This is a genomic window from Christiangramia qingdaonensis, from assembly GCF_048381525.1.
In the GTDB taxonomy this organism is placed as follows: domain Bacteria; phylum Bacteroidota; class Bacteroidia; order Flavobacteriales; family Flavobacteriaceae; genus Christiangramia.
In genome coordinates this window covers 233,210-284,121 of record NZ_JBLWIM010000012.1, presented here as the reverse complement: position 1 = coordinate 284,121, position 50,912 = coordinate 233,210, and the positions used below count along the sequence as shown (strand labels likewise).

Genomic DNA, 50,912 nt, shown 5'->3' with positions numbered 1-50,912 from the left:
GCACAGGAGATCAGGATCCTGGATAGTGATACCGGTGAACCAGTTGCCGGGGTGGCCATTTACAATCAGGATCAGTCAAAATACACTATTTCAGATATTGAAGGAGTGGCGATTATCACTAATTTTCAAGATACCGAAGTCATTATTTTCAAGTCGGTTTCCTATAAAGAAGTATATCGCAGAAAAAGAGAGATCCTTCAAAATAACAGTATCGTAGTTCTGGAACCGGGTGAAAATCAACTGGAACAGATCACACTCTCAGCGGCGCGTTTTAAGCTTAAGAAAGACGAAATTCCACAGAAGATCGTGAGCATCGTTCCTTCTGAAATTCTAATGGCGAATCCTCAAACTTCAGCAGATCTGCTGGAAAGTACGGGACAGGTTTTTGTGCAAAAGAGTCAGTTAGGCGGCGGAAGTCCTATGATAAGAGGTTTTTCAACTAACAGATTATTACTCACCGTGGATGGAGTTCGTATGAATTCTGCCATTTTCCGAAGCGGGAATCTTCAGAACGTGATCTCAGTAGATCCATTAATGGTTGAGAATGCCGAAGTTATTCTTGGTCCGGGTTCTGTGGTTTACGGGAGTGATGCTATTGGCGGGGTGATGAATTTTTATACACTGCAGCCAGATTTTAGTTTTACCGGTGGCACATCAGTTTCAGGCTCCATTTATACTCGTTTTGCCACTGCTAATAATGAAAATACGGTACATGCAGATGTAAATGTAGGACGTGAAAACTGGGCTTTTAGAACCGGGATCACTTATTCAGATTTTGGTGATCTAAAGATGGGAGAACATGGTCCAGACGACTATCTGCGACCTGATTATGCTGAAAGGCAGAACGGCATCGATGTGATGGTGGAAAATCCAGATCCGCTGGTTCAAAAGCCTACAGGATATGACCAGATCAACCTCTTGCAAAAGGTGAAATATATGCCATCCAAAGACTGGGATTTTAATCTCGGACTTGTCTACTCTCAGACTTCCGATTTTCCGAGGTTTGACCGACTATACCGCAAGAAAGATGGTGTTTTGCGTGCTGCAGAATGGTATTATGGTCCGCAAACCTGGTTTCTTGGAAATTTAAAAATCAATCATCGTAGCCGTTCAGAATTCTATGATAAAGTTCAGTTTACAGGCGCTTATCAGTATTTTGGCGAGAGTAGAAATGACCGGGATTTTGGAGAGCCTGTACTTTTCACTACGGAAGAAAATGTAGATGCTTATTCAGCAAATCTGGATTTCGAAAAGTCATTGTCTGAGAGCAAGTTGTTCTATGGTTTCGAATATGTACTTAATTCGGTTGCTTCCGAAGGAGCTTTCAGAAATATTCAGAATGGAGAATCCGGAGATACGGCTAGCAGGTATCCTAATGACTCAAAGTGGCAATCCATGGCAGTATATTCAAGTTATCAGTGGAAAATAAGTAAGGACCTTTCTTTGCAGTCAGGTTTGCGCTATAATCATATCCTGGTGGACGCAAGATTTGAGGATCGTTTCTATGATTTTCCATTTGAGGAAGCAAACATAAGCACTGGTGCGCTTACTGGAAGTCTTGGGCTTAACTGGCGCCAGAGTCATTTTTTGGGCTGGCGACTGGGACTTTCTACCGCTTTTCGTGCTCCAAATATTGATGATATTGGTAAAATATTTGATTCTGAACCTGGGTCTGTTGTCGTCCCTAATCCAGACCTGAAGTCGGAATATGCCTATAATGCAGAACTTGGAGCCGACTTCAATTTTAGCGATAATCTTCGTTTTGGGCTAACTGCTTATTACACGTACCTCGATGATGCGATGGTTCGAAGAGATTATGATCTGGATGGTGTTACCGAGATCGATTATCAGGGAGAACCAAGTCGTGTACAGGCCATACAAAATGCAGCCAATGCTTATGTTTATGGACTGGAAGCCGGACTGGAAATTGATTTTTCGGTAGCCTTACGTATGAACTCTCAGTTTAGTTATACCTATGGAGAAGAAAATGATGGTGGGGAGTATGTGCCTTTAAGACATGCGGCTCCTATGTTTGGAAGTACACATCTGGTCTGGAACAAGCGAAAACTAAAACTTGACCTATTTGCTGAGTACAATGGTGAGTTTGACTTTGAAGATCTAGCTCCGGGAGAGCAGGATAAGGCTTATTTATATGCCACAGATTCGAACGGAAATCCATATTCCCCGGCCTGGTACACCCTTAATTTAACCGGGCAATACCGTCTCAACCCTAATTGGCTGGCTACGGTTTCATTGGAAAATATTACCAACCAACGATATCGTACCTATTCTTCAGGAATTGCCGCAGCAGGAAGAAATTTGATCATAGCCCTAAGCTATAATTTTTAACAACTTCAATGCTTTCATATTTTAGAATTATTCGATCCTGAATACCCGTCGTTTTTTAGCGAGGAATCATATCATCTTTTGTTAAAAATCCTTATTTTCGCACATCATTTGAAAATAGGAGAAAATGAGTGCAAAATTCCCTGAATATAAAGGTCTTGACCTGCCTAAAGTGGCTGAAGAAATTCTTAATTACTGGGAAGAGAATGATATTTTCGAAAAGAGTATAAGTTCTCGCGAAGGCAAGGAATCTTACATCTTTTTCGAAGGACCTCCATCTGCAAATGGATTACCTGGTATTCACCATGTAATGGCCCGCTCTATCAAGGATATTTTCTGTAGATATAAAACTCAAAAAGGTTACCAGGTTAAACGTAAAGCAGGTTGGGATACTCATGGTCTTCCTATCGAACTTGGCGTGGAAAAGGAACTTGGGATCACTAAAGAGGATATTGGAACAAAAATTAGTGTTGAAAAATATAACGAGGCATGTAAGAATGCCGTGATGCGTTATACCGATGTCTGGAACGATCTTACCAAAAAGATGGGGTACTGGGTGGATATGACAGATCCATATATCACTTACAAGTCCAAGTACATGGAAACTGTATGGTGGTTGCTTTCAGAAATATATAAGAAGGATCTTATTTACAAGGGTTATACCATTCAGCCATATTCTCCAAAGGCAGGAACGGGTTTGAGTTCTCACGAGCTTAACCAGCCAGGAACTTACCAGGATGTGACCGATACTACGGTAACGGCAATGTTCAAAATAACAGACTCGTCTGCTGCACCGGTTGGCGCTGGGCTGGAAGGGGCTTTCCTAATCGCATGGACTACCACTCCCTGGACTTTACCATCAAACACTGCACTGACTGTTGGACCTAAGATCCAGTATGTAAGCGTAAAAACATATAATCAATATACATTTGAGCCAATCACGATCATCGTGGCAAAAGATCTGGCTGAAAAACAATTCGATAAAAAATTCACTAAAGTTTCTTCGGAAGAAGAGCTGAAAGCTTATGCTGAAGGTGACAAAAAGATCCCGTTTTTAATAGGCGAAGGTTTTGTTGGAAAAGACCTTGTTGAAATAAAATATGAGCAACTACTTGATTATGCTCAGCCAAACGATCATCCTGAAAACGCATTCAGAGTAATTTCAGGAGATTTTGTAACTACTGAAGATGGTACGGGAATCGTACACACCTCACCAACTTTTGGTGCAGATGATGCTTTAGTGGCAAAACAGGCTTCTCCAGAAGTGCCGCCGCTTCTTGTAAAGGATGAGAACGGTAATCTGGTTCCACTAGTGGATCTTCAGGGTAAATTCAGACCAGAGTTAGGAGAATTTGCCGGGAAATATGTGAAAAATGAATACTATGATGATGGGCAGGCGCCAGAAAAGTCTGTAGATGTAGAGCTGGCCATCAAACTCAAAGAAGATAACCGGGCCTTTAAGGTTGAAAAATATGTTCACAGCTACCCAAATTGCTGGAGAACAGATAAGCCAATTTTATACTACCCGCTGGACTCATGGTTTATTAAGGTAACTGAGTTCAAGGACAGAATGCATGAACTTAACCAGAACATAAACTGGAAGCCGAAGTCTACCGGTGAAGGAAGATTTGGAAACTGGCTGGCCAATGCAAATGACTGGAACCTTAGCCGTAGCCGCTATTGGGGAATTCCATTACCTATATGGAGAACCGACGATGGCAAGGAAGTAAAGGTGATTGGATCTGTAGCGCAATTAAAGGAGGAAATGGCGAAAGCCGTGGAAGCCGGAGTCCTGGAAAAAGATATATTTTCAGATTTTGTAGCTGGTGACATGAGTGAAGAGAACTACGAAAAAGTAGATCTTCATAAGAATGTGGTAGACACGATCACGCTGGTTTCAGATTCAGGAAAACCTATGAAGCGAGAAGCAGACCTTATCGATGTTTGGTTTGATTCTGGTTCGATGCCTTACTCGCAGTGGCATTATCCATTCGAGAATAAGAAAAAAGTAGAAGATGAATGGCGTAAGGCAGATTTTATTGCTGAAGGTGTAGACCAGACACGAGGATGGTTCTATACGCTGCATGCGATCGCAACCATGATCTTTGATGATGTTGCTTACAAAAACGTTGTTTCTAACGGACTTGTACTGGACAAGAACGGGCAAAAAATGTCCAAGCGTCTTGGAAATGCAGCAGATCCATTTGAAACGCTGGCTGTTTATGGACCAGATGCTACGAGATGGTATATGATCTCCAACGCAAATCCATGGGACAACTTAAAATTTGATATTGAAGGAATTGGAGAAGTTCAGCGTAAGTTCTTCGGAACTTTATATAACACCTATTCGTTCTTTACACTGTACGCGAATATAGATGGTTTTACGTATGCTGAAGCAGATGTAGACCTTGACAAAAGACCTGAAATAGATCGCTGGATCCTTTCAGAACTGCATTCACTTATTGAAAAGGTGGACAGGTTCTATGCTGAATATGAGCCAACGAAAGCAACCCGTGCTATTTCAGAATTTGTTCAGGAGAACCTTAGTAACTGGTTTGTGCGTTTAAGCAGAAGACGTTTCTGGAAAGGTGACTACGAGCAGGATAAGATTTCTGCTTACCAGACATTATATACCTGTATGGAGACTGTGGCAAAGCTGGGAGCACCGGTAGCGCCATTCTTTATGGACAGACTCTTCAGAGATCTGAATAATGCTACAGGGAAGGATACTTCAGAATCTATACATATTGCTGAGTTCCCGGTTTATCAACCAGAATTTGTTGATAAATCCCTGGAGCACAAAATGGAAAAAGCACAGACGATCTCTTCCTTAGTACTTTCACTACGGAAGAAGGAAATGATCAAAGTGCGTCAACCTTTGCAAAGGGTAATGATTCCGGTACTTGATGATGCACAAAAGCATGAAATCGAGGCGGTTGCAGACCTTATAAAGTCTGAGGTTAATGTGAAGGAGATCGAGCTTATAGACGATGCATCAGGACTTCTGGTTAAGCAGGTAAAACCTAACTTTAGAGTTCTTGGTCCAAGATTTGGTAAGGATATTAAGTTGATTTTCAATGCGGTGAATAATTTTTCTGCAGAGGACATCGCAAAGATTGAGAGAGAAGGAGAGATCGAATTAAACATTAACGAAAAAATGGTTAATTTGTCACTCGCTGAGGTAGAAATAAGCTCTCAGGATATTGAAGGATGGTTAGTAGCCAGCAGTGGTAATCTAACTGTGGCACTGGATGTTAGTATCAGTGAGGAGTTGAAAAGGGAAGGTGTTGCCAGGGAACTGGTAAACAGGATCCAGAACCTCCGAAAAGATTCAGGCTTTGAAGTGACTGATACAATAGATGTAACCCTACAGAAGGACGGTATGATCGAGGATGCCGTGAATGATAATATAACCTATATTAAAACAGAAACATTAACTGCAAACCTCGAATTTGCAGAGGTGGTGGAGGAAGGTGCAGATGTAGAATTTGATGATGTCACCACTAAATTGTTCATTAAAAAACATTAAGCCATGTCTACAGATGTAAAAGAACGCTACAGCGATGCAGATCTAGCCGAGTTCAAGGCTTTGATCAAATCAAAGATCGAGAAAGCACAGGAGCAGTTGTCTAATTATCAGTCAGCCTATAAGAATGATGGAAATAATGGTACAGATGATACCTCCCCAACATTCAAAGCTTTTGAGGAAGGAAGTGAAACTATGAGCAAGGAAGCGAACTCTCAACTAGCTATTCGCCAGGAGAAGTTTATTCGTGATCTCAAGAATGCACTTAACAGGATCGAAAATAAGACCTATGGTATTTGTAGAGTTACTGGAAAGCTGATTGCTAAAGAAAGATTGCTTTTAGTACCTCATGCAACCTTAAGCATTGAAGCAAAAAATTTACAACGCTAAGCTGATCAAATCAACGTCCGGAACATCTTTTGTTCCGGACGTTTTTATTTTTACTGAAGGAAGATGTTGAAGAAGTTTTGTTTGCTGTGGTTTTTCTGTTTCAGCGTGTCACTACATGCACAGCGTGATACCCGCGAGATCTTCAATGCTTCAGGAATTGAATACATCGATATACTTACCAACGAGGTTTTCAAAATTACTATTACCGCTACCAATACAGACAGGATCAGGCTCATTACTCATTCTGAAGGTGAATACTTTAATCAGATTCTTGTTCAAACAAAAGTCGATAACGGTAATTTGAGCATAAAAACGAGCTATCCCCAGGAACTTACCGGAGGCTTTGATAAATTAAGTGCACATAAGGTCTTTTCTTTAGAGCTAGAACTGGAGATTCCAGAGAATCTTGAAATTTCTGTAGATTCTAATATAGCTTCTTTAATTACAACTGGATCCTTTAACCAGCTAACAGCGAACCTTAAAGATGGTTATAGTGACTTAAGGGATTTTGCAGGAAATGCTACGATCAATACTTACGATGGTAATATTCGGGTGGAAACAGGTTCCGGTCTTGTTGATGCTGAAAGCAGGAATGGAAAGGTGGAGTTACCGAAATATTTACGAGGTAGAAACCCTATAAAACTTAAGTCTATAGACGGCAATATATTGGTGCTTAAAACTAAATAATATTAGTATTTTTGGTGCGTTTCAATTAAAAATAAACCATGTCGCTTAAAAAAGCCGGAATCATTATTTTCCTGATCTTATTAATAGATCAGATTTCCAAAATTTATATCAAAACACATTTTGCTCTAGGTGAAGAGATCGAGGTTTTCGATTGGTTTAGTATTCTTTTTGTTGAGAACGAAGGAATGGCGTGGGGAACCAAGATCCCTGGTGAATATGGCAAGCTAGCCCTCACTCTTTTCAGGCTGGCCGCTATAGTTGGTATTGGTTACTGGTTATGGGATGCAGTTAGAAAGAATGGCTCAAGAGTATTGATCGTTTCAATCGCGCTGATCTTTGCCGGAGCTTTTGGAAATATCATCGATTCTGTTTTCTACGGAATCATCTTTGACGATAGCTACGGCCATGTAGCAAGTTTTTTACCTGAAGCTGGTGGCTATAGTTCAATTTTCTACGGAAAGGTGGTAGACATGCTGTATTTCCCTCTGTGGAAAGGTTATTTACCTGATTGGATCCCATTCTGGGGTGGAGAGTACTTTACATTCTTTGAACCGGTATTCAATATAGCAGATTCAGCGATCAGCGTTGGTGTAGCTTTACTTTTAATATTCAATAAGAAAGCTTTTCCGAAGGAAGAAGAATAATATCAGGCAGCAGTTTTATCGAAGATCTTTTCGAACTTTTTAAGTTCGATAGGTTTTATTAGATAGTCTGTAACCATATTAAATGATTTCACTCTCTCAAGATCCCGAGGGTCTATCGAAGAGCTAACCACGTAAAGGGTGATCTTTTTATTCAGGTTGTTCTTGATCTTCAGGAATTCATTTAAAAACTCCCAGCCATCCATTACAGGCATATTAAGATCCAGGAATATGATATCTGGCAGCAAATCTTCATGGGTAACAGAAGACATGGTTTTCTTGAAATAATCCAGTGCTTCCTTACCATTTTTATAGATTAGAAGATTCTCTGATAATTTTTTGATCTCTATGATCTTCTTAACCAAGTTCACGTATATCTTATCATCATCGATGATACACGCTAGTTCTACTTTCTGCCCCATTGTATAGATCTAGAATTTTATTTTAAACGTAGTCCCTATGTCAAGGGTACTACTTACAGATATGGCTCCCCCTAGAGCTTCCACCTGGTTTTTGGTAATGAATAAACCAATACCTTTTGCTTCCTGACTGGTATGATGAAAGGTTCGGTACATTCCAAACATTTTATCACCATACTCGTCGAGATCGATCCCCATTCCATTGTCACTTATCTCGAGAAATTCCTTTTCGTTCTCAATATATGTCTGGATAAAGATGACCGGTTTACGACCAGGTTGTTTGTATCTGATCGCATTCGTGATTAAATTTAATAAAATACTTTCAAGATACTCAGGTATATAGCTAATTTCTTTCAAATCCTGAAACTCAGCGACGATTTTTGCATTTTCCCGATTAATGAGTGATGATATCGATGCCAGAACGATCTCCAGAGCCTCTTCAAATTTAATTTTGACCCTTTCTTTCTTTAGCGAACTTTGAACACTAACGATATTGTTCAGTCTTGAAATCGCAGAATCCAGGTTGCCAGCCACATCATCAACATTGGCCAGTAGATCCAGTTTATCTCTATCTGTCTTGGCCTCTCGTAACAATTCCACAATAAGACTTAAATTGCTACTATGGGATCTTAAATGATGTGAAACGATGTGGGCAAAGTTGAAAAGTCGGGAATTTTGCGAAGCAATGATGTCCAACGAGTTCTGAAGATTCAGTTCATTGTTTTTGTTTTCGTCGATGTTCTGTAAAACTCCCCTTATTCCAATCACTTGTTGATCATCATCATAAACCGGTTTTCCTGTCAATCGCACCCAGTATTCTCTGTTCTGAAATGAGATCATTTTCAATTCCAGTTTAAAAGGAATCCCGAAGTTCTCACATTTATCAAAGGCAGATTTCATTCTGTTATGATGTTCTTCAGCATAGAAGCTTTCCCGCTTTTCATAAGCAGGTTGAAAATCCCGGGGGCAATCGAGAATTTTCTTGGTTACATCATCCCAGTAAATATTCTTATTGATCGTGTCTACATACCAGCCTCCGGTAGAAGTCATTTCTGCAGTTTCGCGATAGTAGAAGAAATTTTCTTCGATCGTGTACTGGTCCCGCTTGGTTTGGTGTATATTTACAAATAGTAGTACCGCAGTTTCCCTGAAGGAGTTATCCTTGCTTTTTAGATTCTTGCATTCAAACCATCGATACTTTCCATTCCCAAGTTTCAACTTGATCTCAAATTTGAAAGTTTCATCATCAGCGATAAGTTTTTCAAAATGAATTCGGAAATCGTAGCGATAATCGGGATGTAGAATATGATTGATAAAAAACTCAAAACGATCTTCTTCGATCTTAGGATCACCTACAAGTTTGCTGAAATGATCTGACCAGCTAATCTCCTTGGAAAAGAGATTGATCTTCCAATAGGCGATATCGAAATCCTGAAGTATGCTGTTTAACTGAAGGTCGCTAAGCATTAGGGTCTTTTGGCAATGTTAAATGTACATTTTTAAGCTAGTTGTAGCAAAAATTATTTTTTCCTGAAATCGTAGATCCTGTTTGGGGTAACGCAATAGTCCAGTGGAATGTCACTTGTATATACATCACTGATCTCATCTACTGGTCCATAGAAAGAAACACCAATTTTAATGATGTCTTTCTTGCAGCGGCTTAAAAAGCGATCGTAAAAACCCTTCCCATATCCAACTCGGTGTCCGCTTTTATCTAATGCCAGAAGAGGAATAAAAACAGCGTCCAGCTGTCGTGCAGCAATCTGGATGCCTTCTACCGGTTCAGGAATATTCCATTGATTCTTAACGATCCTTGTTTGATCTGTTAGTAAGTAATTGATCATTTCACCAGTTTCAAAATCAGATTTGGGAACAATGATCTCTTTGTCTTTTCCCTGTAATACATGTAGCAAATATTCTGTATTTACTTCCTTTTGTTCAGCAATACTTAGGAAAATATGAAAGTATCGTGCATCCCAGATGCTTAGTTCAAGACATTTATTCGCGATATCTATGCTCATGCTCTCGATATCTTCCTGAGCAAGCTGACTGCGTAAAAGCTTAAATTTCTTCCTGATCTCAGACTTCTTCATCGAAAAGCGCTTTTGATTGCATGGATATGTGAAAGATGGCATCACCCTGATATACGATCGGGGATTCATTGATATTAATCACATAACCCTCGCTACTGCTCTTGATCTTATGACTAAATTTACCATAGGGATCGGTAATTGTAGCGATATATTCACCCTTTTCAACATGTTTGCCACAGGGAATCTTGACATGTAGAAGACCACTATACTTTGCCCGTAACCAGGAACTATTCTCGATAAGAACAGTGTCTCTTTTTACTTCTGGATATTCAAATTTATCATTCAGCATTTCCAGATGACTAAGAATACGCATGGCGCCGTCTACACCCACTTTTGCTACATCTTTATTGGAGTCCAGGGATTTTCCACCTTCGAACAGCAAAACGGGAATTCCTAATTTTGAACAGGTTTCCCGGTAGGATTTTGTGATCGTTTTGGAATGTATGGTAAAAGGAGCGTTGAAGATCTTCGCATATTTAATACTTTGTTCATCGCCTTTTTTAACTCGTATTTGTGGAGCATTGAACCTGGCAGCACCTCCGGTATGGAAGTCCAGGCAAAAATCTGCTATTGGTAGTATTTTTTTTACGAATTGATAAGCGAATCTACTGGCCAGCGACCCATTTTTTGTTCCTGGGAACACACGATTAAGATCACGTCCATCAGGAAATTCACGAGCCATGTTTAAAAATCCGAAGATGTTCACGATAGGGATACAAATCACGGTACCCACTTTAGGTTTGTTGACACCCTTCGAAATGATCTGCCTTACGATCTCAACTCCATTGATCTCGTCGCCATGAATTCCTGCTGTTAGAAGAACAACTGGACCAGGTTTTTTGGAACGTTCAATAATGACCGGCACCTCCACAGATGTGGTAGTGTATAGCTTGGCCATATTAAAATTTATGGTCGCTCTTTTACCCGGCAGTACTTTTTCTCCCAGGATCTCAAGAACATTGTTCTTGTCTATTCGCGGCATATGTTAGACGTTTCGTTCAATATATCTAATGATCGTTTTGGCGATATCTTTTCCAGTAGCTGCTTCAATCCCTTCCAGACCAGGGGAGCTGTTTACTTCAAGTATAAGAGGACCACGACTACTTTGCAGCATATCCACACCTGCTACACCAAGAGCCATTGCTTTCGCTGCCTTGATAGCTGCATTTTCCTCTTCATCTGTTAGCTGAATGATGGATGCTGAACCTCCACGGTGAAGATTCGATCTAAACTCACCTTCTTTCCCCTGTCTTTTCATCGCACCTACAACCTGTCCATCTACCACAAAAGCCCGAATATCTGCTCCACCGGCTTCCTTGATGAATTCCTGCACGATTACTCTTGCCTGTAGCCCGTTGAAGGCTTCAATGACAGATTCTGCGGCATTTTGAGTTTCAGCCAGTACGACTCCTAATCCCTGAGTACCTTCTAGCAATTTAATGATCACCGGGGCACCACCAACATGATCCAGAATTTCAGTCACATCTTTCGAATAGTTGGTAAAAACAGTTTTAGGTAAACCAAGTCTTGCTCTCGATAATATCTGTAAACTTCTTAATTTGTCCCTGCTTCTTACCAGCGCCTGTGATTCGGTCGTGGTAAATGTTCCCATCATTTCGAATTGTCTTACTACAGCAGTACCGTAAAAAGTTACCGAAGCTCCAATTCTTGGGATTACCGCATCAGTATCATCCAGGAAATGGTTTTTGTAGTAGATACTTGGTTTCTTCTTTTCAATAACCAGGTCACACTTTGTAGGATCGATCACTTCTACTTCGTGGTTGCGCTTTTTAGCGGCTTCTACCAGTCGGCTTGTAGAATAGAGTCGGGGATTTCTGGATAATATTCTAATCTTCATATTACTTCAGGTTAAAAGAGACATCGATAAGCTCGGTGTCTACAATAAATTTTTTGGTTAAAAACTTTCTTCCAATTAATACCGGATATCGCATTTCCTGTCTGTCTGAAAGCGATAGGGATATTTTAAATACTTTTCCGAAGAGCCTGATATTGGTGCGTACCAGATATCGTTTCTGGATGATCCCGTTACTACTTCTTACAAATACAATGTCGTAATCCTTAAAAATAAAAGCTTTGCCATTATATAAAGGATGTTCAGCATCCAGAAAGGTACAATGCAGTTCATCATCAACTTCTTTGATATTCTCGCAATGTATCGAGGAGTTATAGGCTCCCGTATCAATTTTAATGGCGATGTCGTTGAGGTGTAAAGCAGGAAAATCTGCCTTGTCAAATCTTCCGATCACAATCTTCTCCATAATGCAATATACTAAAATGCCCTAAGTCTGGGAGCTGTGCAAAGTAAACGAAAGATTATACAATATTTTGATACGTAGGGTGATATTCTTAAAATTTACTTCGGAAACCAAAAAAGGTTTAGTGAGCTTATTTTAATGTTTATTTTTGAGGTAATGGAAAAGCCAGCTCTGGACGTACAATTAAAGACTTTACCCAATAGCCCGGGTGTTTATCAGTATTTCGATAAGAATGGAAAGATCCTTTATGTAGGGAAAGCCAAGAATTTGAAGAAACGGGTGACTTCTTATTTCACCAAGAGACATGATAGCCATCGAATTGGAGTCATGGTCAAGAAGATCCATGAAATAAAACATATCGTAGTTGCTTCAGAAACCGATGCATTGCTCCTGGAAAATAATTTGATCAAGAAACATCAGCCCAGGTTCAATGTAATGCTAAAGGATGATAAGACGTACCCGTGGATATGCATTAAAAATGAGCGGTTTCCACGTGTTTTTCCTACCAGAAAACTGGTTCGTGATGGCAGCGAATATTATGGACCATTTACAAGCTTTAAAACGGTAAACACACTGCTCGATCTTATCAAAGGATTATACAAGTTAAGAACCTGTAATTACGATCTTTCCGAAGAAAAGATCCGGAATGAGAAATATAAGGTTTGCTTAGAATATCATCTTGGTAATTGTGAAGGACCCTGTGAAGCTTTGCAGGCTGAAGAAGAATATAACCGCAATATTGAAGCTATTCGCCAGATCGTAAAAGGTAATTTCAAGGATTCCCTTCAGCGTTTTCGGAATCAAATGAAAGAGCATGCTGAGAATATGGAATTTGAAGATGCTCAGCGTATCAAAATCAAGATCGATGTGCTGGAGAATTATCAATCCAAGTCTACAGTGGTGAATCCACGTATAAATAATGTAGATGTTTTTTCCGTAGTAAGTGATGAGGGTTACGGTTACGTGAATTTCCTCCAGTTATCTCACGGTGCGATCATACGCTCCCATACCATCGAGATGAAAAAGAAACTGGACGAAAGCGACCTGGAATTGCTGGAACTGGCCATAGTGGAAATCAGGCAGCGTTTCAGCTCGAAATCTACTGAGATCTATGTGCCTTTTAAGGTAGATGTTGGTGAGGACCTGAAGATCACGGTTCCAAAACTGGGTGATAAAAAGAAGATCGTAGAGTTGTCCCAGCGAAATGCCAAATATTTCAGGCAGGAACGATTCAAGCAAATGAAGATCATAGATCCCGACCGTCATGTGAACCGGATTATGGCGCAAATGAAGGAAGATTTGCGACTTAGCGAAGAACCCCGGCATATTGAGTGTTTTGATAATTCAAATATCCAGGGAACCAATCCGGTTGCCGCCTGTGTGGTATTCAAGGATGGAAAACCGAGCAAAAAGGATTATCGAAAATTCAATATTAAAACCGTAGAAGGCCCGGACGATTTTGCTTCTATGGAAGAAGTAGTCTTCAGGCGTTATCGAAGATTGCTAAATGAAGATGAGCCGCTTCCACAATTAATTATCGTTGATGGTGGAAAAGGGCAGCTTTCCAGCGGTGTTAAGGCACTGGACACCTTAGGTCTCCGCGGAAAGATCGCCATCATTGGGATCGCTAAACGACTGGAAGAGATCTACTATCCCGGTGATTCCATACCTTTATATCTGGACAAAAAGTCTGAATCTCTAAAGATTATTCAGCAGCTTCGAAATGAGGCGCATCGATTCGGAATTACATTTCACCGGAATAAAAGAAGTAAAACCGCGTTAAATACCGAACTTGAGTCCATCGCTGGGATTGGAGAAAAAACAGTCATTGATTTACTGAAGAATTTCAGGTCTTTAAAGAGAGTGAAGGAAGCAAGTGAAAAGGAACTTGCTGAAGTGATCGGGGCTGCAAGAGCAACCATCGTCTATCAATTTTATCATAAAGAGAATGCGTAAATATCTTTTCATCCTTAGTCTACTCATTTCCTTTGGAGCAATTTGCCAGGAAGAGGATAGGGCAAAGGTTGGACTGGTATTAAGCGGAGGTGGTGCCAAAGGTCTTGCCCATATAGGTGTGCTAAAAACCCTTGAAGAGCAGGGTGTCAAGATCGATTATATAGGAGGCACCAGTATGGGTGCAATCATTGGCGGACTCTACGCTTCCGGCTATTCTGCTACCGAACTTGATTCTATTTTCAGGACTACACAATTTGATATCCTTATTCAGGATAATCTGCCAAGGCGGGCGAAAACTTTCTACGAAAAGGAGGATTCAGAAAAATATGCGATTACACTTCCTTTTGACAATTTTGATATTTCATTTCCCAGCGGACTTTTTAAGGGTCAGAATATTTACAATTTACTATCAAGACTTACCATTCATGTAAGTGATGTAGAAGATTTTAGCGAATTACCCATTCCGTTTTTCTGTATTGCAGCCAATGTGGAAACCGGCGACGAAGTAATTCTGGATAGTGGATCACTGGCTAAGGCAATTTCAGCCAGTGGCGCGATTCCAACTCTTCTCAGTCCCATAAAAATTGATGGACAGTTATTAACAGACGGTGGGGTTGCTAATAACTACCCAATCGAAGAATTAAGGCGTCGTGGAGCTGAGGTCATTATTGGGGTGGATGTGCAGGATAGCCTTGTTAAAAGAGATAAATTAAGGAGTGTGTTTGAAATTATGAGTCAGATCTCAAATTTTCGTACGATCAATGACATGAAGGAGAAAGCTCCAAAAACAGATATTTACATTAAGCCGAATGTAAATTCTTTCTCGGTCATGGCTTTTGACAAAGGACAGGCGATCATAGATTCTGGAGCGGTGGCCGCAAACAATATGCTAGAGGAACTTAAGGTGCTGGGTAATCCTGATGATAGCTTATTAATTCGTAAGCCGGTTCCAAAGATCGATAGTTTTAATATTAGTGCACTTTCAGTAGAAGGAAATAATACCTACCCACGAGCTTATGTGCAGGGTAAATTAAAGCTTGACTATGAAGAAACATACAATTTCGATGATCTGAATATTGGGATTAACAACCTTTCTGCAACCGGTAACTTTGAGCGCATCAATTACCAGCTAATTCCAGAAGATGAAAATGGCAATTATGCACTTGCCATGCAAATTGAGGAAAGTGAAAACAAAATGCTGTTGCGACTGGGATTGCATTATGATGAGCTTTATAAAAGTGGTGCGCTGGTGAATCTTACCCGCAAGAGTTTACTTTTCACCAATGATGTTGCTTCTCTGGATCTTATTGTGGGGGATAACCTGCGTTACAATTTTAACTATTACCTGGATAAGGGTTTTTACTGGAGCTTCGGAATAAATTCTCGCTATAACACTTTTGACAAAGGCTTGCTCTTAAATGGCATCAGGGATACTGAGGGTATTAGTGAATTTCAGGATATAAGAGAGCTGGAAGTTACAGTGAGAGATTTCACCAATCAGATCTATGTGGAATCACTTTTTCAACAGGTATTTTCCATAGGTGTTGGGCTGGAACACAAGTATTTGAAGTATAGCAGTAATACTTTTAACGATGCCATCAATCAAAGTCAGGAACTGGTTCTGGCAAATGACCACTATGCCGGCGCCTTTGGATACGTGAAATTCGATTCTTACGATAATAAATATTTCCCCACCAAAGGAGTTCGTTTTGATGGAGACTTTCATATCTACCTGTATTCTTCAGATTATAATAATGATTTTTCTGAATTCTCGATCGCAAAGGGAAGTTTGGGTTACGCTATCCAGCCTTTTCCCAAATTCACTACGCGAATAAGTACAGGAACTGGTTTTAAGATAGGAAATGATGAAAGCCAGGTACTGGATTTCTTTCTGGGTGGTTACGGGAATGATTTTATCAATAATTTCAAACCTTTCCTGGGTTATGATTTCTTAAGCCTTTCCGCAGATAGTTATATAAAAGCGCAACTGGAGTTTGACTATGAGCTTTTCAGAAAGAACCATATTATCGCCAGCGCCAATATTGCCAATGTTGAAGATGACCTGTACACGACTGGAAACTGGCTAAGCATGCCCGATTATAATGGCTACGGAATTGGTTACGGAATCGAAACTTTTATGGGGCCACTGGAAGCAAAATATTCCTATTCACCCGAGACTAAAGAAAGTTACTGGTTCTTTAGCCTGGGATTCTGGTTTTAGCCGTCAATGGTCTGTAATCATTTTATCATTCTCGTGCCCGGTTTTTACACTAGATTTAAGATTAGTTCGGTAAATTTTCTTGATATTTGTGTAAATCGAAATAAATACTGGAAATAATAACAATCCTTCAATAAATGAATTCATTTTTGATCGATTTTAAAATATAATCACATGCCTTTTTATCATAAACTCGGCAAGATCCCACACAAGCGCCATACGATTTTCAGAAAACCTGATGGAAGCCTTTATTATGAGCAACTTTTTGGAACTATTGGTTTTGACGGAATGTCTTCCAATCTGTATCATGAACATCGCCCGACTCAGGTGAAGGAAATCAAAGGAAGTTACGATGTACGACCGAAGGTTGCGATTGAAAATAACCTGAAATCATACCGTTTAAAAGGTTTCCAGATAACTCCGCATCCGGATTATTTACAGAGTAGAAAAGCAGTTTTGACCAATGCAGATTGTGATATTATTCTCGCTTCCCCTCAAGGTTCTACGGAAGATTATTTCTACAAAAACTCTGATGCAGATGAATTGATTTTCGTGCACAAAGGATCTGGTAAACTTAGAACTCATCTTGGAAACATAGATTTTAAATACGGAGATTATTTACTGATCCCAAGAGGTACGATCTACAAGATGGATTTTGATGATGAGAACAACAGGCTTTTTATCGTAGAATCCCGCAGACCGATCTATACTCCAAAACGATACAGGAACTGGTTTGGACAACTGCTGGAACATTCTCCATTTTGTGAAAGAGATTTACGCCAGCCGCATGAACTGGAGACCAATGATGAAAAAGGAGATTTTCTAATTAAAATTAAGAAGCAGGGAGAAATTTTCGATATGGTTTATGCGACACATCCATTTGATGTGGTAGGCTATGACGGTTACAACTATCCTTATGCCTTTTCAATCCACGATTTTGAACCAATCACCGGAAGAATACATCAACCGCCACCGGTACATCAAACCTTCGAGACAGACGCTTTTGTAGTTTGCAGTTTTTGTCCCCGTAAATACGATTATCACCCAGAAAGTATTCCTGCGCCTTACAGTCACAGTAATATTGATAGTGATGAAGTGCTCTATTACGTAGATGGTGATTTTATGAGTAGAAACGACATCGAAGCTGGTCATATTTCATTGCACCCGGCGGGAATCCCACACGGGCCGCACCCGGGAGCAGTCGAAAGAAGTATCGGGCAGGTAGAAACTGAAGAGCTGGCTGTAATGGTAGATACCTTCAAGCCGTTAAAACTTACAGAAGAGGCGATGAAAATTGCCGATGAGACCTACTATAGGTCCTGGTTAGATGGAGAGCATTAAAAGATGAAAGAAGATTTATCAGCACAGGATAGAGCGATGTGGTAATATTTTGAAATTTGATTTCGAATTTATATCATATTTACATCCTTTAAAATAAAAACCAATGTCAACAGATAGCACATCATTAAATTTAGAAAAAGTAGTTCCTGAAGCAGAAGATTTTCTGCCAATCCTTGGAACAGACTTTGTAGAACTATACGTAGGAAATGCCAAGCAGGCGGCCTATTATTATCAGCACGCATGGGGTTTCCAGCCAATCGCTTATTCGGGTTTGGAAACTGGTCGTAAAGACAGCGTTTCTTATGTAATGCAACAGGGGAAAATTAGAATTGTTCTTACTTCACCATTGCAGCCGGAAGGTGATATCAATGCGCATATAGACAAGCATGGTGACGGAGTAAAGTTCGTGGCACTATGGGTGGACGATGCGAGAAAGAGCTATGAAGAAACTACAAAAAGAGGGGCAAAATCTTATGTAGAGCCATATGTAATGGAAGATGAAAACGGGAAAGCCGTGATCTCAGGAATCCATACTTATGGAGAAACCATTCACCTTTTTGTAGAACGTAAGGATTATACCGGACCATTTTTACCGGGGTACAGAATTTACAATACTAAAACTCAGGTGCCAGATACAGGTTTACAATTTATCGACCATATGGTTGGAAATGTAGGATGGAACGAAATGGACAAATGGGTGGAATTCTACGGAAAAGTAATGGGCTTTGCCCAGTTGGTATCTTTTGATGATAAAGATATCTCGACCGACTATACCGCGCTTATGAGTAAGGTAATGAGCAATGGGAACGGTAGAATTAAATTTCCTATTAATGAGCCTGCGGAAGGAAAAAAGAAATCACAGATCGAAGAATATATCGATTTTTATAATGGAGCCGGAGTTCAGCATATCGCTTTAGCTACAGATAACATTATCGAAACAGTAACAGCATTAAGAGATAGAGGTGTGGAATTCTTATATGTTCCGGAAACTTACTATGATGATCTACTGGATCGTGTTGGTGAGATCGATGAGGATTTGGAGCCGTTAAGAGAACTTGGAGTACTGGTAGATCGCGATGATGAGGGGTATTTGTTACAGATCTTTACAAAACCGGTTCTGGACAGACCCACTATGTTCTTCGAGATCATCCAAAGAAAAGGTGCTCAATCCTTCGGAAAAGGAAACTTTAAAGCTTTGTTCGAAGCCATTGAAAGAGAACAGGATTTGCGAGGTACATTAAATTAAGATTAAATATCTGCTAAAATTTAAGTGGAAAAATGAAATAAATGACAATCTGGTAAACGTTTAGTTAAAGTTTATTTAAGAGTTGTGGGTAAGGGAGAAATATGAGACTTTTGCACCGCATTTCTGGAGTGGTTACCAGAATTGAATTTTTTTTCATAATTTAAGTTTTAGTTGGTTAATAAGACAAAATTCCCCATCATTAATTTGATGGGGTTTTTTTGTTTTGATACTTTTGGAATAGTAATTGTAATCCACCATACGCCTGAAAATTCTGTTACTTAGACAATTAAACCTATGAGAAATTATATTACAATTACCTTCCTTTTTTTTATGTTGGCGACCGGCAATATGTATTCCCAAAATGCATTTGGTGAAGGAGAGTGGTTTAAATTCAGAATACATTACGGTTTATTTAATGCGAGTTATGCGACGCTTGAGGTAAATGAAACTAAATTTCAGAATAAACCTGTCTATCATATAAAAGGACGAGGTAGATCTACAGGATTATTAGGTTTATTCTTTAAAGTGGATGATGATTACCAAACCTATATCGATAAGCGAACCGGAAAACCTTATCGCTTTATTCGCGACATTAATGAAGGCGGTTATACGAAGGACCTGGTGATCGACTTTGATCATAATGACAAGAAAGCGCATGTTCTAAATAGAGAGAACAATCAGAAAAAATCATATTCTGTACCTCATAATGTACACGATATGTTATCATCATTTTACTATATTCGCAACCAAATTAAAAACGACGAGTTAGAGCCAGGTGATGAGATGCGTTTGAACATGTTCATCGATGACGAAAACCTCGATTTTAAGCTGGTTTTTCTAGGGCGTGACACTATTAAAACCAAGTTTGGTAAGGTTGCAACCCTTAAATTCAGACCTTATGTACTGGCCGGTAGAGTATTTAAGGAGAAAGAAAGTCTTACTTTCTGGATTAGTGATGATAAGAACAAAATTCCGGTGAAAATTGAAGCAAATCTGGCCGTAGGGTCTTTGGATGCCGATCTTGAAGCTTACAAAGGTTTAAAGCATCAATTTAGTATACAAGTGGATTAGATATGGAGATAAAACCCGAAATCGCGGAACGAATTGGAAAGCTTGAAGAAAAGTTCAAAAATTCGGGACAGGATATGGGGTCTTATCTGGATGGTCTCTTATATGACCGCTATCTTTCCTACTGGGATTATATTAGTGTAGATACATTATTAAGTTTACAGAAAACCAATACGCACTTTCCAGATGAGATGATCTTTATCGCTTATCATCAAATCACTGAACTATATTTTAAGCTCATCATTCATGAGCAAAAACAGATCATAGAAACTACAACACTCACATCTGCCTATTTCGTTGAAAAGCTGAATAGGATGAACAGGTATTTTAGAATTCTTATCGATTCTTTCGATGTAATGATCAAAGGAATGGAAAGGGAACAGTTTCTAAAATTTAGAATGGCATTACTGCCTGCCAGCGGATTCCAGTCGGCGCAGTTCAGGATGATCGAATTGTATTCGACCCCTTTGGAAAATCTTGTGGATTTTAATTTGAGAGATGAATTTACGGTAGAAAACTCTTCCGAAGAACTTTTTGAGAATATCTACTGGAAAAAAGGAGGTATCGATCTGGAAACCGGCGAGAAAACTCTTACGCTTAAGCAATTTGAAAAAAGATATACTCCACGATTTTTAAGAATCGCAAATGATGTATACGGAAACACCATATACCAGCGTTACCAGGCCATGCATGAAGATGATCGTCAAAATGAGGATCTACAGCAGTCACTGCGAAACTTTGATGTTAATGTAAATATTAACTGGTTGCTTATGCATATGGGTGCTGCTTACCGATATTTGAGCAAGAGAGACGAAACTATAAAAGCGACGGGTGGAACAAACTGGAAAAAATTCCTGCCGCCAAGTTTTCAAAGAGTTTCTTTCTTTCCCGATTTATGGAGTCAGGAAGAACTGAACGACTGGGGGAAGCAATGGGTGAACCATACATTTAATACTGAAAAACAAAAAGCATAAAAACTTGAAGAAATTAGGCTTATTAGTAATGCTAATGCTGGCAATGACTGCCTGCAATGACGATGAGAAAGAACAGGCCGTTAACGAGGTCGAGACCAAAAAGATTCCTGCGCTCGAGAAACAGTATGGTTTTGTACTGAATGACTTTGAGGTAGTACGGGATACGATAAGGTCTGGTGATAGTTTTGGTTACATCATGGATCAAAATGGCGTGGGTCATGGAAAGGTCTTTGAAGTTTCTGAAAAAGTAAAAGATACCTTTAACCCCGCGAGGATCACTGCCGGTAAAAAGTATATGATCCTCAAAGCAAAAGATTCGGCTAAAACTCCGCAATATTTCATTTACGAAAATGATAAGATCAACTATACGGTAGTATCTATTGGCGATAGTATTTATGCTGAAAAGAAGAAAAGACCCGTTACAGTCAAACAAAGAGAAGTAAGCGGAGTGATCACTTCTTCCCTTTCAGAAGCGATGCAGGCTCAGGGCTTGAGTAATCTTCTGGTTTACGAACTTTCAAATATTTATCAATGGAGTATAGATTTCTTTAAACTTCAGAAGGGAGATCAGTTCAAAATGGTTTACCAGGAGAAATATATTGACGATACTATTTTCGCCGGGATTGAAAAGGTAGATGCGGCAGTTTTCAAACATTCAGACAGACCATACTACGCCTTTAGTTATATGACCGACAGTATTTCTGGTCAGCCTAGTTTTTATGATGAAGAAGCAAAAGCATTACAAAGCTTTTTCCTGAAAGCTCCGCTCAATTATTCCAGGATCTCTTCAAGGTTTACGAAGAGACGTTTTCACCCTGTTCAGAAAAGATGGAAAGCTCACCTGGGAACAGATTATGCTGCACCACATGGCACGCCGATCGTAAGTACAGCTAATGGAACGGTGATCGCTTCAGGCTATACTTCCGGAAACGGGAATTATGTGAAGGTGAGACATAATGGAAAATATACGACACAATATCTTCACATGAGTAAGCGTGCAGTTAGAAATGGACAAAGTGTAAAGCAGGGCGATGTGATAGGTTATGTTGGAAGTACAGGACTTGCAACCGGGCCACATGTATGTTATCGATTCTGGGTGAACGGTAAACAGGTGGATCCATTTCGCCAGAACTTACCCTCAGCCGAGCATATTACAGACAATCTAAAAGACGATTATTTCAATCATATTGAATCGATTCGGGCAGAACTGGATCAAATTCCCTATAAAAGTATCTAGATGAAAAATATAAATCCAACCACTACCAAAGCCTGGAAGGAATTAGAAGATCATTATAAAGAGATCCAGGTTGAACATATGAAGAATATGTTCAATAATGATGAAGATAGAGCTGAGAAATTCACCATTAAATGGGAGGATTTTTATGTTGATTACAGTAAGAACCGGATGAATGAAACTACCGGAAAATTACTGAATAAGCTTGCTACTGAATGTGGTTTGAAAGAAGCCATGGATGCATATTTCCAGGGTGATGCCATCAACCAAACAGAAGGAAGACCGGTTTTACATACTGCTTTAAGAGCTTCAAATACCGCAAATGTTCAGGTTCATGGCGAAAATGTCATTCCTGAAGTGCAGGAAGTGAAAGAAAAGATCAGAACTTTTACTGATGAGGTGATTGAAGGAGAACGTAAAGGTTTTACCGGGAAGAAATTTACCGATATCGTAAATATAGGAATTGGAGGATCCGATCTTGGACCGGTGATGGTTGCCGATAGCCTGAAATTCTATCAGAATCATCTGAAATTACATTTTATATCTAATGTAGATGGGGATCATGTACATGATACCATTCAGGATCTAAATCCAGAAACAACCCTTTTCGTGATAGTTTCCAAAACTTTCACAACCATGGAAACTATAAGCAATGCCACTACTGTAAGAGAATGGTTTCTTAAAAAAGCTCCTGAAAAGGAAGTATCCAAACATTTTGTAGCGGTTTCTACCAATCTAAATAAAGTAGAAAGCTTCGGAATCGATCCTGATAATATTTTCCCGATGTGGGATTGGGTTGGAGGTAGATTCTCCTTGTGGAGCGCTGTAGGTCTTTCAGTAGCACTTGGAATTGGATACAACAATTTTGAATCTCTTCTGGAAGGTGCCCGCAAGATGGATGATCACTTCAGAAATACAGATATCGAAAAGAATATTCCGGTACAGCTGGCACTAATAAGTATATGGTATAATAATTTCTTCGGTGCTGAAAGTGAAGCGGTGATCCCTTATTCTCAATACCTGGATAAATTTCCATCGTACCTGCAACAGGCGATCATGGAGAGTAATGGGAAAAGCGTGGACCGCAATGGCGAGAAGGTGAATTACCAGACGGGAACGATCATCTGGGGAGAACCAGGAACGAATTCACAACATGCGTTTTTCCAGTTGATCCACCAGGGAACCAAGCTTATTCCTGCAGATTTTATTGGCTTTAAAGAAAGTTTGTTTGGAGATCAGGCGCATCACGATAAATTGATGGCGAACTATTTTGCTCAAACTGAAGCTCTTCTTAATGGTAAAACTGAGGAAGTAGTGGAAGAGGAGTTACGCTCTATGAGATTTAGTCAGGAAGAAATAGACAGGATCAAATCATTTAAAGTATTTGAAGGTAATAATCCAACGAATACCTTACTGGTTCAAAAATTAACTCCGGAAAGTCTGGGTAAACTTATCGCTATGTATGAACATAAGATATTTGTACAGGGCGTTATCTGGAATATTTTCAGTTATGACCAGTGGGGAGTTGAATTAGGAAAACAACTGGCGAACAAAATCCTCTCAGACTTTGAAACTAAGAATTCTGAAGGTCACGATTCCTCAACACAAAATCTGCTGAAGTTTTATATGAATTAAAATTTCAATTAATTACAAATATTAGGAAAGCCTGAAGTCTGGAACTTCAGGCTTTTTTTATTTATGCAAGCTCAAATCAATTTCGAAGATACATATTTGAACCGGCTGGAATGATGCAGATATCTCATTTTTAGAGAAGAGATTGGAAAATTATCTATTTCCAATTTGACAATTTTCGAATGATTTTATCCTTCAAAATTCATTTTAACTAAATATCCTGTGCATATTATTGTCCAGTTTAACGTCTTTAACAATGTCAAGACTAATTTTGAATCATTCCAATTAACATAATATTTTGTTTTCCTCTAATTAGCAGTATATTGCGGCGAAATTTGTTGAAATGTTAAACTTAGGTACGTTAAATATTTTAACATTGAGATAATGTTAGAGAAGAACAATTAGTTTTCTTTTGCATCGAATTTTAAACAAACTCAAACACACAAAAAAATGAGGAAATTATTACTCTTAGCGATGTTCTTAACATCTGCTACGATTTTTGCTCAAGGAACTGTTACCGGTGTGGTAATGGATTCCCAAACATCAGGTCCACTTCCTGGAGCTAATGTAATGGTAGTTGGTACTAACAATGGTACAATGACAGATTTCGACGGAAACTTCACTTTGAAGGTTGCAGAATCTGAAGGTACTATTAAAATTACCTTCGTAGGTTACACTTCTAAGGAAGTGAAATTCAATGTTACTGGCGACACTCAGGATCTAGGACAGATCGTTCTGGGTGCAGATGATAACGCATTGGATGAGATCGTGGTAACAAGTTTCTCACTTGCTATCGATAGAAAAACACCAGTAGCTGTTTCAACTATTAGTGCTGCAGAGATCGAAACCAAGATTGGTAACCAGGAATTTCCTGAAGTGCTGAAATCTACTCCTGGAGTATATGCTAACAAAGCCGGTGGTGGTTTTGGAGATGCTGAACTACGTATGAGAGGATTTGAAGGTGAAAACATCGCAGTAATGATTAATGGTGTTCCAGTAAACGATATGGAAAATGGTCGTGTATACTGGAGTAACTGGGCTGGTCTTTCTGATGTAACCAGAACTATGCAAACTCAAAGAGGTTTGGGTGCTGCTAAAGTTGCTGTTCCTTCTATCGCTGGTACGGTGAACATCGTAACTAAAACTACAGATGCTGAAAAAGGTGGAAGTATCTACGCTGCAACAGGTAATGATGGTTACACTAAGTTTGGTGCTACGGTATCTACTGGAAAGTCTGAAAATGGACTTGCTGCTACAGTATCTGCTTCAAGAACTGTTGGAGATGGTTATGTAGACGGTACAGAATTTATTGGATATAACTACTTCGTAAACATCGCAAAAGAATTTGGTGAAGATCACGAACTTTCTTTTACTGCTTTTGGTGCGCCACAAAGACACGGTCAACGTCAAAACAGATACACTATCGAAACTTACAGAGAGAGCGAAAGAGGTATCAAATTTAACGGAGACTGGGGTTACCTAAATGGTCAGGTTACTCATATCGAGGATAACTTCTACCACAAACCACAAATGTCCTTAAACCACTATTGGGATATTAATGACAATACTGAATTATCTACTGCACTTTACGCTTCCTTCGGAACAGGTGGAGGTGGTGGATGGGCCGGAACTAACAAGTTTGGTCTTGATTCTAAATACAGAGATGGTTACCTACAACCGGTAAACCTTGATCTAATCGTAGATGAGAACATTGAAAGAGGTGCTGATGGTTCTGAAACTATTTTAAGAGCTTCTAGAAACGACCACAACTGGTACGGTGCACTTTCTACTTTATCTACAGATCTTACAGATGATATCGAACTTCTTGCAGGTATCGATTTAAGATACTATAAAGGAGAGCACTTCCAGGAAGTTACAGATCTTCTAGGTGGACAGTACTACTTCGATGATTCGAACGTAAACAATCCTGTAAACCTTGCAAAGGTTGGAGACAAGATTAGCTACAACAATGATGGTATCGTTCTTTGGGAAGGTGGATTCCTTCAGGGAGAATATTCAAAAGATGATCTAGATATCTTCGTTTCTCTTGCAGCTTCGAATACATCTTACAAGCGTGTTGATTATTTCAACAACCTTGATTCAGACCCTAATCAGGAATCTGATTATGCACACTTCTTTGGATACCAGATCAAAGGTGGAGCGAACTACAACTTCACTAGAACTAGTGGTGTATTCGCAAACATTGGGTACTTTGAAAGAGCACCTTTCTTTGATGCTGTATTCCTAAACTTTGTAAACGACCTTAACCCAGACGCTGAAAATCAAAAGATCTTTAGTACTGAACTTGGATATACTTACAGAAGCTCTGTATTGAGAGCTAACGTAAACGTTTACAGAACTAACTGGAGAGACAGATCTTTGATCTACTCTTATAACAATCCTGATGGTTCTCTTGGTGTTGCAAACATTTTGGGTGTAAATGCAGTTCACCAGGGTCTTGAACTTGATTTCGAATACCGTCCTTTCGAGGAACTTTCTATCACAGGTTTCGCTTCTTTTGGTGACTACAGATGGGAAAGTGACGTAACGGGAGTACAAATCTTTGACGAAGAGCAGAATCTTATTGATGAGATCAACCTTTACATCCAGGATACTAAAGTAGGTGGTACGCCACAAACTACTGCTGGTCTTGGAGTAGACTATGAGTTCCTAACAGATATGAGATTAAGAGCTAACTATAACTACTTCGGTGATTTCTGGTCAGATTTTGATCCGGTAAGCCGTACGAATCCTGATGCTGGTGAGACCTGGAAACTTCCAGATTTTGGAACACTTGATGTAGGTCTTTCTTACGATTTCTCTGTAGCTGGATTTGATGCTGCTTTGAATGCGAACGTTTACAACATTACAGATACAGAATATATTGCTAACGCACAGAATGGTCTTCAGAACAACGCACGTACTGCACTTGTATGGTACGGTTTCGGAAGAACTTACACTGTAGGAGCTAAACTTAACTTCTAAACACAACACGATGAAAAAGACATTTTATGTACTAATGGCTTTTGTAGGTCTGGCTTTAACTAGCTGTGAGCCAATGGAAGACATTCATGACGAGATCGACAACGATCTGGATAGCCAGCTTGCTGTTGCTGAAAGAGATTATGTACTTACTGAGGATGACTATGAAGAACTTGGACAGAATTTTCCAAACTTCGGTTCAGTAGAAGATGCAAGAACTTTGATTCCTTCTTTACTTTCAGACCTATACCCAACTTATGGTGCAGGTTCAATTATTAATGTAGGATTCGATCTTTTCGATCCGCTTAGAGTTCAGGACTATTCAGTATCTAGCTCAGACTACGGTATGATCGATCTTTCTACAGACTATTTCTCTGGAATGGGAGATGTTGCAGATTTTCTTGACGCGAAATATCCACAGGCAGAAGATGGTGAGTATGTTAGACTAACTTACAATATTCTTGCTGAAGAGATCGCTTACGAGCTTTCTGCCGATGATTTTGATGTAATTGGAGACGAACTTGGAGATGTTTATCCAGATCCAGCATCTAGTGCTGCTCAATACAGCAACTTCGATAGAAGATCTGATAGAGACGCTTACTGGAGTAACGATATGATCGTTGAAGCTCTTGGTGTAGCTATTTCTGAAGAATTTGGAGATATCGCCGGTCAGCAGTATAACGTTACTTATGCTATCTATGATGGTAGCTCAGGAACTGAAAGCATGACTGTTCAGTTTGATGGTAATACTTATGTAGCTGTTGGTGGAACTTCTTACGAGATCAGTAGTGAAGATTATGATGCTATTGGTGATGAATTCGCTACTGCATATCCTGGACCAGCTGGAAATGCTGCCCAGTTTGGAAGTTTTGACGTTAGAGAAACTAGCGATAACTACTGGAGCGAAGACATGCTTTTAGAAGCTTTTGCTTTCGTAATTACTAGTGAATTTCCTGCAGCTCAGGATGGAGATCAGTTTGTGTTGACTTACAGAGTTTACAATGGTTCTGTAGCTACGATCGTGGTAAATCTTGTTCTTGACAGTGGTGCTGTCACTATCGATGAAGATGCCTCAGTTTCAACTATTGAAGAAACTAAAGTATTTGCTTACACGAACGGAGACTGGGATGAGCCTTATATGCTACCTGAAAATTCTTATACTGAAGAATTCGGTCAGCGTTTCAGCAACTTCGGAGACGAGGATGAAGCTCTTGCTAAAATCGCGATCTTCTTAGGAAGAGAATTCCCTTACGCTGAAGAAGGTGAATACAAAGCTGTTGCATATCGTTTCTACAACGGTGAAGCGACTGTAACTGAGTACGCCAACTTCGTATTCGAAGGTGGAGACTGGATGGCTATTCCTAGTGTAATTTCAGACGCACTTCAGTTCGGATATGAAGATGGAATGTGGGTGCCAGATAATACCATTAACTATACACTTACTTCTGCTGATTACTCTATTATTGCTGATGCACTTTCAGATAATACTGAACTTTCAACGCAACTTGCAAGTGTAGATCGTTATGGTAACTTCGACCGTCGTCCGGGAGCTAGTGCTTATTGGAATGATGATAATCTTTTATTAGCTATGCAAGCGCTTCTTAATGAAATCGCTCCAAATGCTGAAGAAGGACAGAAGTACTTACTTACTTTTGATATATATAATGGATCGAATACTACAGAAAGCCTAAGCCTTATTAAAGAAGGTGGAATGTGGGTAATCAACCAGTAGGTTCTAAACTCAATCTATATAAACCTCTTATCTTCACGGTAAGAGGTTTTTTTTTGACTTAAAATGTCAGATATTTGCAGCCACAATACACAAACTATGAAAAAATATACCGGACTTTTTTTGCTGGCGCTCATGTTGGGTTGCTCAGGTGATGATGATTCAACACCAACTCCTACGCCACCAGTTGAAGAAGAAAATCCAGTAGCAACGGCAGATGAACTTTCTGCTGTTCAAAATGAAACTTATACTTTCAACAGAGCTATGCTTCTGGAAAATGATGAGCTTGTGGATAATGCGATCATTACTGGCATAGATACTGAAACTGAAGCAGGAGGAACGATCACAGATAATCGTGATCAAACCTATACTTATGAACCTGCTAACGATTTCACAGGAAATGATACATTTTCTTATACCATCTGCGTACCTGGAGATTCCGATAGATGTTCCAGTGCTGTAGTTACCATTATCGTAGGTGACGCCGGGGAACCAATAGCGGCCGATGATAGTTATACTACCCAGGAAGGTAAAACCTATACTATTAGCAATCATCTTGATAATGACCAGGTGGTAGATAATGCTGAAGTTGCTTCCGTAGAAAGTACAAGTGGTAACGCTACAGTAACGCTACAGGATGATGGAAGTATTTTGTATGAACCTAATTCAGATTTTTCTGGTCAGGATACTTTTACTTACACCTTGTGTGACGATGATGAGACTCCTGGTTGTTCTACCGCCACAATAACAATGACCGTCGAAGACGAAGGTTCACCGGTTGCTTCAGATGATACTGTTGTAATTGAAGCTGGCACTTCCGAAGAAGTGATCACAAAACTTCTGGATAATGATGATCTAACTGATGATGCAACAATTTCTTCATTAGATGATTCGGCAAGTAACGCGACCATCGTTTTGAATAGTGATGGGACAGTTACCTATACGCCACAATCTGGTTTTATGGGAGAGGATACTTTTACATACACCATTTGTGATGATGATGCTGATGCAAGCTGTTCTACAGCTACTGTTACTGTAAATATCGTGGAAGCCGTAAAATTCAATGTCCCTGATAATCTAAAGGCATATTATTCAGACGCTAATTTTACCATAGATCCAGACTTGCTGTATTCAGAGCTTTCAGATTTTACGAACGCGCAACACACGAACCGTCTTACATATACAGATCGTCATGATTATCTATATGATGCAGATGCTGCTCTTGATGATGAATCTATGGTAGTGTTGATCTACTCTGGGGAACTTAGACCAGATGATGAATTTCAGTTAGGAGATCTTGACGGTGATGAAAGTTTTAATACGGAACATATTTATCCTCAGTCTCGATTAAACACTGAAGAATCTGTGAGTGACCTTCATTTACTAAGAGTTGCAGATGTAGACATTAATTCTGAAAGACTTAACTACCCATTTACTGAAGGTAGTGGAGAATACAAGCTTGTAGGCGGTGATAGTTGGTATCCTGGAGATGAATGGAAGGGAGATGTTGCCAGAATGGTAATGTATGTTAATCTTAGCTACGGCGATGATTTTGATGAAGTTGGAAATCTTGAACTATTCCTGAAATGGAACCGTGAAGATCCGGTTTCAGCATTCGAATTACAGCGTAACGACGTGATTGAAGCGGCTCAGGGTAACCGTAATCCGTTTATAGATAATCCATTCCTTGCTACTCTTATCTGGGGTGGTGATGCTGCGGAAAACCGTTGGGAATAGACTTCAGAATTAGAAACTTTTATATAGAAAATTTATGTATCAAACTGTTCAATTTATACACTCTTACTGGGCCTACCTGGTTCTAATAATGCTTTTGATCGCGACCTTTAATTTTATAATTGGATTTGCGACGAATAAGGAATATAGCGCGACCAATTTTAGAATCGCATTATTCACTTTGATCGTTTCTCATATACAGTTGCTAATAGGGATCGTACTTTACTTTACTTCTGGCAACATGGCCAGATGGGAAGGTGGAATGGGAGAAGTTATGGGTAATGATAGTATCAGACTTTACCTGGTAGAGCATCCATTAATGATGATCATCGCGATTGCTTTGATCACTATTGGTTATTCCAAACATAAAAAGAAACTTACTTCGAAGCCAAAATTCAAGATGCTGGCTATTTTCTACGGAATTGCATTTCTAGTAGTCTTATCCAGAATTCCATGGAGTGCATGGTTTTAGTTGAAGAACATCATAAAAAAAAGCCCGGTTTTAAACCGGGCTTTTTTTATTCTACAGCTTTTATCAAATACAGGTATACGGGAAAATGATCACTATAACCTGGCTGATAGCCTGAGCTACCATAAGTACGCATAGGATATCCGCGGTACTGGCCACCCTGTGTAATTAGATAAGGAGCGTTGAAAATTCCGGCTTTATAATACTGAAATCCTTCAGAAGTTCTGTTCAATAAGCTTTCTGAAAGATAAAATTGATCGAATAAGTTCCAGGAATCACGATAAGCCAGTGTTCCGCGACCTCTTTTAAGCATGTTTTCCATAGGATTATACAGGTCTCCTTCTTTCAAATCCTGAATTTCGGCTTTAGTTTGTAGGAACTTTTTAAAGCTTTTATTGGTAGGATCATCGTTGAAATCTCCCATTCCAATAATTCTTGCTTTGGGGTCTTCCTGGTAGATGGAGTCAATAATACGTTTATTAAGCATAGCAGCTTTTTCGCGTTTGTAACTGCTTTTTGCTTCACCACCAGACCTGGAGGGCCAGTGATTTACTATAAAATGAGTTTCCTGCCCCATGGCAATTCCGCTAACCACTAATTGGTCTCTGGTATAATCCCTTTTATCCTCATCATAGATCATTAATTTTCTGGCCTGGGAATTCGTTACTACAAAAGACTGCGATCGATACAGCAGTGCCACATCGATGCCTCGCTCATCTGGAGAATCGTAATGCACGATCCCGTAATTGAACTGTGCAAGGTTGGGATGTGCGATAAGATCTTCTAAAACCTTCTTATTTTCAATTTCACAAAGACCTATAACCAATGGTGGCTTTTTAGATTCCTGAGTTCCTATTTCAGCAAGCACCCTGGAAATATTCGCTATTTTAACATCATAGCGTTCTTCGGTCCAGTTGTCTTTACCCAGAGCAGTCCTGTCATCATCAAACGTGAGGGTGTCGTCTACGGTGTCGAACAAATTCTCTACATTATAAAAGGCAATAGTTTCAATATGGTAATCTCTCATATTCTGACAATATAGCTTTTCTGAAGTTGTCAGGTATAGCCCAATTACCAAATAAATCGCTGTAATATATTTCTTCAATTTTTTATCATTTTAGACCGCAATTAAAGTACTGGTTTTTTGATTATTACAGAAAAATGATTTAAAATTATCCCATATTTCGACGACGAGGCACTGAATGAATAAAACCTTTTTTTGGGTGTGTCTGTTTTCTTTGGTTTATCAAAGTATATACGCCCAAACTCCGATCATAAATGGTCGGATTATAGACGCAATCACCCAGGTGCCCTTACCCCAGGTTAAAATTGCAAGAGAGAATTCTTTTAATGAGACGTTCTCAGACCCTGAAGGAAAATTTACTTTGGGAATGGAAAGTATTTCAGAAAATGAAATTATTATTCTAATAACGAGAGCGGGTTATCTTAGTAAACGAATACCTGTAAAGAAGAATGGAATCCTGGAGCTGGATCTTTCCACTATTTCACTTAGTCCAGATTCCAGTCGCGATCTCACATTTCAGAATACGATAAGTCTTTCAGATGCAGAAGTCATGGAGGATGAAGCCGACTTGGATAATATTTCAGGTATTCTTCAATCCACCCGGGATGCTTATCTCAGCGCTGCTGCCTTTGATTTTAGTCAGACTTTTTACCGGGTTAGGGGCCTAGGTTCAGAGCATGGCAGCTTAATGATCAACGGAGTTGAGATGAACAAAGCTTTTGATGGCAGACCTCAATGGAGTAATTGGGGAGGTCTTAATGACGTGCAGAGAAACCAGGTTTTTAGTCCAGGGGTATCACCTTCAGAATATAGTTTCGGAGGTCTTGGTGGTACCACGAATATGATCATGCGTGCATCCCGTTTTGCAAGTGGTGGTAGAATTACTGCCTCGGGTTCTAACCGTAGTTATACCGGAAGGCTTATGGCAACTTACGCAAGTGGCGAGAAAAATAATGGCTGGTTTTATGCATTTTCTATAGGCCGCCGTTATGCAAGTGAAGGTTACATGGAAGGAACTCCGTTCGACGCAAACTCTATTTACCTGGGTCTGGAAAAGATCATTAATAAGGAGCATGCACTTAATTTCACTGCGATCTATACGCCAACACTTCGTGGGAAATCTGCTCCACTCACAGAAGAGGTTGTTGAAATTAAAGGAAAACGTTACAATCCATACTGGGGTTTCCAAGAGGGTATGATTCGTAATAGCAGGATGAAAGAGATCAAGGAGCCAATTTTTATGCTTAATCATTTCTGGAATCCTTCTGAAAATATACAAGTCAATACTAATTTTTCTTACCAGTTTGGTGAAGTTTCTAACACCCGCATAGATTATGGAGGGACTAGCTTTGTTGATTTTGATTCGCAACGCACTTACCTGGGTGGAGCTTCAAATCCAGATCCAGTTTATTACCAGAAATTACCAGGATATTTCCTGAGATTTGAAGGATTCGAAGATTTTCAGAAAGCTTATCTCTCGGCAAATGAATTGAGAAATAATGGACAGCTCAACTGGGCAGACATTTATGAAGCCAATGCTAATCCCGATGCTTTGTACGCTCTCGCGGCAGATGTCAATCAGGATCAAAGTTTCCTTTCTAATAGTATATTGAGCTGGCAATTATCTTCCAGTCTGCATCTAATTACTAGCTTCAAAGCTTCATCTCTTAAAAGTCATAATTTTGGCAGGATCGAGGATCTCTTTGGAGCATCCAGTTTTCTGGACGTAGAGGTGTTTTCAGATTTTTCTCAGAATGACCTGCGCAATCCGGATCGAAAAGTTATGGAAGGGGAGGGTTATAAGTATGATTATAACTTAGAGGCTCAAACAGCTGAAGTTTTTGCTCAGCTTCAAAAGCAATGGAGAAGTATGGAAGTTAGTATCTCCGGGCAGGTTTCGACCTCAAGCTTCAATCGTTTTGGGAATTACCAGAATGAAGAGTTCACGGTCAATTCTTATGGTAGATCAAAAGATATCGATTTTCTTACTTCAGGTATAAAAACGAACTTACTTTATAAATTTTCTGGACGCCAAAGCCTGGAATTTAATCTGGCAGCCTTTTCAAAGGCACCATTGCTGAAGAATATATTTGTAAATCCACGCCAGAATAACGCTATTGCTCCCCAGGTTTCCGAAGAAATAATTACTGCTTCAGACCTTAGTTACCGCTATCGTACCAATCTTTTCAACTTTAGAATGACCGGCTACGTCCAGCACATAGCGAATAGCACCGAAGTTTCTTTTTATTATACAGATGGGTTGTCGGGCCTTGGTAGAGAGAATTCGACCGCTTTCGTTCAGGAGGTACTAACCAATATGGATAAACAATACCTTGGAGTTGAACTAAGTTCAGAATACCAGGTAACATCAACGATGAAGCTGAAACTGGCTGGAGGAAGCGGGCAGTTTGTATACAGCAACAATCCTGCTCTTAGCTTGTACTCCAGTTCTTTTGAAGATTTGAATTATGAGCAATCATTCCTGAAAGGCTATCGCTTACCGGGTGGTTCGCAATCTGCCTTTCAGCTAGCTTTCGAATATAGAGATCCTGCATACTGGTGGTTCGGTATTTCACAAAATTACTTTACCGGCGCATTTCTAGATGTGAGTCCGCTGAATAGGACCTCAAATTTTCAAAAAGATTACGATGGTTTGGAGATCGTGGAATACGATGCGGAAGTAGCAAGAGAATTATTACGGCAAGAGCAGTTTGATCCCTATTTCCTCACTAACATCGTTGGGGGTAAAAGCTGGAGAATTAAAGATAAATATCTTGGTTTATTCGCCAGTATTAATAATACACTCAACACCGATTTTAAAACCGGAGGTTTCGAGCAGGCGCGGAATGCTAATTATAGAACTTTAAAAGTGGATAGGGATCGGGAGGTTCCAATCTTCGGAAATAAATACTGGTATGGAAACGGCACCAGTTATTTTGTGAATTTAAATCTTAGATTTTAATATATGAATAGAACATTTTTCATCATTTTTTTACTGGCTATGACTTTTCAAGCTTGTGTGCCAACAGATGATTTTGAAGTTCCAGAACTTGTAGAGGACGGTATATCCATAGATGGAAATTTCACCAGTATTGTAGCAGTGAAGGGTAATTACAAAACAGAAACTGGTGAGATTCATAATTTCAGCGATACCGATACATGGTTTGAAGCATATGTTATTAGTGATGATTCTGGAGGTAACTTTTATAAAAAGCTCGTTTTACAGGATAAGGCTCAAAATCCTCAGTCTGGAATTCAAATTCTGGTTGATGACAATTCCCTGCATCAAACTTATAACTTCGGAAGAAAAGTTTATGTAAAGCTCGATGGTCTTAGTCTTGGATTTAATAATGGAGTTTTGCAACTAGGTATTCAGAATAGGGGAGATGTGGTGGCAATTCCTTCTTCATTAATAGATGATTTTATTGTTAGATCTGAAATCACTTCTGAAATCATTCCGAAGAAACTTTCAATTTCTGAGTTTTCAGAAGAAACTAAGAACCTCTATGTAGAAGTGCATGACATCCAATTTGATATTAACCTGGTGCGTGAAGCAGAGAATTTTTCGTTCGCTTCTCATAGGTACGATGAGTATGATGGTGAAAGACAATTGGAAAGTTGTACAACCGGCGAGACCGCATTTTTAAGTACGAGCACCTATGCTAATTTCAGATCTTTGATGCTGCCCACAGGTTCCGGGAATATCAAAGGAGTTCTTAGCCGCAATTATTATGACGAACATTTTGTTCTAATTGTAAATGATCCAAGCGCTCTCGATTTTTCCGGTGAGAGATGTGATGACCAGTTTTTCAAATGTGATTCTGAAGGTGATTTTAGTAGAAATGTGGTCACGGAAGAGAATTTTGATGGTGTAACTTCCAATACAACACTTGCTGCCAGAAAATGGACCAATATCAATGTGAGTGGAGGGGAGAAACGTTTTACGCCTACGATGGTAAACGGCAATCGATTATTGAGGATCTCTGCCTACAATACGCTAGAGAATCCAATGGAAGCATGGCTGGTATCCCCGGTAATCGATATCTCCAGTACCAGAGCGAATCTTGTGACCTTTGATCTGCTGGCTTCGTATGATAACGGCATGTTTTTAAAAGTGTATTTCACTCAGGATTTCACTAATGATCCCAGAACTACGGATTGGAAGCTACTTGATGCTGCGATACCTTATGGACCATCAGGAGGTTCTGGTAATGTCTTCAAAACTTCAGAAATCGATATATCCTGTTTGCAGGGAAAAATTTGGATTGGATTTAGATATTTGGGAGCCGCTCCAGATAAAACTACTACGTATGATCTCGATAATTTCAGAGTTATGAGTAATTGAAAAAGCTAAAGGATAGCAAGGGTATCTTAATTTTCCCGAAGTAGCTTCTAATTAAAGAGCACTGTCCTGGGCTTACCTAAATTGAAATTCTGGAAACCGAAATCATTAGTTTCAATAGAATTTGTTTTGAAGATATTAAGTCCCTGTCCTGGAATTTCAGGATAGAAAGAAAAAGATAGCTGAAAGTTGCTGAAAACCAGATAGTCGTTTCGAATAATAAATCCAACACCGATGGAAGAATACAGGTCATTCTTACCGAAATTAGAGTTCTTCAGTATGCCGGCGGTATAATTCAAAAAAGGGTTTAATCTAAATCCAAAAAGATCCCAGGGCGAATAGAATTGAGTTTGTAGTTCCAGTACATACTTTTCGGTTCCAGTAAGATCACTGTCAAAACCTGCGATTCGCGCCCCGGTGGTTCTCCGGTAGTCACTTCCATAACTACCATTAAATCTATTGTGCTCATCTATGCTCAAACGGTCACCTATGGAATTCATTCTATCCACCCCGATAATGAACTGAGGTTTTATAAACTGTCTCATTTTCCATTTTTCGCCTAGTCCAATGAGGTTTGTAAAATAATTAGCCTGGAAAGAATAAGCGGTTTGTTCGGTTTTTGAACCATTGAAGTAACTACCAGCTTCAAAGTTGGTACTTATATATCCCCAGTCGAAATAATTTCCAAAGGAAGCTCTGGCGCCCAGGTACATCCTGGTTTGCTGATTCTTATTCTGGAATCCGCCGGTTAAAGCATATACTTTTCCCACCGGGACATCTTCAGTAATACCATCATTAAAGATATATTTATCCTGAACGAATTGTCTCGAAGATATTCCAATGCTGGCCAAATATCTTGTCTCGTCTGCAAAAAAATTGATACTATCATATGCAGCCGTAGGGGACTCTTTAAAATTTACATCCAGAAAACCAAGGCTGGCAATAAGATTTGTACTTCGTTCCTTTTCAGAGTTTCCCTTGAAAAGGCGATACGAATGCCCAATCCAGTAATCCTGAGAAATATATTTGAAGTTTTGATCTTCAAATTCTAAAGCCGAATTTGGTAATTCTACCTGTCTGTATTGTTCATCTACATAGAATCCTGCGGCCCATCTCGTAAAAGGAGAATAAAATTCTCTTTCTATGAATATACTTTTACGATAGAATTCATTGAAGTCGCTTTGGTACCGAATCTCTCCAGTTATAAAGGTGTTTTTAATGTTCGGAACCCGGTAGATGCCAGAATAGGCATTTTTTCCATCACTCAGCCTGTTCGCAAAGCTAAAATTAAGCTGGTGTCCAATCCCTAGAATATTATATTCTTTAAGAGTCACCTTGTTCTCATTTGTAGAAAACACGCCCTGGGGTGTAAGACTCCACGAATCCAGAGCCAGGATCTTTATATCTACAGAATCAGAATTTTTTATAGGATGAGCAGTAATTTTTACTTCTCTAATATATTGCTGTGAACGCAGTAACCTCTCAGATTCATCCAATAGCAAAGTGTCCAGATGATCGTTCTCATCCAGTAAAAGAAAATTTCGAATAGCAAAGTCTTTAGACTTTATATGAATTTGATTCCCTGTTCTTTCAACCCAACTATTGGCAGTTTCTGTAGAATCTGTAAAGGAGAAACCAAAAGGATCTTTTGTCTCTATGATAACATGTCTAATGGGTCTTCCTTCAAGTTCCGAATAGTCCCTGTACTGCTTTTTTACTGGCTTTTTCGGTTTTTTAGTAGTGGACTTGAATAATAACTGATGAACTCTTTTAGTGATCTTGCGCTTTTCTGAAAATCGTTCTAATCGATCATATATATTCGTTGTATCCTTTTTTTCAGACTTCTCAGTTTGTTCGCTCTTTTCAGTTTTCTCATTTTCCTGCGCCTGAAGCTGAACGCTAAAACAGAATATAGTACAGACAGACCATAGAATTTTAATCATGGTCTTTTGGGAAAGTATGGAATGTTTGGGGCTAATCAACAAATTAAATCAAACCTCTTAAGAAATTTTCTACTGGATTTTTAGTGTCACGAAGTCAATCAAGGTCAAATTCATGCTGCCTCAATATTATGAAATCTAATTTGTTCTGTGCAAGCTTTACGCCAATTCTTCTTTCTTCTCTCTAAAATCCAAAGGCTCAAGTACTTTCAGAGCTTTATTGATAGAATTTATCCTGTCAAAAGTAAGTAACAGTCGTAGTCCATTTCGGGTTTGTTTCTCCTTCATGGTGCAGTTTTGCTTGTGTGTTTGCACATATTGCAGAACCTTCGTGAAGTTAGCAGTTTGATAGAACCTTGAATTTTGATCTGCTATAAAATAACCAACCATTTTATTCTTTTTCAATACCACTCTTTCAAGTCCTATTTTGGCGGCGATCCATTTGATTCTTACAGAGTTTAGAAGATCAACTGCTTGTGTAGGTAACTCGCCAAACCTGTCTTCCAGCTCTGCTTCAAATTGAAGCAGTTCTTCTTCCGTAGAAAGCTCGTTAAGTTTAGTATATAGATTCAGTCTCTCTGCGATATTGTTGATATAATCATCAGGGAATAGTAATTCAAAATCGGTATCGATCTGTGTATCCTTGACGAAATCTTTCAATTCCACATCTTCGGTTTCAGCATAAAGATCACGAAATTCGTTTTCTTTTAATTCCTCGATTGCTTCGTTTAGGATTTTCTGGTAGGTATCAAATCCAATATCGTTAATGAAACCGCTTTGGTCTCCTCCAAGAAGGTCACCAGCGCCACGAATTTCAAGATCCTTCATGGCAATATTAAATCCGCTTCCTAGTTCAGAGAACTGTTCCAAAGCTGTGATCCTCTTACGCGCATCTTCGGTCATCACAGAGTATGGCGGAGTAATAAAATAACAGAAAGCCTTTTTATTACTACGTCCAACCCGGCCCCGCATCTGGTGGAGATCTGACAATCCAAAGTTATTCGCGTTGTTGATAAAGATCGTATTGGCTTCAGAAACATCAAGTCCGCTTTCAACAATCGTAGTAGAGACGAGCACATCAAACTCACCATTGATGAAGCTCAGCATTAATTTCTCCAGTTTCTTACCCTCCATTTGCCCATGTCCAACACCAATTTTAGCATCTGGGACCAGTCTCTGGATCATGCCGGCGACTTCTTTGATATTCTCTACCCTGTTGTGAATAAAGAAAACCTGTCCGCCACGTTGAATTTCATAAGAAATCGCATCACGAATGGTTTCTTCTGAAAATCGAATAATGTTTGTTTCTATAGGATAACGGTTTGGGGGCGGAGTGGTGATCGTAGAAAGATCTCTCGCCGCCATCAAGCTGAATTGTAGCGTTCTTGGAATTGGCGTCGCGGTTAACGTTAGTGTATCTACGTTTTCACGAATCGTTTTCAGTTTATCCTTTACGGCCACTCCAAATTTTTGTTCCTCATCAACGATCAAAAGCCCGAGATCTTTAAATTTGACAGCCTTACTTACCAGTTGGTGTGTACCAATGATAATATCTACTTTTCCATCAGCAAGATCTGCCAGCGTCTCCTTACGCTCTTTCGCAGTTCTAAACCTGTTCAAATAATCAATCCTTACCGGGAAATCTTTCAATCTTTCAGAGAATGTCTGATGGTGTTGAAAAGCAAGAATGGTGGTAGGAACCAGGATTGCCACCTGCTTGTTGTTGTCTACTGCTTTGAAAGCAGCACGAATCGCGATTTCCGTTTTTCCGAAGCCAACGTCCCCGCATACAAGCCTGTCCATAGGTCTTTCACTTTCCATATCCTCCTTTACCGCTGCCGTGGCCGAGCTTTGATCTGGCGTGTCTTCATACATAAAAGAAGCTTCCAGTTCATGCTGAAGATAGGAGTCAGGATCGTATTTAAAGCCTTTTTCGAGCCTGCGTTTCGCGTATAATTTTATAAGATCGTAAGCAATATGTTTTACACGTGCTTTGGTCTTTTTCTTCAGGTTTTTCCAGGCATTACTACCCAGTTTATAGATCTTAGGCGGTTTCCCGTCTTTCCCGTTAAACTTCGAAATTTTGTGTAGCGAGTGAATGCTCAGGTAAAGAATATCGCGTTCGCCGTAGATCAATTTGATCGCTTCCTGTTTCTTTCCTTCTACATCGATCTTCTGGAGTCCGCCAAATTTCCCAATTCCGTGGTCAATATGCGTTACATAATCACCCACCTCAAGATTCGTAAGTTCCTTAAGCGTGATCGCCTGTTTCTTGGCATACCCGTTTTTCAGATTAAACTTATGGTAGCGCTCAAAGATCTGGTGATCGGTATAGCAAACCATTTTAGAATCTTCATCGATAAAACCCTGAAACATGCTAAAAACAGGGGTCTGATAATCTACCTTTTGATCCTGATCTTCCAGAATGTCATTAAATCTGCGTGCCTGCTGATCGCTTACACAACAAATAAAATTCTTATAACCTTCTTCCTGATTTTCTACCAGGTTTTCAATAAGTAGATCGAACTGTTTATTAAAGGAAGGTTGCGGTTTGGTATGATATTGAATTTCAGTTTTGGGCTTAAGAAATGCCGTATTGCTCAGTTCTACCGCGGTAAAATCCAGTAGTTGCTTTTTTATAAGCTCGCCATCTGCAAATAATTCTGAAGGTTCACTATGTTTTACTTCTTCGGAAAGTTTTTCAAAAGCTTCTTTAGCTTTACTGAAGAGCTTGTCTGCCTGGGCAGAAAGCAGGTCCAGATTTTTTATGAATACAGCAGTATCTGCTGAAATATATTTCAGAAAACTTTCCCTGATCTCGTTGAGCTGCTTATTCTCAACATTGGGCATTACCGAAATCTTCTTTTTCTTATCTGTAGAAAGCTGGGTTTCGACATCAAAAGTCCGGATGCTGTCTACTTCATCCCCAAAAAATTCTATTCTATAGGGCTCATCATGACTAAAGCTGAAAACATCAATAATTCCACCTCTCACTGAAAACTCACCAGGTTCTGTAACGAAATCAACTCTTTTAAACTGATATTCAAAAAGGACTTCATTTACAAAATCGATCGAAAGCTCATCGTCTACAGATATTTTCAGAGTACTTCTATCCAGTTCTTTACGCGTAACTACTTTTTCAAAAAGAGCATCTGGATAGGTAACAATAATCGCAGGTTTTTTCCTGGAGTTGATTCGATTTAGAACTTCAGCTCTCAGCAGCACATTTGCATTATCAGTCTCTTCGATCTGGTAAGGTCTTCTATAAGAACCGGGATAAAAAAGCACATTCTTTTCACCTACCAGCTGCTCAAGATCGTTTAAATAATAGGCCGCTTCTTCCTTGTCATTGAAGATCAGCAAAAACGGTCGTTGCACATCTTTGAAAGCGCCCGCTACCACGAAAGACAACGCAGAGCCAACAAGTCCCTTTAGATGAATATTAGACGTTTTATTTTCAGAATAGGCAAGGGCATTTTGCAATTCCCGTTGTTGTGGGGATTGTGCAAAATTCTGGGCGATAAGTTTTGTACTCATTAACGCAAATATAAATTCAAGCAGACTGCCTTACAACCAGATGACACATTTTTAACGATTAAATAGCATACCCGGGATTTTACCAAATTGATAACACAAGAACCGCCATGCATTCTATAACTTCCCCTTAAAATTATGCATGGACCATAAAAAGCTTGCTTACTTTTTCGCCAGGATCACGCTGGGAGTAAATTTCAGCATCCATGGGTTGGTTCGGCTGCCAAAACTTCAAGGCTTTGCTGAAGGAATAGTTGAAGGTTTTGAGGGGAGTATGCTTCCAGAATTTATGGTCATCCCCTTCGCTTACGCAATTCCGATCTTGGAATTAATTTTGGGAATAATGCTTTTGCTGGGAATCTATACAAATAAAGCGCTGGCAGCTTCAGCAGTATTAATGATCGTTCTAATTGCGGGTAGTGCTTTTAAGGAAGACTGGGGAGCTGTTAGCACCCAGATGTTGTATTCTTTATATATCTTTTTCCTGATCTTTTTTCAGGAGAATAATTCGTGGAGTCTTATAGCTAACAAGAAAACGAAATAGAAAATTACAAGTAGAGAAATATAATTATGGGAATCGAAAAATTTGATGTTTTTGTTATTGGAACCGGGACTGCCGGGAAAAGCGTGGCGAAAGAATGTGTAGAGGCTGGGTTAAAAGTTGCGATTGCAGACAATCGTGAATTTGGAGGAACCTGTGCAAATCGCGGTTGCGATCCCAAAAAAGTTCTTGTGGGTCTTACAGAAATACTGAACAGGTCTCAAAATATGTTAGGTAAGGGTATCGAGAAGATGCCAGAATATAGCTGGAAGGACCTTCAGGATTTTAAGAAAAAATTCGTGGACGCTGTGCCTGCCGCTACTGAACAGGATTTGGAAGCTCTCGGAATTAAAATGTACCATCAGTCTCCTAAATTCCTGGATGAATCTACCATCTCAGTCGAAGGGAAAACCGTGAAATTTGACAAGCTGGTCATAGCAACCGGGATGAAGCCTTTAGAATTGCCTATTCCTGGACGTGAACTGGCGATTAATAGTGATGACTTTCTGGAATTGAAAGAGTTACCTGAAAGCATGATCTTTATTGGTGCGGGATATATTGGGATGGAGTTCGCTCATATTGCTGCCAGATGCGGAGTAGAAGTGACAATCGTGGATAGCGAAGAATCCCCTTTGAGTAACTTTGATGAGGATATGGTTAAATACCTGAAGGAATCTTCAGAAGAGTTGGGGATTAATTTTGTTATGAACGCCAGGGTAGAGGAGATAGAGAAGCTCCAGAAGAATTTAAGAGTCATAGCAGATCAGAATGGTAAAAAGCTTGAGCTCAAAGCCAGATGTGTTGTAAATGCAGCTGGCCGTGTGCCATCTATTGATGAACTGGAATTAAAACAGGGGAACGTAGATTTCTCGAAAAGAGGTGTACTGGTCAATAAAAATCTTCAGAGTATTTCAAATCCAAATGTTTATGCCTGTGGAGATGTTTCTGCGAGTGAAGGCTTACCACTAACGCCACTTGCATCCCAGGAGGCACGTGTTGTTACCGCCAATATTATGGATCTTGAAAGACCGCATGAATATGATTATCCACCACAACCTTCTGTTGTATTTACACTTCCTAATGTTGCTTCCGTAGGCTTAAGTGAAAAGCAAGCGAAAGAAAAAGGTTATGATTTCCGGGTGAAGATGAACGATGCCAGTGACTGGTTTAATTCAAAACGGATTAACGATAAAGTTTATGCCTATAAAACACTGGTAGATAACGAAACCAACCTGGTTCTGGGTGCTCACCTGGTTAGTAATGAAGCCAGCGAAACTATCAATATGTTCGTTATGGCGATGTGTGGAAAACTGGACTGCGCAACTTTAAAAGGTATGATTTTTACGTATCCAAGTTGGTCCAGCGACATTAAATCGATGATTTAAAATTTTTCACCCTTCATCATTCGGTATAAGGGCTGCTTTTTTCTATTCTTATATCCGTGATAAGAAATGTTTAAAAGGATAAGGAGAGCACCTGCAGCTGCTGAGTAGGCGATCACATCGTATTGACCTATCTGTTTAGCATAGATACCGATAAGCGCCCAGACTCCTACAGCGGCAAATTCGCGCATATTTCGTTTGTAGATCATGGTGATATTAAGAGCTACTGTAATCAGGATCATTAAGAGCGTCCATTGAACTTCGGAAAGGAAAGCTCCATCCCAGCCAATCTCTGTTAACCAAGCCGCGGTATTGGCAATTGCTGCTACTGCGATCCATCCTGAATATAAGCAAATTGGCCACCAGTAAAATGCGATGATCTTAAATGGTGGATCTGTTAGCTCCATTTCGGTATTGATGATGATCTTGCATAATTTTGCCAGAATCAGGAACATTATAACAACAGAAAGTCCCGGGAAGTCATACAGCCAGGCAAGGCTCCATAGACAAGTACCGATATTCGCAACAATAAACCAAAATTTAGTCCTTTTAATGAACTTTGTGTGTTCTCCATTGCCAAAGGCCTGAATAAGCATATAAACAGAAAAGACTATTAGAGAAAGGAATATCACACCCCAGATTGAAAAAGCATATCCGGCCGGAGTAAAAAGGTTACTGTATTTATCACTCATTTCTCCAATCGTTTTACCATTGATCTCACCTGTTTGGGTGTAATAGGTGAAAGCGATGGTGATGATAACAGAAATAAAATTGGCTACTGCTAGTTTCTTGACCATAAGAATTAGGTTTTATTGAATGGGAATCACTTCTTTACCGGTTATAGCGAATATACGATCTCCATCTTCAGGTTCCATAAAATAATTCCCGGTAAATTCTCCAAAAGCGGGGAAGATCATCTGGTTAGTGCTTTTGTAAAAACACGGTAATTTCAGCATTTGTCTGCCGAAACCAAATAATTTATAACCCGGGTGAACGTGTCCGCACAAATTGAATAAACCATCATGCTCTTCAGGATGATGGGTCAATATGAACTTTTCAATTTTCAATTCCTGATAGATCTGTATGCCCAGTTCCTGGTAACGTAATGGAGAAATTATATCATGGTTTCCAGCAACCAAGTGAACCTGATTATCGATGGAAGTAATCCATTCTTCAAAAATTTTCCATTCCATATTAAGTGAAGAATGGAATAGATCGCCAAGAAAAATGATGTGCTCCGGATCAAAGTCTTTTCGTATTCTATCTAGCCTGTCGAAATTTTCTACGATCGCCTGGTAGGGCACTGCACTTCCATGTTTCCTGAAGTGCGATACTTTTCCAAGATGAACATCTGCCACTAACAGGATCTCCTGTTCCGGCCAGTACGCAACACCTAGCGGGTGCAGCACGAAGTCCTGTCCAAGAATACGAATGTTGATGTTCATATTATAGTGAGCATAAAATTTCAGCTGCTTTTTCTAATGTTTCATTTGTTTTAGCGAAGCAAAAGCGAAGCTGAGAATGGTCCTTTTCGTCTATATTGAATACTGAAACCGGGATAGCTGCAAGTTGGTGTTCCTTCACCAGTCTCTCAGCAAAATCGGTATCTTTTTCCGTAGTAATTTCTGAAAAATCCAATAATTGAAAATAGGTGCCTTTAGATGGTTCACTTCTAAATTTTGAATCGGAAATAAGCTTTAAAAAAGTATCTCTCTTTTCCTGGTAAAACCCTGCAAGATCGAGATAATGTTTCGGCTCCTCAAGGTATTCTGCATAGGCGCGTTGCATAGGATGATTTACAGAAAAAGTGGTGAGTTCATGGATCTTCCTGATCTCTTTCATCAATTCTTCAGGAGCTACGCAATAACCAGTTTTCCATCCGGTATTATGAAAGGTCTTTCCAAACGAGCCACAAACGATACTTCTTTTCGAAAGTTCCGGAAACCTGGAAGCACTTTGGTGTAGCCTTCCATCAAAAATCAAGTGCTGGTAAACCTCGTCACTCAATAGTATGATATTAGTATCCTTCAGAAGTTTTTGCAATTTCATCATGTCTTCTTTTGAAAGTACTGTGCCCGTTGGATTATGCGGAGTATTTATGATGATCATCCTGGTACGATTCGTAATGGCTTTGGCAACATCTTCCCAATCGACCTTATAATCACTGCCTTTCAACTGGATCTGTATAGGAATACCTCCTGCTAATTGAATTGTTGGCTCATATGAGTCGTAAGCCGGCTTCAGCACAATGACTTCGTCGCCTTTCTGTACAAATGCAGTAATGCTATTGTAAAGCGCTTCTGTCGCTCCTGAAGTAATGGTTATTTCGGTTTCCGGTTTATAGTATTTTCCGTAGAGATCATTAAATTTCCGGGAAATCATTTCTCTTAGTTCCAGCACTCCAGCATCTGGCGGATACTGATTGTAACCATCTTTCATTGCTTTGGTCACCAGATCTTTAAGTTTATGATCGGTTTCAAAATTAGGAAAGCCCTGGGAGAGATTGATCGCTTCGTATTGATTCGCCATTTTACTCATCACAGAAAAAATACTGGTTTTGCTTCCGGGTAATTTCGATTCCAACTTCATAGACTTTAATTCAATTACTGATTTTAAGGTATAAAAAATCCCGAACTAAAACAGTCCGGGATCTCTATTTATGTTGATACAAAGGTTTATTTAACCGATGCTTTCAGATAATCTCTGTTCATTCTCGCGATGTTCTCTAGAGAAATTCCCTTAGGACATTCGATCTCGCAGGCACCTGTATTTGTACAGTTACCAAATCCTTCTTTATCCATTTGCTCTACCATGGCCAATACTCTACGGTCTGCTTCAACTTCACCTTGAGGTAATAGTGAGAACTGACTTACTTTTGCTGAGGTAAACAACATGGCACTTGCGTTTTTACAAGCGGCAACACAGGCGCCACAACCAATACAGGTCGCAGCATAGAAAGACATATCTGCACTTTCTTTATCTACTGGAATAGAGTTAGCATCCTGAGTGTTTCCTGAAGTATTTACAGAAATATACCCACCAGCCTGCTGAATTCTGTCAAAAGAGGTGCGGTCTACTACAAGATCCTTTATTACCGGAAATGCTTTAGCTCTAAATGGTTCGATCACAATCGTATCGCCATCCTTGAATTTTCTCATGTGCAACTGGCAGGTGGTCACACCACGATCTGGACCGTGAGGTTCTCCATTGATCTGCAGGTTGCATGAACCACAAATACCTTCTCTACAGTCATGATCAAATGCTACAGGCTCGTCACCCTTAGCGATCAACTGTTCGTTAAGCACGTCCATCATTTCCAGGAAAGACATATCCGCAGATATATCGGTAACCTGGTATGTGGTCATTTTTCCTTTAGTTTCGGCGTTTTTCTGGCGCCATATTTTTAATGTAAGGTTCATACTTTTAGTATTGAATAATTAGAAATGAGATTGTTCGAAACGAATCCCAGATCTCAAATCTATTTATAACTCCTTGTTTTTACTTCGATATCCTCGTAATCAAGTTCCTCCTTATGAAGTATTGCATCGGCCGGTTTTCCGGTGTATTCCCATGCAGCTACGTACATAAAGTTCTCGTCATCTCTTAGTGCTTCTCCTTCTTCGGTTTGATGCTCTTCTCTAAAGTGACCACCACAGCTTTCTTCCCTGTGCAGTGCATCCTTAGCGAACAGTTCTCCAAGTTCAAGGAAATCTGCTACACGACCTGCTTTTTCAAGTTCAGCATTCATTTCATTCGCGGTACCTGGTACTCGAACATCTTTCCAGAATTCTTCTCTCAAAGCCTGAATTTCAGAAATGGCTTCCTTCAATCCGGTCGCATTTCTTGCCATTCCCACTTTATTCCACATGATCTTTCCTAAAATCTTATGGAAATGATCTACAGATTTTGTTCCCTTGGTATTGATCAGTTTTTCCAGTTGAGCTCTCACTTCATTTTCAGCTTCTTCAAATTCAGGAGTATCAGTTGGGATCGCTCCGGTTCTGATATCTTCTGAAAGTGCATGGCCAATGGTATAAGGAAGTACAAAATATCCATCTGCAAGACCTTGCATCAAGGCTGAAGCTCCCAGTCTGTTGGCTCCGTGATCTGAAAAGTTAGCTTCCCCAATCGCGAAACATCCTGGAATTGTAGTTTGTAGATTATAATCTACCCAAACACCACCCATGGTATAATGTACCGCAGGATAAATCATCATTGGAGTTTCGTAAGGATTCTGATCTACGATCTTCTCGTACATCTGGAAAAGGTTGCCATATTTGGCTTCTACAACTTCCTTACCTAATTTCTTAATATCGTTATCTGATGGATTATCGAGCTTTCTGGTAGTAGCTTCCTCTTTACCATATCTCATGATAGCAGAGCTAAAGTCCAGGTAAACTGCTTCTCCAGTTTTATTTACCCCGAAACCAGCATCACAACGCTCCTTGGCTGCTCTGGATGCAACATCACGCGGCACCAGGTTACCAAAAGCTGGATATCTTCTTTCCAGGTAATAATCTCTTTCTTCTTCCGAAAGTTCGGTCGGTTTTTTCTTACCGCTACGAATTGCCTCAGCGTCTTCTTTTTTCTTCGGAACCCATATCCTACCATCATTCCGAAGTGATTCAGACATCAACGTCAATTTAGACTGGTGATCTCCTGAAACCGGAATGCAGGTTGGATGAATTTGAGTAAAGCAAGGATTTGCGAAATAGGCTCCTTTCTTATGTATTTTCCAGCTAGCTGTAACATTACTTCCCATCGCATTGGTAGAAAGGAAGAATACATTTCCATATCCCCCTGAAGCGATTACAACTGCATGGGCAGAATGTCTTTCCAGTTCACCAGTAACCAGGTTCCTGGCAATGATTCCTCGAGCTTTTCCATCTACTTTTACAACATCAAGCATTTCATGCCTGTTGAAAGTCTGGATCTTCCCGCGGTTGATCTGGCGGTTCATTGCTGAATATGCTCCAAGCAATAATTGCTGGCCAGTTTGTCCTTTAGCATAAAAGGTTCTTGATACAAGAACTCCACCGAAAGAACGGTTATCCAACAGTCCACCATATTCACGTGCGAAAGGAACTCCCTGCGCAACACACTGGTCAATAATATTCCCAGAGACTTCTGCCAGTCGATAAACGTTGGATTCTCTCGAACGGTAATCACCACCTTTGATGGTATCATAGAAAAGACGGTAAACAGAGTCACCATCTCCCTGATAGTTCTTTGCTGCATTGATCCCTCCCTGAGCTGCGATCGAGTGAGCTCTACGTGGAGAATCCTGGTAGCAAAATGTTTTTACGTTATATCCAAGTTCTGCAAGCGTTGCTGCTGCGCTTCCCCCGGCCAGTCCTGTACCCACTACGATCACGTCTATATTACGTTTATTCGCAGGATTCACAAGATTGATATCGTTCTTATGATTAACCCACTTTTCTGCCAATGGGCCTTTAGGTGCATTTGATTCAAATATTCCCATAGCTTAAATTTTTTCTAGTACAAAGTGAATATAAAAAGGAATAACAGCGAATGCGAGCGGTACTAATACTGCAAAAGCATAACCTGTTTTTCTAATAAATCCATTGTACTTAGGATGATTAACACCAAGTGATTGAAATCCACTTGAGAACCCGTGTGACAGGTGAAAACCTATTGCCAGCATCGCTACTGCATAGGCGATCGCCCACAGTAAACCATATTGTGCATCCTGAAAGGTTTTGATCGTCAGGGTATAAAGATCTTTAACTTCCTCGCCATTTGCTGTGGTGTAATAAGTATCATCAAGACCTCCAAACTTCATTTCTGCCCAGAACATTGTCATATGAATTACAATGAACGCAAGAATAACAGTTCCAAGGATTCCCATGTTTCTTGAAGACCATTTACTGTTGGTAGATGGTTTAAAGTTTACATATCCCTGTGGTCTTGCCTTACGATTGTGGATCGTTAATAACAATCCATCGATTGCATGAAAAATGATACTAATGTACGTTACGTAGGATAACACTTTAACCGCAGGATTGGTTGTCATGAATAACGCGTATTCATTAAACTGGTCTCTTGCCATATCACTAACTGGTAGTAGAAGTTGCAGATTTCCAAATAAGTGACCTACTAAAAACAGGCACAGAAAAAGGCCGGTGAAAGCCATCCAGTATTTTTTTGCCAGTGATGACTTTAAAAGCGCAGATTTCGCCATAAATGTTTAGAATTATTTTTATATAAGTGCAACAAAAATACGCTTCATTCTAATTTTTAACAAGCTTTCCAAGTCTTTTTCCTGTCTATTTAGACTTAATTTAAAGTACTTTATAATTTGTTGAATCTTTGAAATACAGCGGCTTCCCGAAATTCAATTTCAACGTTTGTTAAATTCAAATTTAGCATGAGTCTGAGGGTTTTAGCAAAAGCTTAACTGAGGCTCCATATCAAAATTTTGTAATTTCACTTTTCACTGTTAAGTTTATGAAAGAAAGAACCGAGAAATTAATTCAGAAACTATCCGAAACATTTGAGGGAGACCCATGGTTTGGGCAATCCCTGATGCGAAAACTGGAGAATGTACCCTACATCATCGGTTATAAAACCTGTATTCCTAAATCACATAGCGTCGCTGAGATTGTCGCCCATCTAATTTGCTGGAAGAAATTTGTGTACGAAAAACTAAAGAACAATGAAGATTTTGATATTTCCATAGATTCTGAAATGGACTGGCCAGAGATTAAGATCCATAGCAAGGAAGAATGGGAAGAACTAAAAAGGAATCTGGTTGCAGCACAATGTCGCATTTATGAAGCATTACACGAAAAACCTGATGATTCTTATCTCTCTACTAAGGTAAGCGGTCGTGATTATGATATGGAATACCTTATTCTGGGAATCCTTCAGCATGATATTTATCATCTTGGACAAATAGGTTTGATAGAAAGTCAGTTAAATAAAACCGAATCAGATAGCGGTGTATTTAAAGCATAATACATGGATTTTATAGATTATTATAGATTACTGGAACTGGAGAGATCTGCTTCACAGGCTGATATTAAAAAGGCCTATCGAAAGCTTGCCAGGAAATACCATCCAGATCTTAATCCAGATAATAAGGATGCCCAGGTGAAATTTCAGCAGATCAATGAGGCGCATGAAGTTTTAAGTGATCCTGAAAAACGTAAGAAGTACGACGAATAC

Annotated in this window: 38 protein-coding genes; 23 read left to right on the top strand and 15 right to left on the bottom strand. The window is 39.6% G+C overall.

The window, feature by feature from the left end; translation table 11 throughout:
• From ACNI3T_RS06145 to ACNI3T_RS06125, 5 genes are all read left to right on the top strand, one after another.
• Nucleotides 1–2,349, top strand: a 2,349-nt coding sequence (locus ACNI3T_RS06145) for a TonB-dependent receptor plug domain-containing protein (protein WP_418227076.1), incomplete at its 5' end; no start/stop codon positions are given.
• 124 nt (nucleotides 2,350–2,473) lie between these two features.
• Nucleotides 2,474–5,875, top strand: coding sequence for an isoleucine--tRNA ligase (gene ileS, locus ACNI3T_RS06140; protein ID WP_418227075.1), 3,402 nt, complete (start codon nucleotides 2,474–2,476; stop codon nucleotides 5,873–5,875).
• A gap of 3 nt (nucleotides 5,876–5,878) precedes the next feature.
• Nucleotides 5,879–6,262: a TraR/DksA family transcriptional regulator gene (locus ACNI3T_RS06135; protein ID WP_322301699.1), complete on the top strand. Its 384-nt coding sequence runs from the start codon at nucleotides 5,879–5,881 to the stop codon at nucleotides 6,260–6,262.
• 63 nt (nucleotides 6,263–6,325) lie between these two features.
• Nucleotides 6,326–6,949, top strand: a complete 624-nt coding sequence (locus tag ACNI3T_RS06130) for a DUF4097 family beta strand repeat-containing protein (RefSeq protein ID WP_418227074.1) — start codon at nucleotides 6,326–6,328, stop codon at nucleotides 6,947–6,949.
• A 38-nt stretch (nucleotides 6,950–6,987) separates the two neighbouring features.
• On the top strand, nucleotides 6,988–7,593 hold the full coding sequence (locus tag ACNI3T_RS06125) for a lipoprotein signal peptidase (RefSeq protein ID WP_418227073.1): 606 nt from the start codon (nucleotides 6,988–6,990) through the stop codon (nucleotides 7,591–7,593).
• Nucleotides 7,594–7,595: 2 nt separating this feature from the next.
• Here the strand turns inward: ACNI3T_RS06125 and ACNI3T_RS06120 are convergent, their stop codons facing one another.
• Genes ACNI3T_RS06120 through ACNI3T_RS06095 form a run of 6 tightly spaced genes read right to left on the bottom strand, consistent with a single transcriptional unit; the run spans nucleotide 7,596 to nucleotide 12,381 of the window.
• Nucleotides 7,596–8,012, bottom strand: coding sequence for a response regulator (locus ACNI3T_RS06120; RefSeq protein WP_322301702.1), 417 nt, complete (start codon nucleotides 8,010–8,012; stop codon nucleotides 7,596–7,598).
• Between the two features lie 9 nt (nucleotides 8,013–8,021).
• On the bottom strand, nucleotides 8,022–9,476 hold the full coding sequence (locus tag ACNI3T_RS06115) for a PAS domain-containing sensor histidine kinase (protein ID WP_418227072.1): 1,455 nt from the start codon (nucleotides 9,474–9,476) through the stop codon (nucleotides 8,022–8,024).
• Nucleotides 9,477–9,529: 53 nt separating this feature from the next.
• Nucleotides 9,530–10,102: a 5-formyltetrahydrofolate cyclo-ligase gene (locus ACNI3T_RS06110; protein ID WP_418227071.1), complete on the bottom strand. Its 573-nt coding sequence runs from the start codon at nucleotides 10,100–10,102 to the stop codon at nucleotides 9,530–9,532.
• Entirely contained in the window at nucleotides 10,089–11,084 is a 996-nt protein-coding gene (locus ACNI3T_RS06105) for a succinylglutamate desuccinylase/aspartoacylase family protein (protein WP_418227070.1), read from the bottom strand. The genes ACNI3T_RS06110 and ACNI3T_RS06105 overlap by 14 nt, the downstream gene beginning before the upstream one ends.
• 3 nt (nucleotides 11,085–11,087) lie before the next feature.
• Nucleotides 11,088–11,960, bottom strand: coding sequence for a 30S ribosomal protein S6--L-glutamate ligase (gene rimK, locus ACNI3T_RS06100; RefSeq protein ID WP_295178420.1), 873 nt, complete (start codon nucleotides 11,958–11,960; stop codon nucleotides 11,088–11,090).
• Between the two features lies 1 nt (nucleotide 11,961).
• A complete protein-coding gene (locus ACNI3T_RS06095; protein WP_418227069.1) occupies nucleotides 11,962–12,381 on the bottom strand; it encodes an ATP-dependent zinc protease family protein in 420 nt (139 codons plus the stop codon).
• A gap of 153 nt (nucleotides 12,382–12,534) precedes the next feature.
• Between ACNI3T_RS06095 and uvrC the strand changes: the two genes are divergently transcribed.
• The 12 genes from uvrC (at nucleotide 12,535) to ACNI3T_RS06035 (ending at nucleotide 30,964) form a co-directional block, all read left to right on the top strand.
• A complete protein-coding gene (uvrC, locus tag ACNI3T_RS06090) occupies nucleotides 12,535–14,334 on the top strand; it encodes an excinuclease ABC subunit UvrC (protein WP_418227068.1) in 1,800 nt (599 codons plus the stop codon).
• On the top strand, nucleotides 14,327–16,555 hold the full coding sequence (locus ACNI3T_RS06085) for a patatin-like phospholipase family protein (RefSeq protein ID WP_418227067.1): 2,229 nt from the start codon (nucleotides 14,327–14,329) through the stop codon (nucleotides 16,553–16,555). The genes uvrC and ACNI3T_RS06085 overlap by 8 nt, the downstream gene beginning before the upstream one ends.
• Before the next feature lie 171 nt (nucleotides 16,556–16,726).
• On the top strand, nucleotides 16,727–17,893 hold the full coding sequence (locus ACNI3T_RS06080) for a homogentisate 1,2-dioxygenase (RefSeq protein ID WP_418227066.1): 1,167 nt from the start codon (nucleotides 16,727–16,729) through the stop codon (nucleotides 17,891–17,893).
• Nucleotides 17,894–17,996: 103 nt separating this feature from the next.
• On the top strand, nucleotides 17,997–19,139 hold the full coding sequence (gene hppD / locus ACNI3T_RS06075) for a 4-hydroxyphenylpyruvate dioxygenase (RefSeq protein WP_322301710.1): 1,143 nt from the start codon (nucleotides 17,997–17,999) through the stop codon (nucleotides 19,137–19,139).
• A gap of 294 nt (nucleotides 19,140–19,433) precedes the next feature.
• Nucleotides 19,434–20,210, top strand: a complete 777-nt coding sequence (locus tag ACNI3T_RS06070) for a DUF3108 domain-containing protein (RefSeq protein ID WP_418227065.1) — start codon at nucleotides 19,434–19,436, stop codon at nucleotides 20,208–20,210.
• Nucleotides 20,211–20,212: 2 nt separating this feature from the next.
• Entirely contained in the window at nucleotides 20,213–21,181 is a 969-nt protein-coding gene (locus ACNI3T_RS06065) for a tryptophan 2,3-dioxygenase family protein (protein WP_418227064.1), read from the top strand.
• 4 nt (nucleotides 21,182–21,185) lie between these two features.
• Nucleotides 21,186–22,418 (top strand): peptidoglycan DD-metalloendopeptidase family protein, encoded by a 1,233-nt coding sequence (locus tag ACNI3T_RS06060; protein WP_418227063.1) that lies wholly within the window; start codon nucleotides 21,186–21,188, stop codon nucleotides 22,416–22,418.
• Nucleotides 22,419–24,050 (top strand): glucose-6-phosphate isomerase, encoded by a 1,632-nt coding sequence (pgi, locus tag ACNI3T_RS06055; RefSeq protein WP_418227062.1) that lies wholly within the window; start codon nucleotides 22,419–22,421, stop codon nucleotides 24,048–24,050. It begins immediately after the preceding gene.
• Nucleotides 24,051–24,497: 447 nt separating this feature from the next.
• Nucleotides 24,498–27,032: a TonB-dependent receptor gene (locus tag ACNI3T_RS06050; RefSeq protein WP_418227061.1), complete on the top strand. Its 2,535-nt coding sequence runs from the start codon at nucleotides 24,498–24,500 to the stop codon at nucleotides 27,030–27,032.
• Between the two features lie 10 nt (nucleotides 27,033–27,042).
• On the top strand, nucleotides 27,043–28,761 hold the full coding sequence (locus ACNI3T_RS06045; RefSeq protein WP_418227060.1) for a hypothetical protein: 1,719 nt from the start codon (nucleotides 27,043–27,045) through the stop codon (nucleotides 28,759–28,761).
• 96 nt (nucleotides 28,762–28,857) lie between these two features.
• Entirely contained in the window at nucleotides 28,858–30,495 is a 1,638-nt protein-coding gene (locus tag ACNI3T_RS06040; protein ID WP_418227059.1) for an Ig-like domain-containing protein, read from the top strand.
• 34 nt (nucleotides 30,496–30,529) lie between these two features.
• Complete coding sequence (locus ACNI3T_RS06035; RefSeq protein WP_418227058.1) at nucleotides 30,530–30,964, top strand: hypothetical protein; 435 nt, start codon at nucleotides 30,530–30,532, stop codon at nucleotides 30,962–30,964.
• A gap of 46 nt (nucleotides 30,965–31,010) precedes the next feature.
• Here the strand turns inward: ACNI3T_RS06035 and ACNI3T_RS06030 are convergent, their stop codons facing one another.
• Nucleotides 31,011–32,066 (bottom strand): endonuclease/exonuclease/phosphatase family protein, encoded by a 1,056-nt coding sequence (locus ACNI3T_RS06030; protein WP_418227057.1) that lies wholly within the window; start codon nucleotides 32,064–32,066, stop codon nucleotides 31,011–31,013.
• Nucleotides 32,067–32,268: 202 nt separating this feature from the next.
• Here ACNI3T_RS06030 and ACNI3T_RS06025 point away from each other — a divergent pair, with 202 nt between their 5' ends.
• Nucleotides 32,269–34,947 (top strand): TonB-dependent receptor plug domain-containing protein, encoded by a 2,679-nt coding sequence (locus ACNI3T_RS06025; RefSeq protein WP_418227056.1) that lies wholly within the window; start codon nucleotides 32,269–32,271, stop codon nucleotides 34,945–34,947.
• A gap of 3 nt (nucleotides 34,948–34,950) precedes the next feature.
• Nucleotides 34,951–36,330, top strand: a complete 1,380-nt coding sequence (locus ACNI3T_RS06020) for a DUF5689 domain-containing protein (RefSeq protein ID WP_418227055.1) — start codon at nucleotides 34,951–34,953, stop codon at nucleotides 36,328–36,330.
• A 47-nt stretch (nucleotides 36,331–36,377) separates the two neighbouring features.
• Here the strand turns inward: ACNI3T_RS06020 and ACNI3T_RS06015 are convergent, their stop codons facing one another.
• Together ACNI3T_RS06015 and mfd are read right to left on the bottom strand one after the other, a co-directional pair.
• A complete protein-coding gene (locus tag ACNI3T_RS06015) occupies nucleotides 36,378–38,270 on the bottom strand; it encodes a hypothetical protein (RefSeq protein ID WP_418227054.1) in 1,893 nt (630 codons plus the stop codon).
• Nucleotides 38,271–38,426: 156 nt separating this feature from the next.
• On the bottom strand, nucleotides 38,427–41,804 hold the full coding sequence (gene mfd / locus ACNI3T_RS06010; RefSeq protein WP_418227053.1) for a transcription-repair coupling factor: 3,378 nt from the start codon (nucleotides 41,802–41,804) through the stop codon (nucleotides 38,427–38,429).
• 139 nt (nucleotides 41,805–41,943) lie between these two features.
• Between mfd and ACNI3T_RS06005 the strand changes: the two genes are divergently transcribed.
• Nucleotides 41,944–42,345 (top strand): DoxX family membrane protein, encoded by a 402-nt coding sequence (locus tag ACNI3T_RS06005; protein ID WP_418227052.1) that lies wholly within the window; start codon nucleotides 41,944–41,946, stop codon nucleotides 42,343–42,345.
• A 26-nt stretch (nucleotides 42,346–42,371) separates the two neighbouring features.
• Nucleotides 42,372–43,727, top strand: a complete 1,356-nt coding sequence (locus ACNI3T_RS06000; protein ID WP_418227051.1) for a dihydrolipoyl dehydrogenase family protein — start codon at nucleotides 42,372–42,374, stop codon at nucleotides 43,725–43,727.
• Here ACNI3T_RS06000 and ACNI3T_RS05995 read toward each other — a convergent pair.
• The 6 genes from ACNI3T_RS05995 to ACNI3T_RS05970 all read right to left on the bottom strand — a co-directional run bounded on the left by ACNI3T_RS05995 (nucleotide 43,724) and on the right by ACNI3T_RS05970 (nucleotide 49,926).
• On the bottom strand, nucleotides 43,724–44,521 hold the full coding sequence (locus ACNI3T_RS05995; protein ID WP_418227050.1) for a tryptophan-rich sensory protein: 798 nt from the start codon (nucleotides 44,519–44,521) through the stop codon (nucleotides 43,724–43,726). The two genes, ACNI3T_RS06000 and ACNI3T_RS05995, sit on opposite strands and share 4 nt — an antisense overlap.
• Nucleotides 44,522–44,533: 12 nt before the next feature.
• Nucleotides 44,534–45,169 carry a ligase-associated DNA damage response endonuclease PdeM gene (gene pdeM / locus ACNI3T_RS05990; RefSeq protein ID WP_322301727.1) on the bottom strand — a complete coding sequence of 212 codons (636 nt, stop codon included), beginning with the start codon at nucleotides 45,167–45,169 and terminating at the stop codon, nucleotides 44,534–44,536.
• 1 nt (nucleotide 45,170) lies between these two features.
• Entirely contained in the window at nucleotides 45,171–46,313 is a 1,143-nt protein-coding gene (locus ACNI3T_RS05985; RefSeq protein ID WP_418227049.1) for a methionine aminotransferase, read from the bottom strand.
• An 86-nt stretch (nucleotides 46,314–46,399) separates the two neighbouring features.
• Nucleotides 46,400–47,143: a succinate dehydrogenase/fumarate reductase iron-sulfur subunit gene (locus ACNI3T_RS05980; RefSeq protein ID WP_322301729.1), complete on the bottom strand. Its 744-nt coding sequence runs from the start codon at nucleotides 47,141–47,143 to the stop codon at nucleotides 46,400–46,402.
• 59 nt (nucleotides 47,144–47,202) lie between these two features.
• Nucleotides 47,203–49,206 carry a fumarate reductase/succinate dehydrogenase flavoprotein subunit gene (locus tag ACNI3T_RS05975; RefSeq protein WP_418227048.1) on the bottom strand — a complete coding sequence of 668 codons (2,004 nt, stop codon included), beginning with the start codon at nucleotides 49,204–49,206 and terminating at the stop codon, nucleotides 47,203–47,205.
• A gap of 3 nt (nucleotides 49,207–49,209) precedes the next feature.
• On the bottom strand, nucleotides 49,210–49,926 hold the full coding sequence (locus ACNI3T_RS05970; protein ID WP_141876559.1) for a succinate dehydrogenase cytochrome b subunit: 717 nt from the start codon (nucleotides 49,924–49,926) through the stop codon (nucleotides 49,210–49,212).
• A 266-nt stretch (nucleotides 49,927–50,192) separates the two neighbouring features.
• Between ACNI3T_RS05970 and ACNI3T_RS05965 the strand changes: the two genes are divergently transcribed.
• Together ACNI3T_RS05965 and ACNI3T_RS05960 are read left to right on the top strand one after the other, a co-directional pair.
• The gene (locus tag ACNI3T_RS05965) at nucleotides 50,193–50,702 is read left to right on the top strand and encodes a DinB family protein (RefSeq protein ID WP_322301732.1); all 510 of its coding nucleotides are present in this window, start codon (nucleotides 50,193–50,195) and stop codon (nucleotides 50,700–50,702) included.
• Between the two features lie 3 nt (nucleotides 50,703–50,705).
• The coding region (locus tag ACNI3T_RS05960; RefSeq protein ID WP_418227047.1) for a DnaJ domain-containing protein at nucleotides 50,706–50,912 on the top strand (207 nt) is incomplete at its 3' end.

Excerpts from the sequence above, each read along its gene's own strand:
- ACNI3T_RS06125 (WP_418227073.1), top strand. The coding sequence starts at position 6,988 with ATGTCGCTTAAAAAAGCCGGAATCATTATTTTCCTGATCTTATTAATA.
- ACNI3T_RS06015 (WP_418227054.1), bottom strand. The coding sequence starts at position 38,270 with ATGATTAAAATTCTATGGTCTGTCTGTACTATATTCTGTTTTAGCGTT.
- ACNI3T_RS06120 (WP_322301702.1), bottom strand. The coding sequence starts at position 8,012 with ATGGGGCAGAAAGTAGAACTAGCGTGTATCATCGATGATGATAAGATA.
- uvrC (WP_418227068.1), top strand. The coding sequence starts at position 12,535 with ATGGAAAAGCCAGCTCTGGACGTACAATTAAAGACTTTACCCAATAGC.
- pdeM (WP_322301727.1), bottom strand. The coding sequence starts at position 45,169 with ATGAACATCAACATTCGTATTCTTGGACAGGACTTCGTGCTGCACCCG.
- ileS (WP_418227075.1), top strand. The coding sequence starts at position 2,474 with ATGAGTGCAAAATTCCCTGAATATAAAGGTCTTGACCTGCCTAAAGTG.
- ACNI3T_RS05965 (WP_322301732.1), top strand. The coding sequence starts at position 50,193 with ATGAAAGAAAGAACCGAGAAATTAATTCAGAAACTATCCGAAACATTT.
- ACNI3T_RS05985 (WP_418227049.1), bottom strand. The coding sequence starts at position 46,313 with ATGAAGTTGGAATCGAAATTACCCGGAAGCAAAACCAGTATTTTTTCT.
- ACNI3T_RS06000 (WP_418227051.1), top strand. The coding sequence starts at position 42,372 with ATGGGAATCGAAAAATTTGATGTTTTTGTTATTGGAACCGGGACTGCC.
- ACNI3T_RS06105 (WP_418227070.1), bottom strand. The coding sequence starts at position 11,084 with ATGCCGCGAATAGACAAGAACAATGTTCTTGAGATCCTGGGAGAAAAA.
- ACNI3T_RS06115 (WP_418227072.1), bottom strand. The coding sequence starts at position 9,476 with ATGCTTAGCGACCTTCAGTTAAACAGCATACTTCAGGATTTCGATATC.
- ACNI3T_RS05970 (WP_141876559.1), bottom strand. The coding sequence starts at position 49,926 with ATGGCGAAATCTGCGCTTTTAAAGTCATCACTGGCAAAAAAATACTGG.
- ACNI3T_RS06085 (WP_418227067.1), top strand. The coding sequence starts at position 14,327 with ATGCGTAAATATCTTTTCATCCTTAGTCTACTCATTTCCTTTGGAGCA.
- ACNI3T_RS06065 (WP_418227064.1), top strand. The coding sequence starts at position 20,213 with ATGGAGATAAAACCCGAAATCGCGGAACGAATTGGAAAGCTTGAAGAA.
- ACNI3T_RS06080 (WP_418227066.1), top strand. The coding sequence starts at position 16,727 with ATGCCTTTTTATCATAAACTCGGCAAGATCCCACACAAGCGCCATACG.
- ACNI3T_RS05995 (WP_418227050.1), bottom strand. The coding sequence starts at position 44,521 with ATGGTCAAGAAACTAGCAGTAGCCAATTTTATTTCTGTTATCATCACC.
- ACNI3T_RS06020 (WP_418227055.1), top strand. The coding sequence starts at position 34,951 with ATGAATAGAACATTTTTCATCATTTTTTTACTGGCTATGACTTTTCAA.
- pgi (WP_418227062.1), top strand. The coding sequence starts at position 22,419 with ATGAAAAATATAAATCCAACCACTACCAAAGCCTGGAAGGAATTAGAA.
- rimK (WP_295178420.1), bottom strand. The coding sequence starts at position 11,960 with ATGAAGATTAGAATATTATCCAGAAATCCCCGACTCTATTCTACAAGC.
- ACNI3T_RS06130 (WP_418227074.1), top strand. The coding sequence starts at position 6,326 with ATGTTGAAGAAGTTTTGTTTGCTGTGGTTTTTCTGTTTCAGCGTGTCA.
- ACNI3T_RS06045 (WP_418227060.1), top strand. The coding sequence starts at position 27,043 with ATGAAAAAGACATTTTATGTACTAATGGCTTTTGTAGGTCTGGCTTTA.
- ACNI3T_RS06110 (WP_418227071.1), bottom strand. The coding sequence starts at position 10,102 with ATGAAGAAGTCTGAGATCAGGAAGAAATTTAAGCTTTTACGCAGTCAG.
- ACNI3T_RS06070 (WP_418227065.1), top strand. The coding sequence starts at position 19,434 with ATGAGAAATTATATTACAATTACCTTCCTTTTTTTTATGTTGGCGACC.
- ACNI3T_RS06095 (WP_418227069.1), bottom strand. The coding sequence starts at position 12,381 with ATGGAGAAGATTGTGATCGGAAGATTTGACAAGGCAGATTTTCCTGCT.
- ACNI3T_RS06050 (WP_418227061.1), top strand. The coding sequence starts at position 24,498 with ATGAGGAAATTATTACTCTTAGCGATGTTCTTAACATCTGCTACGATT.
- ACNI3T_RS06035 (WP_418227058.1), top strand. The coding sequence starts at position 30,530 with ATGTATCAAACTGTTCAATTTATACACTCTTACTGGGCCTACCTGGTT.
- ACNI3T_RS06135 (WP_322301699.1), top strand. The coding sequence starts at position 5,879 with ATGTCTACAGATGTAAAAGAACGCTACAGCGATGCAGATCTAGCCGAG.
- ACNI3T_RS05975 (WP_418227048.1), bottom strand. The coding sequence starts at position 49,206 with ATGGGAATATTTGAATCAAATGCACCTAAAGGCCCATTGGCAGAAAAG.
- ACNI3T_RS06005 (WP_418227052.1), top strand. The coding sequence starts at position 41,944 with ATGGACCATAAAAAGCTTGCTTACTTTTTCGCCAGGATCACGCTGGGA.
- ACNI3T_RS05980 (WP_322301729.1), bottom strand. The coding sequence starts at position 47,143 with ATGAACCTTACATTAAAAATATGGCGCCAGAAAAACGCCGAAACTAAA.
- ACNI3T_RS06040 (WP_418227059.1), top strand. The coding sequence starts at position 28,858 with ATGAAAAAATATACCGGACTTTTTTTGCTGGCGCTCATGTTGGGTTGC.
- hppD (WP_322301710.1), top strand. The coding sequence starts at position 17,997 with ATGTCAACAGATAGCACATCATTAAATTTAGAAAAAGTAGTTCCTGAA.
- mfd (WP_418227053.1), bottom strand. The coding sequence starts at position 41,804 with ATGAGTACAAAACTTATCGCCCAGAATTTTGCACAATCCCCACAACAA.